The 57,671-nt window shown below is 50.4% G+C and carries 56 protein-coding genes and 3 pseudogenes (1 of these 59 running past the window's edge); 20 read left to right on the forward strand and 39 right to left on the reverse strand.

The genetic code is table 11. From position 1 onward, the window contains the following. From ACJHYW_RS19285 to tsx, 3 genes and pseudogenes are all read left to right on the forward strand, one after another. Window positions 1-145, forward strand: a pseudogene (locus ACJHYW_RS19285) (IS200/IS605 family transposase); the annotation flags it as partial. Then, window positions 106-516 (forward strand): annotated as a pseudogene (locus ACJHYW_RS19290) (DUF3251 domain-containing protein); the annotation flags it as partial. The pseudogenes ACJHYW_RS19285 and ACJHYW_RS19290, both read left to right, overlap by 40 nt. A gap of 298 nt (window positions 517-814) precedes the next feature. Further along, window positions 815-1,699, forward strand: coding sequence for a nucleoside-specific channel-forming protein Tsx (tsx, locus tag ACJHYW_RS19295; RefSeq protein WP_001295328.1), 885 nt, complete (start codon window positions 815-817; stop codon window positions 1,697-1,699). Window positions 1,700-1,736: 37 nt separating this feature from the next. On the opposite strand, the gene yajD is transcribed toward tsx, so the two are convergent. From yajD to queA, 8 genes are all read right to left on the reverse strand, one after another. Beyond that, a complete protein-coding gene (gene yajD, locus ACJHYW_RS19300; protein WP_000974813.1) occupies window positions 1,737-2,084 on the reverse strand; it encodes an HNH nuclease YajD in 348 nt (115 codons plus the stop codon). Between the two features lie 87 nt (window positions 2,085-2,171). Then, the gene (locus ACJHYW_RS19305; RefSeq protein ID WP_000277485.1) at window positions 2,172-2,453 is read right to left on the reverse strand and encodes a type II toxin-antitoxin system RelE/ParE family toxin; all 282 of its coding nucleotides are present in this window, start codon (window positions 2,451-2,453) and stop codon (window positions 2,172-2,174) included. After that, the gene (locus tag ACJHYW_RS19310; RefSeq protein WP_001226938.1) at window positions 2,446-2,688 is read right to left on the reverse strand and encodes a type II toxin-antitoxin system ParD family antitoxin; all 243 of its coding nucleotides are present in this window, start codon (window positions 2,686-2,688) and stop codon (window positions 2,446-2,448) included. Before ACJHYW_RS19310 ends, ACJHYW_RS19305 begins: the two co-directional genes overlap by 8 nt. 150 nt (window positions 2,689-2,838) lie before the next feature. After that, entirely contained in the window at window positions 2,839-3,810 is a 972-nt protein-coding gene (secF, locus tag ACJHYW_RS19315) for a protein translocase subunit SecF (RefSeq protein WP_000046637.1), read from the reverse strand. Window positions 3,811-3,820: 10 nt separating this feature from the next. Then, complete coding sequence (gene secD / locus ACJHYW_RS19320; protein WP_000934822.1) at window positions 3,821-5,668, reverse strand: protein translocase subunit SecD; 1,848 nt, start codon at window positions 5,666-5,668, stop codon at window positions 3,821-3,823. A 27-nt stretch (window positions 5,669-5,695) separates the two neighbouring features. After that, window positions 5,696-6,028 (reverse strand): preprotein translocase subunit YajC, encoded by a 333-nt coding sequence (gene yajC, locus ACJHYW_RS19325; protein WP_000007629.1) that lies wholly within the window; start codon window positions 6,026-6,028, stop codon window positions 5,696-5,698. A gap of 22 nt (window positions 6,029-6,050) precedes the next feature. After that, entirely contained in the window at window positions 6,051-7,178 is a 1,128-nt protein-coding gene (gene tgt, locus ACJHYW_RS19330; protein ID WP_000667319.1) for a tRNA guanosine(34) transglycosylase Tgt, read from the reverse strand. A 54-nt stretch (window positions 7,179-7,232) separates the two neighbouring features. After that, window positions 7,233-8,303, reverse strand: coding sequence for a tRNA preQ1(34) S-adenosylmethionine ribosyltransferase-isomerase QueA (queA, locus tag ACJHYW_RS19335; RefSeq protein WP_001266492.1), 1,071 nt, complete (start codon window positions 8,301-8,303; stop codon window positions 7,233-7,235). A gap of 92 nt (window positions 8,304-8,395) precedes the next feature. On the opposite strand from queA, the gene acpH reads away from it, so the two are divergent. Continuing rightward, on the forward strand, window positions 8,396-8,977 hold the full coding sequence (gene acpH / locus ACJHYW_RS19340) for an ACP phosphodiesterase (RefSeq protein WP_001009885.1): 582 nt from the start codon (window positions 8,396-8,398) through the stop codon (window positions 8,975-8,977). 20 nt (window positions 8,978-8,997) lie between these two features. Here the strand turns inward: acpH and ACJHYW_RS19345 are convergent, their stop codons facing one another. From ACJHYW_RS19345 to phoB, 6 genes are all read right to left on the reverse strand, one after another. After that, window positions 8,998-10,443: a hypothetical protein gene (locus ACJHYW_RS19345; RefSeq protein ID WP_000155948.1), complete on the reverse strand. Its 1,446-nt coding sequence runs from the start codon at window positions 10,441-10,443 to the stop codon at window positions 8,998-9,000. 185 nt (window positions 10,444-10,628) lie between these two features. Next, window positions 10,629-12,446 (reverse strand): maltodextrin glucosidase, encoded by a 1,818-nt coding sequence (gene malZ, locus ACJHYW_RS19350; protein ID WP_001361950.1) that lies wholly within the window; start codon window positions 12,444-12,446, stop codon window positions 10,629-10,631. A gap of 155 nt (window positions 12,447-12,601) precedes the next feature. Beyond that, the gene (proY, locus tag ACJHYW_RS19355) at window positions 12,602-13,975 is read right to left on the reverse strand and encodes a proline-specific permease ProY (RefSeq protein ID WP_001295329.1); all 1,374 of its coding nucleotides are present in this window, start codon (window positions 13,973-13,975) and stop codon (window positions 12,602-12,604) included. Between the two features lie 75 nt (window positions 13,976-14,050). Next, window positions 14,051-15,370 (reverse strand): branched-chain amino acid transporter carrier protein BrnQ, encoded by a 1,320-nt coding sequence (brnQ, locus tag ACJHYW_RS19360; protein WP_000149635.1) that lies wholly within the window; start codon window positions 15,368-15,370, stop codon window positions 14,051-14,053. A gap of 406 nt (window positions 15,371-15,776) precedes the next feature. Then, entirely contained in the window at window positions 15,777-17,072 is a 1,296-nt protein-coding gene (phoR, locus tag ACJHYW_RS19365; RefSeq protein WP_000893614.1) for a phosphate regulon sensor histidine kinase PhoR, read from the reverse strand. Window positions 17,073-17,129: 57 nt separating this feature from the next. Then, on the reverse strand, window positions 17,130-17,819 hold the full coding sequence (gene phoB, locus ACJHYW_RS19370) for a phosphate response regulator transcription factor PhoB (protein WP_000113933.1): 690 nt from the start codon (window positions 17,817-17,819) through the stop codon (window positions 17,130-17,132). A gap of 189 nt (window positions 17,820-18,008) precedes the next feature. Between phoB and sbcD the strand changes: the two genes are divergently transcribed. From sbcD to araJ, 3 genes are all read left to right on the forward strand, one after another. Beyond that, complete coding sequence (gene sbcD / locus ACJHYW_RS19375; RefSeq protein ID WP_001221293.1) at window positions 18,009-19,211, forward strand: exonuclease subunit SbcD; 1,203 nt, start codon at window positions 18,009-18,011, stop codon at window positions 19,209-19,211. Further along, complete coding sequence (sbcC, locus tag ACJHYW_RS19380) at window positions 19,208-22,351, forward strand: exonuclease subunit SbcC (protein ID WP_000698851.1); 3,144 nt, start codon at window positions 19,208-19,210, stop codon at window positions 22,349-22,351. The genes sbcD and sbcC overlap by 4 nt, the downstream gene beginning before the upstream one ends. A gap of 125 nt (window positions 22,352-22,476) precedes the next feature. Further along, entirely contained in the window at window positions 22,477-23,661 is a 1,185-nt protein-coding gene (araJ, locus tag ACJHYW_RS19385) for an MFS transporter AraJ (protein ID WP_024179523.1), read from the forward strand. Window positions 23,662-23,788: 127 nt separating this feature from the next. On the opposite strand, the gene mak is transcribed toward araJ, so the two are convergent. Then, entirely contained in the window at window positions 23,789-24,697 is a 909-nt protein-coding gene (mak, locus tag ACJHYW_RS19390) for a fructokinase (RefSeq protein WP_001219315.1), read from the reverse strand. Between the two features lie 124 nt (window positions 24,698-24,821). Here mak and rdgC point away from each other — a divergent pair, with 124 nt between their 5' ends. Next, on the forward strand, window positions 24,822-25,733 hold the full coding sequence (gene rdgC / locus ACJHYW_RS19395; RefSeq protein WP_061092860.1) for a recombination-associated protein RdgC: 912 nt from the start codon (window positions 24,822-24,824) through the stop codon (window positions 25,731-25,733). A 77-nt stretch (window positions 25,734-25,810) separates the two neighbouring features. On the opposite strand, the gene ACJHYW_RS19400 is transcribed toward rdgC, so the two are convergent. The 7 genes and pseudogenes from ACJHYW_RS19400 to ACJHYW_RS19430 all read right to left on the reverse strand — a co-directional run bounded on the left by ACJHYW_RS19400 (window position 25,811) and on the right by ACJHYW_RS19430 (window position 29,449). Continuing rightward, window positions 25,811-26,266, reverse strand: coding sequence for a hypothetical protein (locus ACJHYW_RS19400; RefSeq protein WP_061092858.1), 456 nt, complete (start codon window positions 26,264-26,266; stop codon window positions 25,811-25,813). Next, window positions 26,263-26,604: pseudogene (locus tag ACJHYW_RS19405) on the reverse strand (DUF2773 domain-containing protein); the annotation flags it as partial. The pseudogene ACJHYW_RS19405 and the gene ACJHYW_RS19400, both read right to left, overlap by 4 nt. A gap of 147 nt (window positions 26,605-26,751) precedes the next feature. Then, a complete protein-coding gene (gene ppnP, locus ACJHYW_RS19410; protein WP_000941942.1) occupies window positions 26,752-27,036 on the reverse strand; it encodes a pyrimidine/purine nucleoside phosphorylase in 285 nt (94 codons plus the stop codon). Window positions 27,037-27,107: 71 nt separating this feature from the next. Beyond that, entirely contained in the window at window positions 27,108-27,785 is a 678-nt protein-coding gene (locus tag ACJHYW_RS19415) for an AroM family protein (RefSeq protein WP_001276417.1), read from the reverse strand. A gap of 257 nt (window positions 27,786-28,042) precedes the next feature. Beyond that, entirely contained in the window at window positions 28,043-28,234 is a 192-nt protein-coding gene (yaiA, locus tag ACJHYW_RS19420; protein ID WP_001142439.1) for a protein YaiA, read from the reverse strand. 49 nt (window positions 28,235-28,283) lie between these two features. Beyond that, complete coding sequence (gene aroL / locus ACJHYW_RS19425; RefSeq protein ID WP_000193395.1) at window positions 28,284-28,808, reverse strand: shikimate kinase AroL; 525 nt, start codon at window positions 28,806-28,808, stop codon at window positions 28,284-28,286. A gap of 182 nt (window positions 28,809-28,990) precedes the next feature. After that, a complete protein-coding gene (locus ACJHYW_RS19430; protein ID WP_000158159.1) occupies window positions 28,991-29,449 on the reverse strand; it encodes a YaiI/YqxD family protein in 459 nt (152 codons plus the stop codon). Window positions 29,450-29,568: 119 nt separating this feature from the next. Here ACJHYW_RS19430 and proC point away from each other — a divergent pair, with 119 nt between their 5' ends. Next, entirely contained in the window at window positions 29,569-30,378 is an 810-nt protein-coding gene (proC, locus tag ACJHYW_RS19435) for a pyrroline-5-carboxylate reductase (RefSeq protein ID WP_001304841.1), read from the forward strand. 16 nt (window positions 30,379-30,394) lie between these two features. On the opposite strand, the gene adrA is transcribed toward proC, so the two are convergent. From adrA to ACJHYW_RS19460, 5 genes are all read right to left on the reverse strand, one after another. Further along, entirely contained in the window at window positions 30,395-31,510 is a 1,116-nt protein-coding gene (gene adrA / locus ACJHYW_RS19440; RefSeq protein ID WP_000484038.1) for a diguanylate cyclase AdrA, read from the reverse strand. 101 nt (window positions 31,511-31,611) lie between these two features. Continuing rightward, a complete protein-coding gene (gene psiF / locus ACJHYW_RS19445) occupies window positions 31,612-31,932 on the reverse strand; it encodes a phosphate starvation-inducible protein PsiF (protein ID WP_001295332.1) in 321 nt (106 codons plus the stop codon). A 118-nt stretch (window positions 31,933-32,050) separates the two neighbouring features. Then, window positions 32,051-33,466 (reverse strand): alkaline phosphatase, encoded by a 1,416-nt coding sequence (gene phoA, locus ACJHYW_RS19450; RefSeq protein WP_000814387.1) that lies wholly within the window; start codon window positions 33,464-33,466, stop codon window positions 32,051-32,053. Window positions 33,467-33,565: 99 nt separating this feature from the next. Then, complete coding sequence (gene iraP, locus ACJHYW_RS19455) at window positions 33,566-33,826, reverse strand: anti-adapter protein IraP (RefSeq protein ID WP_000792975.1); 261 nt, start codon at window positions 33,824-33,826, stop codon at window positions 33,566-33,568. A 181-nt stretch (window positions 33,827-34,007) separates the two neighbouring features. Then, on the reverse strand, window positions 34,008-34,211 hold the full coding sequence (locus ACJHYW_RS19460) for a hypothetical protein (protein ID WP_001317654.1): 204 nt from the start codon (window positions 34,209-34,211) through the stop codon (window positions 34,008-34,010). A 77-nt stretch (window positions 34,212-34,288) separates the two neighbouring features. On the opposite strand from ACJHYW_RS19460, the gene ddlA reads away from it, so the two are divergent. Continuing rightward, the gene (gene ddlA, locus ACJHYW_RS19465; RefSeq protein WP_000413677.1) at window positions 34,289-35,383 is read left to right on the forward strand and encodes a D-alanine--D-alanine ligase; all 1,095 of its coding nucleotides are present in this window, start codon (window positions 34,289-34,291) and stop codon (window positions 35,381-35,383) included. 23 nt (window positions 35,384-35,406) lie between these two features. Here ddlA and ACJHYW_RS19470 read toward each other — a convergent pair whose 3' ends face one another. Continuing rightward, window positions 35,407-35,619 carry a DUF2754 domain-containing protein gene (locus ACJHYW_RS19470; RefSeq protein ID WP_001295334.1) on the reverse strand — a complete coding sequence of 71 codons (213 nt, stop codon included), beginning with the start codon at window positions 35,617-35,619 and terminating at the stop codon, window positions 35,407-35,409. Between the two features lie 259 nt (window positions 35,620-35,878). On the opposite strand from ACJHYW_RS19470, the gene ACJHYW_RS19475 reads away from it, so the two are divergent. Beyond that, the gene (locus ACJHYW_RS19475) at window positions 35,879-36,187 is read left to right on the forward strand and encodes a YaiY family protein (RefSeq protein ID WP_000763151.1); all 309 of its coding nucleotides are present in this window, start codon (window positions 35,879-35,881) and stop codon (window positions 36,185-36,187) included. Between the two features lie 57 nt (window positions 36,188-36,244). Here ACJHYW_RS19475 and yaiW read toward each other — a convergent pair whose 3' ends face one another. Both yaiW and sbmA read right to left on the reverse strand, forming a co-directional pair. Continuing rightward, complete coding sequence (gene yaiW, locus ACJHYW_RS19480) at window positions 36,245-37,339, reverse strand: surface-exposed outer membrane lipoprotein YaiW (RefSeq protein ID WP_000092047.1); 1,095 nt, start codon at window positions 37,337-37,339, stop codon at window positions 36,245-36,247. A 12-nt stretch (window positions 37,340-37,351) separates the two neighbouring features. Next, window positions 37,352-38,572: a peptide antibiotic transporter SbmA gene (gene sbmA / locus ACJHYW_RS19485; protein WP_001304845.1), complete on the reverse strand. Its 1,221-nt coding sequence runs from the start codon at window positions 38,570-38,572 to the stop codon at window positions 37,352-37,354. Window positions 38,573-38,923: 351 nt separating this feature from the next. Between sbmA and ampH the strand changes: the two genes are divergently transcribed. Further along, window positions 38,924-40,081: a D-alanyl-D-alanine-carboxypeptidase/endopeptidase AmpH gene (ampH, locus tag ACJHYW_RS19490; RefSeq protein WP_000830741.1), complete on the forward strand. Its 1,158-nt coding sequence runs from the start codon at window positions 38,924-38,926 to the stop codon at window positions 40,079-40,081. Here ampH and iprA read toward each other — a convergent pair whose 3' ends face one another. Together iprA and ACJHYW_RS19500 are read right to left on the reverse strand one after the other, a co-directional pair. After that, on the reverse strand, window positions 40,082-40,705 hold the full coding sequence (gene iprA, locus ACJHYW_RS19495) for a hydrogen peroxide resistance inhibitor IprA (protein ID WP_001295817.1): 624 nt from the start codon (window positions 40,703-40,705) through the stop codon (window positions 40,082-40,084). 85 nt (window positions 40,706-40,790) lie between these two features. Then, window positions 40,791-43,742 carry an autotransporter outer membrane beta-barrel domain-containing protein gene (locus ACJHYW_RS19500; RefSeq protein WP_000556423.1) on the reverse strand — a complete coding sequence of 984 codons (2,952 nt, stop codon included), beginning with the start codon at window positions 43,740-43,742 and terminating at the stop codon, window positions 40,791-40,793. A gap of 525 nt (window positions 43,743-44,267) precedes the next feature. On the opposite strand from ACJHYW_RS19500, the gene hemB reads away from it, so the two are divergent. Beyond that, window positions 44,268-45,242, forward strand: a complete 975-nt coding sequence (gene hemB / locus ACJHYW_RS19505) for a porphobilinogen synthase (protein ID WP_001295337.1) — start codon at window positions 44,268-44,270, stop codon at window positions 45,240-45,242. Between the two features lie 39 nt (window positions 45,243-45,281). Here hemB and tauD read toward each other — a convergent pair whose 3' ends face one another. From tauD to tauA, 4 genes are read right to left on the reverse strand one after another with little or no spacing between them, the layout of a single operon-like run. Continuing rightward, window positions 45,282-46,133, reverse strand: coding sequence for a taurine dioxygenase (tauD, locus tag ACJHYW_RS19510; RefSeq protein WP_000004024.1), 852 nt, complete (start codon window positions 46,131-46,133; stop codon window positions 45,282-45,284). After that, window positions 46,130-46,957 carry a taurine ABC transporter permease TauC gene (tauC, locus tag ACJHYW_RS19515; RefSeq protein WP_000114579.1) on the reverse strand — a complete coding sequence of 276 codons (828 nt, stop codon included), beginning with the start codon at window positions 46,955-46,957 and terminating at the stop codon, window positions 46,130-46,132. Before tauC ends, tauD begins: the two co-directional genes overlap by 4 nt. Beyond that, complete coding sequence (gene tauB / locus ACJHYW_RS19520; protein ID WP_061092857.1) at window positions 46,954-47,721, reverse strand: taurine ABC transporter ATP-binding subunit; 768 nt, start codon at window positions 47,719-47,721, stop codon at window positions 46,954-46,956. The genes tauC and tauB overlap by 4 nt, the downstream gene beginning before the upstream one ends. A 12-nt stretch (window positions 47,722-47,733) precedes the next feature. Continuing rightward, window positions 47,734-48,696 (reverse strand): taurine ABC transporter substrate-binding protein, encoded by a 963-nt coding sequence (gene tauA / locus ACJHYW_RS19525; RefSeq protein WP_061092856.1) that lies wholly within the window; start codon window positions 48,694-48,696, stop codon window positions 47,734-47,736. 615 nt (window positions 48,697-49,311) lie between these two features. Between tauA and ACJHYW_RS19530 the strand changes: the two genes are divergently transcribed. From ACJHYW_RS19530 to fghA, 7 genes are all read left to right on the forward strand, one after another. Continuing rightward, window positions 49,312-49,983 (forward strand): PIG-L deacetylase family protein, encoded by a 672-nt coding sequence (locus ACJHYW_RS19530; RefSeq protein ID WP_000362022.1) that lies wholly within the window; start codon window positions 49,312-49,314, stop codon window positions 49,981-49,983. Between the two features lie 9 nt (window positions 49,984-49,992). After that, complete coding sequence (locus tag ACJHYW_RS19535; RefSeq protein ID WP_000860421.1) at window positions 49,993-51,189, forward strand: glycosyltransferase; 1,197 nt, start codon at window positions 49,993-49,995, stop codon at window positions 51,187-51,189. Then, on the forward strand, window positions 51,167-51,748 hold the full coding sequence (locus ACJHYW_RS19540) for an acetyltransferase (RefSeq protein WP_072146072.1): 582 nt from the start codon (window positions 51,167-51,169) through the stop codon (window positions 51,746-51,748). The genes ACJHYW_RS19535 and ACJHYW_RS19540 overlap by 23 nt, the downstream gene beginning before the upstream one ends. Before the next feature lies 1 nt (window position 51,749). Then, window positions 51,750-52,523, forward strand: coding sequence for a YaiO family outer membrane beta-barrel protein (locus ACJHYW_RS19545; RefSeq protein WP_000596108.1), 774 nt, complete (start codon window positions 51,750-51,752; stop codon window positions 52,521-52,523). Between the two features lie 184 nt (window positions 52,524-52,707). Next, window positions 52,708-52,983 carry a formaldehyde-responsive transcriptional repressor FrmR gene (gene frmR / locus ACJHYW_RS19550; RefSeq protein WP_001141271.1) on the forward strand — a complete coding sequence of 92 codons (276 nt, stop codon included), beginning with the start codon at window positions 52,708-52,710 and terminating at the stop codon, window positions 52,981-52,983. 34 nt (window positions 52,984-53,017) lie between these two features. Continuing rightward, window positions 53,018-54,127, forward strand: a complete 1,110-nt coding sequence (gene frmA / locus ACJHYW_RS19555) for an S-(hydroxymethyl)glutathione dehydrogenase (protein ID WP_000842102.1) — start codon at window positions 53,018-53,020, stop codon at window positions 54,125-54,127. A 91-nt stretch (window positions 54,128-54,218) separates the two neighbouring features. After that, window positions 54,219-55,052: an S-formylglutathione hydrolase gene (fghA, locus tag ACJHYW_RS19560; RefSeq protein WP_000419076.1), complete on the forward strand. Its 834-nt coding sequence runs from the start codon at window positions 54,219-54,221 to the stop codon at window positions 55,050-55,052. Between the two features lie 124 nt (window positions 55,053-55,176). Here fghA and ACJHYW_RS19565 read toward each other — a convergent pair whose 3' ends face one another. From ACJHYW_RS19565 to mhpE, 3 genes are all read right to left on the reverse strand, one after another. Beyond that, entirely contained in the window at window positions 55,177-55,716 is a 540-nt protein-coding gene (locus tag ACJHYW_RS19565; RefSeq protein WP_001096710.1) for a DUF2058 domain-containing protein, read from the reverse strand. 101 nt (window positions 55,717-55,817) lie between these two features. Then, window positions 55,818-57,029 carry a 3-(3-hydroxy-phenyl)propionate transporter MhpT gene (gene mhpT / locus ACJHYW_RS19570; protein WP_001361921.1) on the reverse strand — a complete coding sequence of 404 codons (1,212 nt, stop codon included), beginning with the start codon at window positions 57,027-57,029 and terminating at the stop codon, window positions 55,818-55,820. A gap of 175 nt (window positions 57,030-57,204) precedes the next feature. After that, window positions 57,205-57,671, reverse strand: partial view of a 4-hydroxy-2-oxovalerate aldolase gene (gene mhpE / locus ACJHYW_RS19575; protein ID WP_000998300.1) — the end only. 547 nt of this gene lie beyond the right edge of the window; only the last 467 of its 1,014 coding nucleotides appear in the window; the start codon falls outside the window, past its right edge — the gene reads right to left on this strand; the stop codon is at window positions 57,205-57,207.

Here is a 57,671-nt window from a genome sequence, read left to right on the forward strand (position 1 = left end):
AATATCCGTCATCCGCCAATACATTGAACAACAGCAAACACCTGGTCAGGTGGAAAACCGCGCCTTATATCCCCGCCCTGAAGGACGGGGTTTTACGGCGCACCGGATAAAGAAACCGTCAAAATCACTCAGCAAAACAGGCTGAATGCAAAATCCAGCAGTGGGGTTTACCTTCTGCCTGGAGCGAAAACACCGGCAAGACTGGAAAGCCAGATCGGTACTTTACGTATGTCGCTAGTGAATATTACGCATGATACAGATGGCACCACCCTGACGCTACGTATTCAGGGCGAGTCGAATGACCCCTTGCCCGCATTCAGCGGAACTGTTGAATATGGGCAAATTCAGGGAACAATAGACAACTTTCAGGAAATCAATTTGCAGAATCAATTGATTAATGCCCCTGCCAGCGTCCTCGTCCCCAGCGATGTTGATATTCCGTTACAGTTAAAGGGGATTTCTGTAGAACAGTTAGACTTTGTACGTATCCACGACATTCAACCTGTTATGCAGTAAACGTATAGCGGGGCGATTTTGTGCGTCCCGCAACATCTTTTCCCGTCATTTTGTTACTCCGCTTACATCACCTGGATTGATAGTAAAAGTTTGCAACAAGGGTGAAAGTCAGTACAATCCCCGCCCGAATGTGTGTAAACGTGAACGCAATCGATTACGTAAATGATAGAACTGTGAAACGAAACATATTTTTGTGAGCAATGATTTTTATAATAGGCTCCTCTGTATACGAAATATTTAGAAACGCAATTTGCGCCTTTTTCACTCCCGCAAGGGATTTTCAAACAGTGGCATACATATGAAAAAAACATTACTGGCAGCCGGTGCGGTACTGGCGCTCTCTTCGTCTTTTACTGTCAACGCAGCTGAAAACGACAAACCGCAGTATCTTTCCGACTGGTGGCACCAGAGCGTTAACGTTGTCGGAAGCTATCACACCCGTTTCGGACCGCAGATCCGCAACGATACCTACCTTGAGTACGAAGCATTCGCTAAAAAAGACTGGTTCGACTTCTATGGTTATGCGGATGCGCCGGTATTCTTCGGCGGTAACTCCGATGCAAAAGGTATCTGGAACCACGGTTCTCCGCTGTTTATGGAAATCGAACCGCGTTTCTCCATCGACAAACTGACCAATACTGACCTTAGCTTCGGTCCGTTCAAAGAGTGGTACTTCGCGAACAACTACATTTACGACATGGGTCGTAATAAAGATGGTCGCCAGAGCACCTGGTACATGGGTCTGGGTACCGACATCGATACTGGTCTGCCGATGAGCCTGTCCATGAACGTCTATGCGAAATACCAGTGGCAGAACTATGGCGCAGCGAACGAAAACGAGTGGGACGGTTACCGTTTCAAAATTAAATACTTTGTGCCGATTACCGATCTGTGGGGCGGTCAGCTGAGCTACATCGGCTTCACCAACTTCGACTGGGGTTCCGATTTAGGGGATGACAGCGGTAACGCAATCAACGGTATTAAGACCCGTACTAATAACTCTATCGCTTCCAGCCATATTCTGGCTCTGAACTACGATCATTGGCACTACTCTGTCGTAGCTCGTTACTGGCACGACGGTGGTCAGTGGAACGACGATGCAGAACTGAACTTCGGCAACGGCAACTTCAACGTTCGCTCTACCGGCTGGGGTGGTTACCTGGTAGTAGGTTACAACTTCTAATTGTGAGAATGCCGGATTTCATATCCGGCATTTTTTATCACTTCTTCTTGTTCATCATCGCTTTCAGGTCAGCGAATGGGTTGTACTTCGCTTCACCGACATCTTTCTGCGCATCTTCCCCTGCGATAACGGTCGTACCATACTGATCCGCTTCGGTATATTTCGAATGCTCATGATCGTGGCAATAGAGACAAAGCAATTCCCAGTTACTGCCATCTTCCGGGTTATTGGTATGGTCGTGATCAATGTGGTGAACGGTAAGTTCACGCAGGTTGGAATAAACAAACTCACGGGAACAGCGACCGCAGACCCACGGATAGATTTTTAATGCTTTTTCGCGATAGCCGCTTTCTAACCGCGCATAGTTTTTTGGGATGATAGCCATGAAAAGTTACCTGGATGAAATGTAGGGTTACGCGCAGTTTCCCAAGATGCGGGGATTTTCGCAATCCTGAGTCAAGAAATTCTCACATTACCAGTGACGGCGAGGTTCCATCAGCTGATGAAGAATGCGCGCAATGAGAATGTCATCGACTCTTATAACGTAATAAACAGTGTGAAACCTAAATGCGATCTTCTTTACCTCTGGAATCGCATCATAGTCTTGCCCTATCTCGGGCATTTGAGAGAGTGTATCCAGAAAAATGCCGAGAGAGTCGGTGTAGCGATCCGCCTGCTCCTCACCAAACTTTCCCAGCGTGTAGTCATAGATCCCTCTGAAATCTTCAACAGCTTTTCCGCTAAGCTTATACACGATGTTTTTGCTTCCTTTCTGCTGCGATATCACGAAGCGTCATCGAACTTTCACCGCTCTCAAGACCTTCAATAACAGCATTTCTGACAGCTTCATCCCTGGATTCTTGTTGTTCCAATAGACGAAGCGCTGAACGCATTACTTCACTGGCCGAGCCATAACGACCAGACTGGACCATCCGTGTAATAAAACTATCTAATTGTTCGCCAACGCTTACTGAGGTAATTTTGCGCATAAGCGATCTCCATGTATTAACTATTAATACAAAGTATATGTCAGAACTCTTTCTACAACCAAACCGTATTCAGTTGCATGTGAAACAGGCAAAAAAAACCGCAGCGCAAATACGCCACGGTTTTTTTAACAGAACGGATTTAAAACACCCTTAAGGCAGAATTGACGGCTGATCCGCCCCTTCTTTTTCCACTTTCTGCTGCAGCATGTGTTCGCGCTTCATACCCAGTTTCAGAGCCAGCGCCGATGCTACGTAGATGGAAGATGCAGTACCGATGGAAACACCGATAAGCATGGTCAGCGAGAAGCCTTCCAGTACCGGACCACCGAAGAGGTACAGCATCAGGATAACCATCAAGGTAGTACCGGATGTGATCAAGGTACGGTGCAGCGTCTGGGTCAAGGACACGTTAAAGATTTCGTAAGGCGTACCGCGACGGATCTTGCGGAAGTTTTCACGAATACGGTCCGATACCACGATACTGTCGTTAAGCGAGTAACCGATAACTGACATCAACGATGCCACAATGGTCAGGTCAATCTCGATATGGAATAACGACAAAATACCCAGCGTAATGATAACGTCGTGCGCCAGCGCAATAACAACCCCTGCCGCCAGTCGCCACTCAAAGCGGAAACCTACGTACACGAGGATAGACAGCAGCGCCGCCATCAACGCCATCGCACCGGTTTGCGCAAGGTCTGCCCCCACGCTCGGCCCGACGAACTCAATACGCTTCACTGCCGCATTCTGATTGGTGGATTCGTTAATCACCTTCAAGACCTGGCTGCCCAGCACCTGACCGCCGGTTTCGCCTTCAGCAGGCGGCATACGGACCATGATGTCGTGGCTGCTACCAAAGTTTTGCAGCATCGGCTCTTCAAAACCGGCTTTTTGCAATGCATCACGCATTACGTCAATTTCAGCCGGTTTTTCGAGCGTAATTTCAATAACCGTACCACCGGTGAAATCCAGCCCCCAGTTAAAGCCGCGCACGCCCATAATAACGATAGCGGCGATTAACAGCAGACCAGAGATGCCGAAAGCCCAGTAGTCCCAGCGCATAAAGTCATAGACTTTACGGCCGTGGTTTAGTTGTTCAACAGTATATTCCTGTGCCACATCGCACTCCTCAGATTGACAGCTTCTTGACGCGCTTGCCGCCATATAGCAGGTTTACGATGGCACGCGTACCGACAATCGCGGTAAACATCGACGTCGCCACACCGATACCGGTAGTAATCGCGAACCCTTTAATTGCCCCGGTACCCACTGCGTACAGGATGATGACTTTAATCAGCGTGGTGATGTTCGCATCGAAGATGGAACTGAATGCGCCACGATAACCTTCATCAATTGCCTGTTGAACAGTACGTCCGTTGCTCAACTCTTCTTTAATACGTTCGTTGATCAGTACGTTCGCGTCGACCGCTACCGCAAGGGTTAAGACGATACCCGCGATACCTGGCATACTCAGCGTTGCGCCTGGCAACAGCGACATAATACCGACGATCAAGATCAAGTTGGCAATCAGAGCACTGGTCGCAATCAGACCAAACTTCTTATAGAAGATGATCATGAACAGAATAGAAACCAGCAGACCGGCAAGGCAAGCCTCCAGCCCCTGCTCAATGTTCTGCATACCCAGGGTCGGGCCAATTGTACGTTCTTCAACAATCTGAATCGGCGCGATCAACGCACCGGCACGCAGCAGCAGTGACAGCTGACGGGCTTCGTTCGGGTTGTTGATGCCGGTGATACGGAAGCTGTTACCCAGACGAGACTGGATGTTAGCGATGTTAATCACCTCTTCCTGTTTCACCAGAACCGCACGACCGTTAGCATCTTTCTTGCCGCTGTCTTTGTACTCCACAAACAGGGTCGCCATCGGTTTGCCGATGTTGTCCTTGGTGAAGTTAGACATAATGTTGCCACCTGCGCTGTCGAGCGAGATGTTAACCTGCGGCTGGTTGTATTCGTCCTGGCTGGAAGTGGAGTCGGTGATATGGTCACCGGTCAGAATTACGCGTTTGTACAGCACAACCGGCTGACCTTCGCGGGTCTGTTTCACTTCAGAGTCGCCCGGTACGCGGCCGGATGCCGCAGCGGCCTGATCAACGTTGGTGTTTACCAGACGGAATTCCAGCGTTGCCGTCGCACCCAGAATCTCTTTCGCACGCGCGGTGTCCTGAATACCTGGCAGTTCAACAACGATACGGTCAGCACCCTGACGCTGAACCACCGGCTCCGCCACGCCAAGTTGGTTTACACGGTTACGCAGGATATTAATGTTCTGCTGCACCGCATATTCACGCGCTTCACTCAGACGAGCATCGCTCATTACCGCACGCAGCTGGTTGCTGCCCTGGCTGCTAATCACCAGGTCCGGATGGCGCTTGCTCAGATACGCAATGGCTTCATCACGAGCTTTAGCATCGCGGAAAGTGATGCTCAGGCCGTAGTTGTTTTCTTTACGAACGGTGGTATACGGGATGCCCTTTTCACGCAGGTCGCTGCGCAGGCTATCGATGTTTTGTTCCTGGAGTTTGCCAAGCGCGGTGTCCATATCCACTTCCATCAGGAAGTGAACGCCGCCACGCAGGTCAAGGCCGAGCTTCATCGGCTCAGCATGAATAGCTGCCAGCCAGCGCGGCGTTGCCGGGGCAAGGTTAAGCGCCACGACGTATTTGTCACCCATAACGCCCATTAATGCTTCACGAGCGCGCAGCTGGGTGTCAGTGGAGTCGAAGCGCGCAAGAATAGCGCCCTCTTCCAGTGCCACAGACTTAGCAGTTATTTTTTCTTCTTGTAACGTTTTCTGGACCTGGATCAGCGTTTGCTCACTGGCGGCGACTCCGCGCGCACCAGTGATCTGAACAGCCGGATCCTCACCAAACAGGTTGGGAAGCGCATACAGCAGACCGATGACAATCACCACGATCAGCATGACGTACTTCCACAAAGGATAACGGTTTAACACGGCAATTCCCTTAGGGAAAAATTTTAATTACAGCGCCTTCATGGTGCCTTTCGGCAGGACGGCAGCTACGAAGTCACGTTTAATAACTACTTCAGTGGTGTCATTCAGCGCGATAGCAATGTAGCCGTTTTCCGCTACTTTGGTTACGCGACCAACCAGGCCACCGTTCGTCAGAACTTCATCACCTTTGGCAATGGAGTCCATCAGCTTTTTGTGTTCTTTGGTGCGCTTCTGCTGTGGACGCAGGATCATGAAATAGAAAATCAGACCGAATACCACCAGCATCAAAATCAAAGACATCGGGCTACCTTGCGCCGGTGCACCCGTTGCCGCTACCGCATCAGAAATAAAAAAGCTCATTAAATTTCCCTCATTATTAATATTAATCAACGTTCAAAGGTGGTACTTCTCGCCCCTGACGCTGGTAAAAATCAGTTACGAAGCTCTCTAATTTACCCTCTTCAATAGCCTTGCGTAAACCCGCCATCAAACGCTGGTAGTAACGAAGGTTATGAATGGTGTTGAGTCGCGCGCCTAATATTTCGTTGCAACGGTCGAGATGATGCAAGTAAGCGCGTGAATAATTGCGACAGGTGTAGCAATCACACTCAGGATCGAGTGGGCCAGTATCGCTCTTATACTTCGCATTGCGGATTTTCACCACGCCATCGGTCACGAACAAATGACCATTTCGGGCGTTGCGGGTTGGCATTACGCAGTCAAACATATCGATACCGCGACGTACGCCTTCAACCAGGTCTTCTGGTTTACCAACGCCCATCAGGTAACGCGGTTTGTCTGCCGGAATTTGCGGGCATACATGCTCCAGAATGCGGTGCATATCTGCTTTCGGCTCACCCACAGCCAGACCGCCGACAGCGTAGCCATCAAAACCGATATCTACCAGACCTTTAACAGAAATATCACGTAAATCTTCGTAAACGCTGCCCTGAATGATACCAAACAGCGCATTTTTGTTTCCGAGACTGTCAAAACGCTCACGGCTACGCTTCGCCCAACGCAGAGACATCTCCATGGAGCGTTTTGCGTAATCCCAGTCAGCAGGATACGGCGTACACTCATCAAAGATCATGACGATATCCGAACCAAGATCGTACTGAATCTCCATCGACTTTTCCGGGTCGAGGAAAATCGGGTCGCCGTTGATCGGGTTACGGAAGTGAACGCCCTGTTCGGTGATTTTACGAATATCACCAAGGCTGAAGACCTGGAAGCCGCCGGAGTCGGTAAGAATCGGTCCCTTCCACTGCATAAAATCGTGCAGATCGCCGTGCAGTTTCATGATTTCCTGGCCCGGGCGCAGCCACAGGTGGAAGGTGTTGCCGAGGATAATTTGCGCGCCAGTGGCTTCAACTTCTTCCGGCGTCATCCCTTTTACGGTGCCGTAAGTGCCAACAGGCATAAAACAAGGCGTTTCCACTACGCCACGATCAAAGACCAGGCGGCCACGGCGTGCGCGACCGTCGGTGGTGTCCAGTTCAAATTTCATTTTTTCTCCACTACGTCAGAAAAACAGTCCAACGTTTAAACCAGCGCCGCGGAATTACTCCCCGACGCGCTCATTAATTGCCTGCGGATTGTACGTGATAAACATCGCATCACCGTAACTAAAAAAGCGATATTTCTCTTCTACCGCCGCTTTATAGGCGTTCATAGTGTGTTGATAGCCGGCAAATGCCGAAACCAGCATAATCAGCGTCGATTCAGGAAGGTGGAAGTTCGTCACCAGCGCATCGACCACTTTGTACTGGAAGCCGGGATAGATAAAGATTTGGGTATCGTCAAAGAACGGTTCGATGAGATCGTTTTTCGCCGCCTGGGCCGCGCTTTCCAGCGAACGTACCGAGGTGGTGCCAACCGCAATCACCCGGTTACCGCGCGCTTTCGCCGCCAGTACCGCGTCTACCACATCCTGCGGTACTTCAGCGTATTCCGAGTGCATGATGTGATCTTCAATGGTGTCGACGCGCACCGGCTGGAAGGTGCCCGCACCAACGTGCAGGGTGACAAACGCCATCTCCACGCCTTTGGCGCGTAATTTTTCCAGCAAAGGTTCGTCAAAATGCAGACCAGCGGTCGGGGCTGCAACCGCGCCCGGTTTTTCGCTATAAACGGTTTGATAAAGTTCGCGGTCAGCGTCTTCGTCCGGACGGTCGATATACGGCGGCAGCGGCATATGGCCGATGCTGTTGAGGATATCCAGTACCGAACGATCATCATTAAATTCGACTTCAAACAGTGCGCCGTGGCGCGCGGTCATTGTTGCGTTAATACTTTCGTCATCGCCCAGCAGCAGTTCTGCGCCAGGTTTTGGCGCTTTCGAGGCGCGAATATGCGCAAGAATGCGTTTGTCGTCGAGCATCCGCTCAACCAGCACTTCAATCTTGCCGCCGCTGGCTTTACGCCCAAACAGACGCGCCGGGATCACGCGGGTATTATTAAAAACCAGAAGATCGCCGGGGTTGAGCTTATCGAGTAAATCGGTGAAAGTACCGTGCGTCAGCGCGCCCGTCGGCCCGTCCAGCGACAGTAAACGACAGCTACTGCGTTCAGGCATGGGATAGTGGGCAATCAGGGATTCGGGCAATTCAAAGGAGAAATCGGTAACGCGCATGACACTGACTCAGACTAAAATAAGAGGCGGGTAGTCTAGTGCCGGGGCGCTCTCCCTGCAACCTTTACCCCCCTTTGGATAGAATATAATCGATGAATTTTTTAGCTCACCTGCATTTAGCCCATCTCGCGGAAAGCTCGCTTTCCGGCAATTTGCTGGCTGATTTCGTACGCGGAAATCCTGAAGAAAGTTTTCCGCCCGACGTCGTGGCTGGCATTCATATGCATCGGCGCATTGATGTACTAACCGACAATCTGCCGGAAGTCCGCGAAGCACGGGAATGGTTTCGTAGTGAAACGCGCCGCGTTGCGCCTATTACGCTGGATGTCATGTGGGATCACTTTCTTTCCCGCCACTGGTCGCAGCTGTCGCCGGACTTTCCGCTACAGGAATTTGTCTGTTATGCCCGCGAGCAAGTGATGACGATTTTGCCGGACTCACCGCCACGTTTTATCAATCTGAACAATTACTTGTGGTCAGAGCAGTGGCTGGTGCGCTATCGCGATATGGATTTCATCCAGAACGTGTTAAACGGCATGGCAAGCCGTCGCCCACGTCTGGATGCCCTGCGTGACTCCTGGTACGATTTAGACGCCCATTACGATGCTCTCGAAACCCGCTTCTGGCAGTTTTATCCGCGGATGATGGCGCAGGCGTCACGCAAGGCGCTCTGAAACTTCAAGCTCCGGCGTCACTATTTTTTAGCATTCGCATCCAGCGGAGCGGCATAACAACTGTAAGAAAAACATTCGCTGGAATGATTGGCGATATCTTTAAAGTTGCTTTCAGCAACCCCCTCGAACATGAGTACCGTTCTGGACAACTCTCCGTTGTCATTTATATGTGGAAAATCAAATTGTGTACTGAATCGCCATACATCTGTCTTTTCTGGCTCGCTGTTCACAGAGATACGTCGATGGAAGACTCCTCCTGAAAACGTGCGCCAGAACAATTGTTGATCAAAATCTTGTAATATCTCAGAGTTGGATGCTATTTGATGTAGTAAACCTGTATACCGTGGACTGCCATTACGAGCAACATTATGCAAACCCTGACTAAAAGCATCAAACAAACAATAGATGTGATCACTAGTGAAAAAAGGTCTTAATTTTTTTTGTTCTTCATCGCTGTAATCCAGGAGCATCTCATTGATTTCTTCCGGTGAGAATTTTAAGACAAAATTATCCTCAGGATTTGTTTCTTTCTTGTTTTTTTCACTATTCTTCTCCTCAATGGTCTTCGCATTTTGTTTCGCAATTTTTTCCTCAGTTTTTTTCGCAATTTTTTCCGCAATTTTTTCCCGAGTTTTTGATTTTAGACTAACACCATCGATGTCAACCGGTGTTGTTTTCAGATCTCTCTGCGCGTCTTTCAAATTTGTCTTATAGAGATCAGGCACTTTATCGGCAGATAAGTATCCGGATGAAGAAATCTGGTGTGTACGCATGGGGGGCTGTTCACAAAGCATCGAGGCTATATCGTCTTTAAACTCTTTTACATTAAAGTTATTGGCATTAACCTTCCCTGTTATAAACCCCGCATCGGCAATTTTCTTCTCTAATTGTTTTGTACGTTTAGAATAATAAGCGTTGTTATCATAAAACTTTTCAAGAAGGGCCCACTCCTCAAGTTGCCTTATGTGATTTTTCAACTGTTGATGATCTATTTTATATTCATGTGTACTAGAATCATTTTGGTTGCAAGAGTTACAGATTTTTAAGCATAATTTTCCATCAGATTTATCATCTATGGTATCAGTGAAAATATAGGACACTTCAATATTCTGCCCGTTCTTATCAGTCATCTCATATGACCATTGCCCCGTTCGTTTCGCATTCTTAATGAGTTCGATGGACTCTGCAGGACAACCATGAAGAATGGGCAGAATTTTATCAGGATGCTTAATGAGTAAAATTATTATATTTACAATGTTTGAAAAGAAATCTTTGCTATTTTTTATTTCATCGATTTTTTCCGCTGAAATGTTTACTAAATTTTCATTTCCGGAAATGAAAAGCAATTTGCCATGGGGGCTTTTTTTAAATTGTTCTTCTGTTTTAGAAAAAACATTCTCTTTAAAAGGTGGCAACTCAGTACCAGTAATAAACGGTTTTAATAAATTCGAATTTGAAATTGTCATATCTTTGCTCCACTACAGGGTTATCCTGGAGCATGTTGTACATAACATCATGGGCAAAGAATACCAAAAATCGCTCATATCGATCGGGACAAATATTTAACAAATTCAGCCCTGACATTGAGCAGCTTTTTCGCTGCGTAGTGTCAGGGCTGGTGACTAACGACGTAACAAATAAAACAGATGCTTTAGTTGATCCACACCGTAGCCGAAATGGCAGGCAAAGCCAGAATCCCGTCTGTCAGTTGCCCATGGCCTTCTTTGCGTTGCCATTGCGCAACATTAAGCAACGGTGACGCGGGTAGCACCACTTCACAGGCCTCGCCACGGTTGATTGCCACCAGTACACGCTGCTGATTCAGCACGCGGACAAATACCACCACGTTATCTTCCGCATACAGCACCTGACAGCCGCCACGACGCAGCGCCTGACTTTTCTTACGCAGCGCAATCATTCGCTGGTACAGCGCGAATAACGCCGTATCCTGCTTTTCCACCTGCCAGGGGAACGGCTTACGGCAAAACGGATCGTTTTTACCATCCAGTCCCACTTCATCACCGTAATAAATGCACGGTACACCAGGCCAGGTGAACAACCAGACCACCGCCAGCGGCAGGCGCGCAATATCCCGACCGAGCAGCGTTTTAAATCGCGCAGTATCGTGGCTATCGAGCTGATTAAACATACGCAGTTGCTGTTGATGAGAAAGTCCGGCGCGGTAATTATCCATCCAGGCCATACAGGTTTGGGCGTCAATTTGCTGCGGATCATAAGAGATGTCGGTATTGGCAAGAAATCCCCACAACGGGAATGTGAAGCCACGATAGTTCATGGCGGCATCTTCCACATCGGCCTGTAACCATTGCCGTGCATCGCCAAAATGCTCTCCAACGATATACGCTTCCGGCTGGGTTTCTTTCGCCGCTTCGGTGATCCCGGCAACGTGCTGCAAATTATTGCGCGCCCCACCCGCTTCCCCCAGCATATGCACCACATCCAGCCGCCAGCCGTCCATATTCCACGGCGCTTTCAGCCAGTGGCGGACAATACTGTCTTCCCCGCGATAAATTTCATTCACCAGACTTTCCGACTGATAATCCAGTTTCGGCAAGCTGGCATAGCCCAGCCAGTCGAGCGCCGTGCCATCGTCACTAAACGAGTACCAGTCGCGCCAGGGCGATTCGGGGTTGTGACAAGCACCACCCGTGCCACGATTGTGCCTGTCAAACCAGGCATGGGAATCGCCACTGTGGTTAAACACGCCATCCAGCACCAGCCGCATTCCCAGCTGCTGCGTATGGTGTCGCAAACGCAGCAACGCTCCGTCGCCGCCAAACTGCGGATCGACGTGGCGATAATCCTCTGTATCGTATTTATGTACGCTGGGGGCTTTAAACACCGGGTTAAGATACAGCGCCGTCACGCCGAGCTTTTTCAGATACGGCAGTTTTTCGCTGATACCGTCCAGATCGCCGCCATAGAACGTTGATCCGCCCGCCTGCGCCGTGACCGGTTCATCCCAGTCACGCAATATGATCTCTTGTCCGGCTGCGTGATGGTAATAAACATGATCCTGTTCAGCTTCACGAGGAAGACTACGGGCGAAACGATCAGGGAAGATCTGATAAAAAATCTGATCCGCAGCCCATTGTGGGCCGATATCCGGGACATCGACAGCAAACTGCTCCAGTCGTGCTGGCGGCATTCGGCTGAAGCCCTGCGGTGTAAACCAACGCTGGCGATCGTGCCACAGTAATTTGAAACTATAACGCCGCCGAGGTTGCCCGCTGGAGAGATCGATCGCCGCCCGCCATGCGGTAACGCCAGGCTGCGGCTGACTGCGCTGCTTATGCATCGCTACTGACGTTTCTTCGTTGTCGTGTTCTGTACGCAGCATAATGCGCTGCGGTGGGTCTTCGCCCGTCAGCCACAGCGTAATGAGCAGTTGATCTTTGCTTTGTTTAACAAATGGGGGCACCGGCAGGTGCCATGCATTTAACATCATAATTCCCCTGTGATGAAAATCTGATCACCTTGCCATAGCCTAATGCAGGATCACTCATCATCTGAAGGATATTTGGGGGAGGAGGACGGGGGCGGATAACTTTCGGAATAGCCGGATCAGGATTTCCTCCTGAACCGGCTTACAGAACGCAAGGATTACTGGTTTTCAGCCAGCTGACGATCGTGGCGGCGTTTAAACATCCAGCCAATCAACAGCACAACAATCCACGCGAAACCAACGTACAGCGAGATACGCGTATCCGGGTGATAACCAATCAACCCGATAATAAAGAGCAGGAAAATCAAACCGCCGATGGTCGTTGCTACCCCACCCGGCACTTTAAATTTCAGCGCCTTAACTTCTTCTGGAGGCAAACGGCGACGGAAGGCGATTTGCGACAGCAGGATCATAATCCACACCCACACCGTGGCGAAGGTTGCCAGCGAAGCGATCACCAGGAAGACGTTTTCCGGCATGATGTAGTTCAGATACACCGCAAATAGCAGCGCGGTAGTCATCACCAGCACCGTAACCCACGGAATACCGCGACGCGAGGTTTTGCTGAAAATTTTTGGCGCGCTGCCCTGCTCTGCCATACCGTGGAGCATACGGCCTACGCCAAATACGTCACTGTTAATTGCCGACAGCGAAGCGGTCAGCACAACAAAGTTAAGAATGCTGGCGGCAAAGGTAATGCCCATATGCTGGAACGTCAGCACGAACGGGCTACCGGCAGTGCCAACCTGATTCCACGGGTAGATAGACATTATGACGAACAGCGTACCGACGTAGAACACCAGAATACGCATCGGCACGGAGTTAATCGCACGCGGAATCGATTTCTCAGGATCTTTCGCTTCACCGGCGGTAATCCCGATAATTTCGATCCCACCGTAAGCAAACATCACCATTTGCAACGACATCACCATACCAAGCCAGCCGTTACTGAAGAAGCCGCCGTTGCTCCACAGGTTATGAATACCGGTCGGTTGCCCGCCGTTGCCAATTCCCCAGATGATGATGCCGAAACCGGCGACAATCATGATGATGATAGTGGCGACTTTAAAGAACGAGAACCAGAACTCCAGCTCACCGAATACCTTCACGCTCATCAGGTTTACGGCGCAAATGATCAGCACCACGCTCAGTACCCAAATCCAGTGCGGCACCGTCGGGAACCAGACCCCCATATAGATACCAAAAGCGGTCACATCGGCGATGGCGACAATTAGGATTTCAAAGCAGTAGGTCCAGCCGGTAATGTAACCTGCCAGCGGTCCGAGGTTTTCCTGCGCATAACGCGAGAAAGAGCTGGCGGCCGGGTTATGTACCGACATTTCCCCCAGCGCGCGCATAATGATATACGCCGCGATACCACCGATAATATAGGCCAACAACACGCTTGGACCGGCCATTTTGATGGCATCTGCCGAACCGTAAAACAGCCCGGTGCCAATTGCTGAACCCAGTGCCATAAAGCGTATGTGTCGGGTACTTAGCCCACGCTTTAGCTTGTTCTTACTTTCCATCAATTCCTAACCCATCAACACAATAAAAAACCACGGGGCATCGCAGCCCCGTGGTTAAAACAAATGTTCAGTGATTTAGTGAGCGCTGGAGGTCACCTGACGACCTGCCGCACGATCCCAGATAATGGCCAGAACCACCATCACCACTGTTGGCATTAACCACGCCAGACCTTGTTCGGCCAGCGGTAAACGCTGCGCCCAGGACGGTAAGATATCGCTGAATGCAGATGCCTTGATCCCGTCGAGAATACCAAAAAGCAGGCTGATAAACATCGGCGGAGCAATCACGCGGGACGAATTATGCCACCATGAGCGTGTAAAACTTAATACAACCAGTGCGATACACGGCGGATAAATGGCGGTCAACACCGGTACAGAGATCTGAATCAGCTGGCTCAAGCCGAGGTTAGACACCACCATCGAGAAGCCGCCGAGGATAAACACCAGCGTACGATAAGAGAGCGGTACGTACTGGGCGAAGAATTCTGCACAAGCACAGGTCAGGCCAACCGCCGTGACCAGGCAGGCGATGAAGATTAACGCCGCCAGCAGGAAGCTACCGCCGCCGCCAAAGGTATGCTGAACGTAAGCATGCAGGATCGCCGCACCGTTTGCAGACTGATCGACCAGCGACGCGCTGTCTGAACCCAGACGGAACAGCGCCAGATACAGCAGAGTCAGACCAACACCCGCCATCAGGCCAGCCCAGACGGTATAACGGGTCAGCAGACGCGCTTCGGTAACGCCACGAGAACGCGCCGCGTTAACAATAACGATACCAAACACCATTGCGCCCAGCGTATCCATGGTCAGATAGCCGTTGACGAAGCCGTTAGAAAACGCAGCGTTTTGATAAGCCTCAGTCGCCGTGCTGATAGAACCCGCCGGCCAGATAATTGCGGCAACAGACAGGATGACCAGCGCGATAATTTTCAGCGGCGCAAGGAAGTTGCCCACGGTATCCAGCAGCTTGCCCGGATAGAGCGAAACCAGAATAACGATAGCGAAATAAACCAGGCTGTAGATAAACAGCGGCAACGCGGAATCACCCGTCAGCGGCGCAATGCCCACTTCAAAAGAAACGGTAGCTGTACGCGGCGTAGCGAAAAGCGGCCCCACCGCCAGGTAACACACCGTTGCCAGCAGTACGCCAGCGACTTTACCGATTGGCGTGCTGAGGCTGTCAACACCGCCGCCAACTTTCGCCAGCGCCACCACCGTTAACACCGGTAGGCCAACGGCAGTAATGAGGAAACCGAATGCCGCAGTCCAGACGTGTTCGCCTGCCTGCAAGCCGACCATTGGAGGGAAAATAATGTTACCTGCGCCGACGAACAACGCAAATGTCATAAAGCCCAGAGCGATGATATCGCGCGATCTTAATTGATGGGTCATAAATCATACTGCCTGTGGATGTGGTGTTGTAACGTTAAATTTTTGTGCCAATCCCTGGGGATGATACAGCGGTATATTTAAACAATTTTAGCGGGAAATACTCCCAACCAGGCGCGGCGAAGAATAGTTTTTCGATTTACCGCGTAAATGCAGTCAGTATGACAGCACCTGAAGCGCAATTTAAACGCTTATAACGTTTTAAAGCAAGAAGGGATCTAAAAACCAGAGGTATATAGCGATAAGAAATCACCAACCAGTATAAAACACTATTTCAATGAAAAAGACATGGCTAATCATGCGAACAAAAAATCACCAACCATTGTAAAATCTAACGCCCGTATTTCGACTGCAAAGAAAATAAGCCAGCATCGGCTGGCTTATGGCAATAAAAGATGACAAAGGCGAATTAATCGCTGTTTTTGGCAATTAAACGTTCCGGGATAACAAAACTGAAACGTGTACCTTTTCCTACTGTACTCTCAATATTCAGGCGACTTTCGTGATGATTCACCGCATGTTTCACGATCGCTAACCCTAATCCGCTACCACCGGTTTGCCGGGAACGCGCTTTATCAACGCGATAAAAACGCTCGGTCAGGCGCGGAATATGCTCCGGTGCAATGCCCGGTCCGTTATCTTCAACGCTAAATTCGGCACCATGCGGCACTCGCTGCCAGCGTACGGTGATATGCGTGCCTTCCGGCGTATGATTCACGGCGTTATAGACCAGGTTCGAAATCGCACTGCGTAGCTGATCTTCGCTGCCTGACACCTTGAGGCCGTTATCTATCTCAAAGGTAAATGTCTGTTTTTTCTGACTCAGAGTCTGAGCCTCGCGCTCAACAACGCGCAGCATCATCGGCACATCAACCTTTTCATTGAGCAACTGCGTCGGTGCGGCTTCTATTTTCGACAGCGTCAGCAATTGCTTCACCAGCCCTTCCATCCGCTGTGTCTGCTCGCGCATGGTGTGCAACGCTTTTTCACGTACCGCGCCTTCCAGCGGTTGCTCATCCATCATCTCCAGGTAACCCTGTAACACGGTCAATGGCGTACGTAACTCATGGCTCACGTTGGCAAAAAAGTTACGCCGCGCCCCTTCCAGTTGATGCATTTGCGTCACATCACGCGCCACCATCAGCAACTGTTTGTGGGTATAAGGCATGACGCGAATTTCCAGATGCCGCCCGGTATTGAGCACCAGATTGAGCGGGCGAGAAAAATCACGCGTTTTCAGATATTGCGTAAACTCCGGATAACGAAGCAGATTAAGGATGTTCTGCCCGTTATCTTCCGGCCAGCGCAAACCAAGAATTTGTTGCGCCAGACCATTACACCAGAAAATACCGCCCTCTTCCGTGGTCAGCACCACCGCATCAGGCAGCGACTCCGCGCCGCTACGAAAGCGTTTAATCAGATTGCCCAGTTCGCGGCGGCGTTTTTTATTTCGCAACTGCATCTGGTGTAATCCGTATAGCAGCGGTTCCCAGCTACCACGCCCCGGTGGCGGGGTCATACTACGATCCACCCACAGCCACCATGAAAGGCGCAATAAATTCCAGAAATGCCAGATAAGCAGTCCCGTTACCGATGCCAGCAAAAACCAGGGCAGGTAACCAAAAAATGCACCCAGGATGAAAGCCGGGAGGCAGCAAAGTAGCAGCTCCAGCACCAGCCTTTTCCACGACAGCCGTTCCAGCACGTAAGATACTCCAGTTAAGAATTCATAAGCCCTGCTCTGCGTCCGATGAGCAAGGCGTTAAAAGCGGGTTGAAAAACGATATCCTGTACCGCGCACGGTCTGCACCATGCGGTCATGCCCGCCGGGCTCCAGTGCTTTACGCAGGCGACGAATGTGGACATCGACTGTACGATCTTCCACATACACGTTGGTTCCCCAGACGTGGTTTAACAGCTGCTCGCGGCTGTACACGCGCTCAGGATGCGTCATAAAAAAGTGCAGCAGTTTAAATTCTGTCGGCCCCATCTCCAGCGGTTCTTCGCCCGCCATCACCCGGTGAGATGTCGGGTCGAGACTTAGCCCCTGCATCTCGATCACCTCTTCCACCGCCATTGGCGAAATACGGCGCATTACCGCTTTGATTCGCGCCACCAGCTCCTTCGGCGAAAACGGCTTGGTGATATAGTCATCCGCACCGGTTTCAAGGCCGCGCACGCGATCTTCTTCTTCCCCTCTGGCGGTCAACATCACCACTGGAATATCCCGGGTCATCGACTCGCGCTTGAGGTGTTTGATGAACTGGATACCGGAGCCGCCAGGTAACATCCAGTCAAGGAGAATTAAATCCGGCCAGGGTTCATTCAGTTGATTCACAGCACTGTCATAATCTTCCGCTTCGACCGGCTGAAAGCCATTTTGTTCGAGCACGAAGCAGACCATTTCGCGAATTGGTGCTTCATCTTCTACGACCAGAATACGTCTCGCCATGATTTGCCCTGTTGTAATAAATAGGTTGCGATCATTAATGCGACGTCATTATGCGTCAGATTTATGACAGATTTATGAAAAGCTCGTCGCACATATCTTCAGGTTATTGATTTCCGTGGCGCAGAAAAAAGCAAATGGCACATCTGTTTGGGTATAATCGCGCCCATGCTTTTTCGCCAGGGAACCGTTATGCGCATCCTTCACACCTCAGACTGGCATCTCGGCCAGAACTTCTACAGTAAGAGCCGCGAAGCCGAACATCAGGCTTTTCTTGACTGGCTGCTGGAGACAGCACAGATCCATCAGGTGGATGCGATTATTGTTGCCGGTGATGTTTTCGATACCGGCTCGCCGCCCAGTTACGCCCGCACGTTATACAACCGTTTTGTTGTCAATTTACAGCAAACTGGCTGTCATCTGGTGGTACTGGCAGGAAACCATGACTCGGTCGCCACGCTGAATGAATCGCGCGATATCATGGCGTTCCTCAATACTACCGTGGTCGCCAGCGCCGGACATGCGCCGCAAATCTTGCCTCGTCGCGACGGGACGCCAGGCGCAGTGCTGTGTCCCATACCTTTTTTACGCCCGCGTGACATTATTACCAGCCAGGCGGGGCTTAACGGTATTGAAAAACAGCAGCATTTGCTGGCGGCTATTACTGATTATTATCAACAACATTATGCCGATGCCTGCAAACTGCGCGGCGATCAGCCTCTGCCCATCATCGCCACGGGACATTTAACGACCGTGGGTGCCAGTAAAAGTGACGCCGTGCGTGACATTTATATTGGCACGCTGGACGCGTTTCCGGCACAAAACTTTCCACCAGCCGACTACATCGCGCTCGGGCATATTCACCGCGCGCAGATTATTGGCGGCATGGAACATGTTCGCTATTGCGGTTCCCCCATACCACTGAGTTTTGATGAATGCGGTAAGAGTAAATATGTCCATCTGGTGACATTTTCAAACGGCAAATTAGAGAACGTGGAAAACCTGAACGTACCGGTAACGCAACCCATGGCGGTGCTGAAAGGCGATCTGGCGTCGATTACCGCACAGCTGGAACAGTGGCGCGATGTATCACAGGAGCCGCCTGTCTGGCTGGATATCGAAATCACTACTGATGAGTATCTGCATGATATTCAGCGCAAAATCCAGGCATTAACCGAATCATTGCCTGTCGAAGTATTGCTGGTACGCCGGAGTCGTGAACAGCGCGAGCGTGTGTTAGCCAGCCAACAGCGTGAAACCCTCAGCGAACTCAGCGTCGAAGAGGTGTTCAATCGCCGTCTGGCACTGGAAGAACTGGATGAATCACAGCAGCAACGTCTGCAGCATCTTTTCGCCACGACATTGCATAGCCTCGCCGGAGAACACGAAGCATGAAAATTCTCAGCCTGCGCCTGAAAAACCTGAACTCATTAAAAGGCGAATGGAAGATTGATTTCACCCGCGAGCCGTTCGCCAGCAACGGGCTGTTTGCTATTACCGGCCCAACCGGTGCGGGGAAAACCACCCTGCTGGACGCCATTTGTCTGGCGCTGTATCACGAAACCCCGCGCCTCTCTAACGTTTCACAATCGCAAAATGATCTCATGACTCGCGATACCGCCGAATGTCTGGCGGAAGTGGAGTTTGAAGTCAAAGGTGAAGCGTATCGCGCGTTCTGGAGCCAGAATCGGGCGCGTAACCAGCCGGACGGTAATTTGCAGGTGCCACGCGTAGAGCTGGCGCGCTGCGCAGACGGCAAAATTCTCGCCGACAAAGTGAAAGATAAGCTGGAACTGACGGCGACGTTAACCGGACTGGATTACGGGCGCTTCACCCGTTCGATGCTGCTTTCGCAGGGGCAATTTGCTGCCTTCCTGAATGCCAAACCCAAAGAACGCGCGGAATTGCTCGAGGAGTTAACCGGCACTGAAATCTACGGGAAAATCTCTGCGATGGTTTTTGAGCAGCACAAATCGGCCCGCACAGAGCTGGAGAAGCTGCAAGCGCAGGCCAGCGGCGTCGCGTTGCTCACGCCAGAACAAGTGCAATCGCTGACAGCGAGTTTGCAGGTACTTACTGACGAAGAAAAACAGTTACTTACCGCGCAGCAGCAAGAACAACAATCACTAAACTGGTTAACGCGTCTGGACGAATTGCAGCAAGAAGCCAGCCGCCGTCAACAGGCCTTGCAACAGGCATTAGCCGAAGAAGAAAAAGCGCAACCTCAACTTGCGGCGCTCAGTCTGGCACAACCGGCACGAAATCTTCGTCCGCACTGGGAACGCATCGCAGAACACAGCACGGCGCTGGCGCATACTCGCCAGCAGATTGAAGAAGTAAATACTCGCTTACAGAGCACAATGGCGCTTCGTGCGAACATTCGTCACCACGCGGCGAAGCAGTCTGCAGAATTACAGCAGCAGCAACAAAGCCTGAATGCCTGGTTACAGGAACACGACCGTTTCCGTCAGTGGAACAACGAACTGGCGGGTTGGCGTGCGCAGTTCTCCCAACAAACCAGCGATCGCGAGCATCTGCGGCAATGGCAGCAACAGTTAACCCATGCTGAGCAAAAACTTAATGCGCTTGCGGCGATCACGTTGACGTTAACCGCCGATGAAGTTGCTAGCGCCCAGGCGCAACATGCTGATCAACGCCCACTGCGTCAGCGCCTGGTCGCGCTGCATGGACAGATTGTTCCCCAACAAAAACGTCTGGCGCAGTTACAGGTCGCTATCCAGAATGTCACTCTGGAACAGACGCAACGTAACGCCGCACTTAACGAAATGCGCCAGCGTTATAAAGAAAAGATGCAGCAACTTGCCGATGTCAAAACCATTTGCGAGCAGGAAGCACGCATCAAAACGCTGGAAGCCCAGCGCGCGCAGTTACAGGCGGGTCAGCCTTGTCCACTTTGTGGTTCCACCAGCCACCCGGCGGTCGAGGCGTATCAGGCGCTGGAGCCTGGCGTTAATCAGTCTCGATTACTGGCGCTGGAAAACGAAGTTAAAAAGCTCGGTGAAGAAGGTGCGACGCTACGTGGGCAACTGGACGCCTTAACAAAGCAACTTCAGCGTGATGAAAACGAAGCGCAAAGCCTCCGACAAGATGAGCAAGCACTTACTCAACAATGGCAAGCCGTCATGGCCAGCCTCAATATCACCTTGCAGCCACAGGACGATATTCAACCGTGGCTGGATGCACAAGATGAGCACGAACGCCAGCTGCGGTTACTCAGCCAACGGCATGAATTACAAGGGCAGATTGCCGCGCATAATCAGCAAATTATCCAGTATCAACAGCAAATTGAACAACGCCAGCAGCAGCTCTTAACGGCATTGGCGGGTTATGCACTGACATTGCCACAGGAAGATGAAGAAGAGAGCTGGTTGGCGGCGCGTCAGCAAGAAGCGCAGCGCTGGCAGCAACGCCAGAACGAATTAACCGCGCTGCAAAACCGTATTCAGCAACTGACGCCGATTCTGGAAACGTTGCCGCAAAGTGATGAACTCCCGCACAGCGAAGAAACTGTGGTGCTGGAAAACTGGCGGCAGGTTCATGAACAATGTCTCGCATTACACAGCCAGCAGCAGACGTTACAGCAACAGGACATTCTGGCGGCGCAAAGTCTGCAAAAAGCCCAGGCGCAGTTTGACACCGCGCTACAGGCCAGCGTCTTTGACGATCAGCAGGCGTTCCTTGCGGCGCTAATGGATGAACAAACACTAACGCAACTGGAACAGCTCAAGCAGAATCTGGAAAACCAGCGCCGTCAGGCGCAAACGCTGGTCACTCAGACAGCAGAAGCGCTGGCACAGCATCAGCAACACCGACCTGACGGCCTGGATCTCAGTGTGACGGTGGAGCAGATTCAGCAAGAGTTAGCGCAAACTCAGCAAAAGTTGCGTGAAAATACCACCAGTCAGGGCGAGATTCGCCAGCAGCTGAAGCAGGATGCAGACAACCGTCAGCAACAACAAACCTTAATGCAGCAAATTGCTCAAATGACGCAGCAGGTTGAGGACTGGGGATATCTGAATTCGCTAATAGGTTCCAAAGAGGGCGATAAATTCCGCAAGTTTGCCCAGGGGCTGACGCTGGATAATTTAGTCCATCTCGCTAATCAGCAACTTACCCGGCTGCACGGGCGCTATCTGTTACAGCGCAAAGCCAGCGAGGCGCTGGAAGTCGAGGTTGTTGATACCTGGCAGGCAGATGCGGTACGCGATACCCGTACCCTTTCCGGCGGCGAAAGTTTCCTCGTCAGTCTGGCGCTGGCACTGGCGCTTTCAGATCTGGTCAGCCATAAAACGCGTATTGACTCGCTGTTCCTTGATGAAGGTTTTGGCACACTGGATAGCGAAACGCTGGATACCGCCCTTGATGCGCTGGATGCCCTGAATGCCAGTGGCAAAACCATCGGTGTGATTAGCCACGTTGAAGCGATGAAAGAGCGTATTCCGGTGCAGATCAAAGTGAAGAAGATCAACGGACTGGGCTACAGCAAACTGGAAAGTGCGTTTGCAGTGAAATAACTATTCAGCAGGATAATGAATACAGAGGGGCGAATTATCTCTTGGCCTCGCTGGTCGTTATCCTGCAAGCTATCACTTTATTGGCTACGGTGATTAGTAGCCGTTCTGGTGGTTGTGATGGTGGTATGAAAAAAGTCATTTTATCTTTGGCTCTGGGCACGTTTGGTTTGGGAATGGCCGAATTTGGCATTATGGGCGTGCTCACGGAGCTGGCGCATAACGTAGGAATTTCGATTCCTGCCGCCGGGCATATGATCTCGTATTATGCGCTGGGGGTGGTGGTCGGTGCGCCAATCATCGCACTCTTTTCCAGCCGCTACTCACTCAAACATATCTTGTTGTTTCTGGTGGCGTTGTGCGTCATTGGTAACGCCATGTTCACGCTCTCTTCGTCTTACCTGATGCTCGCCATTGGTCGGCTGGTTTCCGGCTTTCCGCATGGTGCATTTTTTGGCGTCGGCGCGATCGTGTTATCAAAAATTATCAAACCCGGCAAAGTCACCGCCGCCGTGGCAGGGATGGTTTCCGGGATGACAGTCGCCAATTTGCTGGGCATTCCACTGGGAACGTATTTAAGTCAGGAATTTAGCTGGCGCTACACCTTTTTGTTGATCGCTGTTTTTAATATTGCGGTGATGGCATCGGTCTATTTTTGGGTGCCGGATATTCGCGACGAGGCGAAAGGAAAACTACGCGAACAATTTCACTTTTTACGCAGCCCTGCCCCGTGGTTAATTTTCGCCGCTACGATGTTTGGCAACGCAGGTGTGTTTGCCTGGTTCAGCTACGTAAAGCCATACATGATGTTTATTTCCGGTTTTTCGGAAACGGCGATGACCTTTATTATGATGTTAGTGGGGCTAGGGATGGTGCTGGGGAATGTGCTAAGTGGCCGGATTTCAGGACGTTATTCACCACTGCGCATTGCAGCAGTGACTGACTTTATCATTGTACTGGCACTGCTGATGCTTTTTTTCTGCGGCGGCATGAAAATAACGTCGCTTATTTTTGCTTTTATTTGTTGCGCGGGATTATTTGCCCTTTCAGCACCTCTGCAAATATTGTTACTGCAAAACGCCAAAGGCGGAGAGTTATTAGGTGCCGCAGGTGGGCAAATAGCGTTTAACCTCGGTAGCGCCGTCGGCGCATATTGCGGTGGTATGATGCTGACGCTGGGGCTGGCATATAATTACGTGGCGCTGCCTGCCGCCCTGCTTTCGTTTGCTGCGATGTCGTCGTTGCTGCTGTATGGTCGCTATAAGCGCCAGCAAGCGGCGGATAGTCCGGTGCTGGCGAAACCAGTGGGGTAGATTGCAGTCACGTTGCGCGTTGCTTATTGCCGGATGCGGCATGAACGCGTTATCGGCCTGCGGTTCCGGCACATTTTGCAGGCCTGATAAGACGCGGCAAGCATGATGCGCCAATTGCCTGGGTTTTTTACTCTTGTGGCCATAACCACGCAGCGCCGCGTACGCCGCTGGAATCACCGTGCTTCGCCTTACGCACCGGCGTTTCACATTCGCCGCCGAAGACAAATTGTTTAATCAACTGCGGAACCGTTTGATATAAACGGTCTACATTGCTCATCCCGCCCCCCAGGACAATCACATCCGGATCGAGAATATTCACGACATGTGCCAGCGATTTTGCCAGCCGCAGCTCGTAGCGACGCAATGCCAGTTCCGCTACCGGATCGCTTTCTTCAACCAGGCGGATAATTTCACTGCCTTTCAGCGCATGTCCGCTCAAACGACGATAATCCGTCGCGAATCCCGTGCCCGAAATAAAGGTTTCAATACAACCTTGTTTACCGCAATAACAAGGGACTTCCTCGCGATAACGCAGTTCGTCTTCGTCCATCCACGGTAGCGGATTGTGTCCCCACTCACCTGCCGTGCCATTGCCGCCGATATGCGCCCGCCCATTGAATGCCACGCCCGCGCCGCATCCCGTGCCGATAATCACGGCAAATACCGTCTGCGCTCCCGCTGCCGCGCCATCTACTGCTTCTGAAACCGCCAGACAGTTGGCGTCATTTGCCAGCCGCACTTCCCGCTGCAACCTCGCGCTTAAGTCTTTATCGAATGGCTGACCGTTGAGCCAGGTTGAATTGGCATTCTTCACCACGCCGGTGTAAGGCGAAATTGAGCCAGGAATGCCCATACCTACCGTTCCGCGCTGCCCTGTCGCCTGCTCCGCCATATCAACCAACGTGGCGATCGTTTCAATAGTCTGCCGGTAATCATCACGCGGCGTGGGCAGACGATGGCGGTACAACTGCTCCCCTGCATCGCCCAGTGCAATCACTTCAGTTTTGGTGCCGCCTAAATCGATACCTATACGCACGGTACTCTCCTTATTTTTTTCAATATCAATAGCGTAGAGACGGACAACCGGATTGGCAATGCAAGGCCGCCGACAATTCGTTATCATGCCCGCTAAATTTAACGACAAGGCCGTGGAAATTATCATGCTGTGGTTCAAAAATTTAATGGTTTACCGTCTTAGCCGCGAGATTTTGCTGCGTGCAGAAGAGATGGAAAAACAGCTAGCCTCGATGGCATTTACCCCATGCGGCAGCCAGGACATGGCGAAGATGGGCTGGGTTCCTCCGATGGGATCGCACAGCGATGCGTTAACGCACGTTGCCAATGGTCAAATTGTTATCTGCGCGCGCAAAGAAGAAAAAATCCTCCCGTCTCCGGTGATTAAACAGGCGCTGGAAGCGAAAATCGCCAAACTGGAAGCGGAACAGGCGCGTAAGCTGAAGAAAACCGAAAAAGATTCGCTGAAAGACGAAGTGCTGCACTCTCTGCTACCGCGTGCTTTCAGCCGTTTTAGCCAGACAATGATGTGGATCGACACGGTTAACGGTTTGATTATGGTGGACTGCGCCAGCGCCAAAAAAGCGGAAGATACGCTGGCACTGTTGCGTAAAAGCCTGGGGTCGTTACCGGTTGTACCATTGAGCATGGAAAACCCGATTGAACTGACGCTGACCGAATGGGTACGTTCCGGCAGCACGGCACAGGGTTTCCAGCTGCTTGATGAAGCCGAGCTGAAATCGTTGCTGGAAGATGGCGGCGTGATCCGCGCGAAGAAACAAGATCTGACCAGCGAAGAGATCACCAACCACATTGAAGCCGGAAAAGTGGTGACTAAACTGGCGCTTGACTGGCAGCAGCGCATTCAGTTTGTGATGTGCGACGATGGTTCGCTCAAGCGTCTGAAGTTTTGCGACGAGCTGCGCGATCAAAACGAAGATATCGACCGTGAAGATTTCGCCCAGCGCTTTGATGCCGATTTCATCCTGATGACTGGTGAACTGGCAGCGTTAATTCAAAACCTGATTGAAGGATTAGGTGGCGAAGCACAACGTTAATTGCTGATTTGCCTTTAATGCCGGATGCGACGCCTGCGGCGTCTTATCCGGCGTACGAATCCACACCAGGCATATAATCATTCGCTACGGCGGGCAATAATTTTTAGCGCAGCAATATTATGCGTCTTACGCCGTAACTGATCTAATCGTCTCATCCCTATTCGCCTGTCAGCAGCACGCAGAATATTCACTAACCCCCATTTATCGCTGGTAAATTGTTTTGTTAACAGCTCCGCTTTTGGGGTATCAATATATTCACGCAATAAATCTGAAATTGAACAAATATCCGTCAGGTATGGATACCAGCAAGTTTCACCGTGAAAATTACGCACTCCACCGTTACCTGCAATAAAGTCTTTCGGGTAATCCCAGACCACGTTTTTATCCAACGTGATCCAATAACGAGGTAAATCGGTGCTTCCACCATTTTGGCTGCGCATGGGATAACGGGTACAGTGAATTTGCAGGTTGATCGTTGGCGTCAGTATGTCATAGATCTCCCGTTGTAACTTGCTCCATGGGCGTTGTGTCATTGTTTTTCCTCAAGCCGGTGACGCGCTTCACTGCGAATTTTCCGCGTTGCCCCGGTTTTCACTAAATCACGTAACAGCGAAAGATCGGGTTGATCGACAAATAAGAGTAATGATGGATCCTCTTTTAATCACATCGTTTTCACATCGGCAGCCAACTGTGGATTATTAATAACCAACGCCCGATCCTGAGGCTCAGTCAATGTCGTTAACAAAGACGCCGGGGTATGTGCGTTGCGCAATGCCGTTTGGCGCAAATGATCATTGCGACTTTGCAGCAATGCACGCCACCATTCATCATCTGATTTATCTTTTATCGTCGCCAGTTCCGCAACAATATCTGGAGATCTTCGCTGATATTTATATCAACCTTGATGAATTATGAATATATCGGAAATCGAAAAAATCCTAGCAAAGGAAATATTATTATGGGTTAAAGAGAGGACATTTCAGAAAAATGCCCTCCCGTTCAAGGGGAAGGCGAGAAATTACAGATAGCGGCACAGATAAGAGGTGGGTTCGGCAACTTGCAGATGAAACTCGCTGTGACCGGGAACATTAAACACCGAACCGGCTTCATACACTTGCCAGTCGGTCGCGTCAGGCAGTAACACATTCAGCGCGCCACTGATTACCGTCATCTCTTCAGGCTCAGCGGTGCTGAAGGTGTATTCGCCTTCAACCATAACACCCACGCTGGCGCGACCAGTGCTGCTGCTGGAAAAGCCGATCGATTTCACTTTGCCGGAAAAGTACTCATTACTTTGAAGCATAAACTGGCCCTGTCTGGTAGTTGAACATCTACTTCACTATAGGGGCCAGAGGCGCTGGCTGTCACGCAAAATTACACCAGTAATTCCGCAGCCAGCCGTGCAATCAATACGTTAGAGAGCAAGACAGGAACATCGAGCTGTTTTTGCAGTAAATCGCGATGACGCTGGTTAAATCCCAAACAATCCAGCATGATGACATCTGCACCTTTTGCCAGTAATTCTTTCCCGGCATCAATGATTTTTTGTTCCGAATCATGAATGGGGTTACCCAATGAAAATACTGGCGGTTTCTGCAAAATTTGCCATTTTTGCGCCTGAACGGTCAGCAACTCCTCAACCGGTACGATAACCCCCACCTGATGATCTTCAACAATAGAGGAAACCAGCGGAGGCAATATTCGCGACGGCTCAAGAAAGATCGTATTACGCGCAGTCATACTACTAATGTTTGCTGTACTCATTAATAAAATGACGTCATAACCCTGATTATCGAGCACTTCAACCACACCTTGCAGGTCTCGTTCCACTTTGCGACGCGAAACATGGGCCAGCTGGTTGTCATTTAATAATGTGAGAATTGTGTCTTCACCTGCTTCTGGCGCGTACTCCGCCATCACTTCTTCGCGGCTTAACTTCCCCAGCAGGCTATGATGGGAAATATTATCTTCGTCAATGTATTCTGTCAGGAGCGGCAAAACTTCCTGCATAGGTACAATGCCGATGGTCAGGATCGCCAACGACGCACTCATTGTTCTTCCACCTTACTTTTATTTCGTCGTTAATTACCGGGCAAGCGCTAAGCACCACTGCTGACACTTACCTGTGCTACAAATGACAAAAAGCGTAGCAGCAGACCTGCACGGCATAATGTAAAGATTCCAAATGATTCCAGTAATGGATTGTTATTGTTTAATATTCTAATTATTTGAAAAACATGAATTGTGAAAAATGTGACGCAGATCCCTTGTGGTGGCACTCAGAATCCCTTCCGAGCAGTCTGATGCGGTCACTCTTTGTCAGGGTCCTCATAGCGTTTTTTCGCATCCATCGCTTCCTGAGCGGTCGGATGTTCACTGATCAACGAGTCTGGTTTAGGATGATCGGCTCTGAGTTGGTACCAGGTTACCGTCTGTCCTGGTTTTCCTTTTTCAATCGTCACTATATATGCTTCACGAGGATAAGGCGGTTTCGTTGGCATCGTTCTTCCTTATTTCACGGGATGAACGTTAAGTATAGGCGCTCGAAAATCAACAATTGATCGTCTGTGCCAGGGCACTGCGAATTTCAGAAATCACCTGGCTGGGTTCGTTTGTTGCGTCGATAATAATATGCGCAACTTCGCGATATAGCACATCGCGTTCTTCCAGCACTTCCTGAACTTCTTCGCTCAGCGGTTTTCCCGTTAAGGTTGGCCGTAAATCTTCTTCCGGTGCAGCTTGCAGTCGGTTAACCAGGACTGATACTGGCGCACACAAATAAACCACGATCCCGTTATTTTGCATGAAGTGACGATTAAATTCCGTCAGAATAATGCCGCCGCCTGTAGCGATAACGGTGGATGGCGCAGTTACCGCTTCCAGCGCCGCCGTTTCTCTGGCACGGAATCCCGCCCACTCTTCCCTTTCGACGATCTCCGCGACCGTCATATTGAGCTGTGATTGCAACCACTGATCGGTATCAACAAACCGACGGTTAAGCGAATCGGCAAGGGCCATTCCGACCGTTGTTTTACCACAGCCCCGAGGCCCGATCAGAAAAAGAGGTTGTGTCATCGTGGGTTTTCCCCAATAGGTCGCAATGCGGCGAAAGCCGGTGTCATGAGAATAGCGATCATACCATCAAACTAGTACAATTTCGATTGTAAAGAAAAAATTCCACTTAAGGTGGAAATCTCAATACATCCCTTACTATACCAATAAATATTCAAGAATGAAGTGTAAATAATAAATTACATTTAGCCACGACTACGTTGCACTTCCAGCCACCACTTCTCCAGCTCCGCGGCAAAGGCCTGGCGGTCACGTTGTGAAAGGCTATCTGGTCCCCCGGTCTGGATCCCACTGGCACGTAAGGTATCCATAAAATCGCGCATCGTCAGGCGCTCACGAATGGTCGCTGGCGTATAACGTTCGCCGCGAGGATTAAGCGCCGCCGCGCCTTTCTCGATGGCTTCAGCAGCCAAAGGTATATCTGCGGTGATCACCAAATCGCCCGCTTCACACTGCCGGACAATTTCGTTATCGGCAACGTCGAAACCTGCCGCGACGCGCAGCGTACGAATAAATCGCGATGGCGGCACGCGTAAACTCTGGTTTGCTACCAGTACCAGCGGCATCTGCATACGTTCCGCCGCGCGATACAAAATCTCTTTAATTACATTGGGACACGCGTCGGCATCCACCCAAATTGTCATAAAGTCATCCTTTGTTGGGTAATCCTCTATTGTGTCGCGCTTTTGCCTTCCGGCATAGTTCTGTTTATGCTTCTGCCAGCGATTATCAAAACAATGAATTTCACGGCAGGAGTGAGGCAATGGAAAAGAAAATCGGTTTTATTGGCTGCGGCAATATGGGAAAAGCCATTCTCGGCGGTCTGATTGCCAGCGGTCAGGTGCTTCCAGGGCAAATCTGGGTATATACCCCCTCCCCGGATAAAGTCGCCGCCCTGCATGACCAGTTCGGCATCAACGCCGCAGAATCGGCGCAAGAAGTAGCGCAAATCGCCGACATCATTTTTGCCGCCGTTAAACCTGGCATCATGATTAAAGTGCTTAGCGAAATCACCTCCAGCCTGAATAAAGACTCTCTGGTCGTTTCTATTGCTGCAGGTATCACACTCGACCAGCTTGCCCGCGCGCTGGGCCATGACCGGAAAATTATCCGCGCCATGCCGAACACTCCCGCGCTGGTTAATGCCGGGATGACCTCCGTAACGCCAAACGCGCTGGTAACCCCAGAAGATACCGCTGATGTGCTGAATATTTTCCGCTGCTTTGGCGAAGCGGAAGTAATTGCCGAGCCGATGATCCACCCGGTGGTCGGTGTGAGCGGTTCTTCGCCAGCCTACGTCTTTATGTTTATCGAAGCGATGGCCGACGCCGCCGTGCTGGGCGGGATGCCACGCGCCCAGGCGTATAAATTTGCCGCTCAGGCGGTAATGGGTTCCGCAAAAATGGTGCTGGAAACGGGAGAACATCCAGGGGCACTGAAAGATATGGTCTGCTCACCGGGAGGCACCACCATTGAGGCGGTACGCGTACTGGAAGAGAAAGGCTTCCGTGCCGCAGTGATCGAAGCGATGACGAAGTGTATGGAAAAATCAGAAAAACTCAGTAAATCCTGATGACTTTTGCCGGACGTCAGGCCGCCACTTCGGTGCGGTTACGTCCGGCTTTCTTTGCTTTGTAAAGCGCCAAATCTGCCGATTTCAACCACTCACGATAGTGACTCATTTGTGGGTTCAGCGGCGCAACCCCAACACTAATCCGTAAAGTTACCTGTGGCGTATTCGGCAGACGTAATGTATTTAGCCCTTCATGCACTCGTAACATGGCGGTAATGGCGCTCTCAGCTGGCGTACCGGACATGATTACCGCAAACTCATCGCCGCCAAACCGACCAATCACATCGCTACCGCGCAGGGTTATTTGTAACTGTCGGGTAAGCGCCACAATCGCTTCATCGCCCACATCATGGCCCCAGGTATCGTTGATGCTCTTGAAATGGTCGATATCGATAATCAGTAATGTCGCATCGCGGTTATGCCGCCGACAGTTATCAAATTCATTGCGTAACATAGTTTCCCAATGACGTCGGTTATACACGCCCGTCATACCGTCGCGGGTACTCATGACCTGCAACCTGCGTTTATGTTCCGCCAGTTTAGTCGCCGTCTGGTAGCTGACCCAGCCAAACAGCAGAGGATAAATGACGATAATGGGAAGGGAGAGCCACCATTCCAGCGGCGCACTATTGAACGACACGGTGATGCCCGTCAGTTCGAGGGTGACAAGGCAGGAAACCACCATCAACAATAGACCCGCGACAAACAGACGGGGGCCGCCTGCCCCCATCAAATTCAGACACATAATCATCAACATCGCGGTGGAAGGCAGCACGTTTACGCCCATTACGCCTACCCACATTCCCGCTAATACTGCATCGGTTTTTAAGTTGTAAATTTCCCGGCTAAGCGGATCGACGGCCCTGCTCGCTATCTGCCAGGCTAAATGCGGCCAGACGAACGCCCAGCCGACCAACACCAGCCACCACCAGCCCGGCGGCGGGTGCGAAACCAGCGTTGAAGCAATCGGTAAGAACATGCCAGCCAGGCCAACCGCGCGGGGTAGTCTGACGCGACGGGCGAAGCGCAGCCCGGATCGCTGATGTTCGTTTTGAGGAGTTAAAGGAGGTTCCTCCCCATGCGCCGCCGCTTTTTTGAAAAAGTTTTCATCATTCATTATTTTTGGGAACATTCAGAAACAATTTTCCCAAATTATAGAGACGGGGCTAAAGGCAGAAGTATGAAATTTCGGGTGAGCCATTTTCGTAGCTCACCCGTTAGCACTATCAGGTATCAGGCGGCTTTCTTGAGGCAGGCGCTCATAAACTTATTACGATCATCCCCTTTCAGAGATTGTTGCGTTGCTTGATTATTACATTCGCGCATCTTTTGCTGCTGTGGCGTCAAACTTTTTTCACCAGGCGCAGACTTGCTGTTCTTCAGGCAATCACTCATGTAGGTCTTACGAGCATCCCCTTTCAACGCCTGCGCCGTCGCCTGCTGATTACAGGAGGTCATACGCTGTTGTTGCGGGGTTAAGGTTCTCTCGGCAGCGCCGACGGTGGTTAAAAAAACCAGTCCGAAAAGCAAGGTAACCAGTAATGTTATTTTCATAGCACCATCCCTCTTCATGTTTTAACCATGAGCGTTTGCGCCCGTGATCTGCCATTAAGTCTGGTTGCTAACAGCAAAAAAACCACCCGACAGCGAAAATTCACCGCCGGGCGCGGTTTTATTTCAGCCCCAGGGCGGCTTTCATGGTGTAGAAGAGATCGGTCTGGTCGGTCAGTCCAACGACATTGGCGGCATGTGGGCCATACGCTGCAATACGCAACTGACTGCCGGTATGTTCTTGTGAATCCTCTTCGGAGTTCCCGTAACTCATCACCATCACTGCGCCATCTTTGGTATTTAGCGCCTGGGTGAGGCCCGGCGCTTTGGTGTCCGGCGCGACAATCTGGCTGGCGTGGGCGTGATCAGCGGTGACTATGACCAGCGTGTTGCCATCCTTTTTAGCGAATTCCAGCGCACGTTGTACGGCTTCATCGAGATCGACCGTCTCGCCAATTTGCCCACAAGGATTCGCAGCGTGATCCTGTTTATCGATTGATGCACCTTCAACTTGCAGGAAAAAGCCTTTCTCATTTTTACTCAACAATTCAATGGCTTTGTCGGTCATCTGCGCCAGGGTCGGTACGCTGTCATTACGTTGCGGATTAGGTGTACAGGTGACTGCGGACTTATCTATATTACCGTGGTACGTTGCTTTCGGTCCTTGCCAGCGCACTGGCATATTGCCGTCAGCAAACAGTCCTAATAGGGGTTTTTGCTGATTCGCTTCCGTCACCGCATTTAGCGAGGCAGCATCGCTCACCAACTGATAACCACGCGCCAGTGCCTGTTCACGCAGCGTTTTTCCCTGCCATTCACCGGCGGTTGCCGTTTCAGCAAAGGTTTTTGCACCGCCGCCAAGCGTAACATCGGCACGGGCGTTAAGCAGCTGTTCGGTAATCGATCCTTTTCCGCCTTTTTCCAGAGCGTTACCCGGACATTTTTCACTGGTCGCACTCGGACCGTAGCATTTGCGCGAGGTCACATGCGCCACCAGCGCAGCGGGCGTGGCATCCTGCAACTCTGCGGTAGAAACGTTACCGGTCGCCAGACCTGCGGCTTTTGCCATTTCCAGAATCGTTGGGTGATCTTTTTCGTGAATATCGACGCCCAGCGCGCCGTTATAGGTTTTGACACCAGTTGACCAGGCGGTTGCTGATGCAGCCGAGTCGGTGACGTAGTCCGGTTTGCCGGTTTTTTTATTCAGCGCATAGTGTGTGTATTGTCCGGTAAGCGGTAAGGCATCGATACCTTTAAAAAAGCCGCCCGCACCTTCGGCATAATTGCGTGCGGCAGTAATTTCCGAGTCCCCCATCCCATCGCCAATCAGCAAAATAATATTTTTTGCAGGTTTATCGCTAAGAGAATCACGCAGAGCGGCGGTCTGATCACCCGTTAAGCGGCGAGCACCGCCGGGCGCAGTAATATCGCCCTGAGCAGCCCGGTTTTCCAGAACAGGCATTTCTGGTGTCCGGGCTTTTGTCACAGGGGAAAACAGTAACGGTAAGAGTGCCAGTGCAATAGTGCTTTGTTTCACTTTATTTTCTCCATGTACAAATACATTAAAAATAAAAACAAAGCGACTATAAGTCTCGGCCGTGACAGCTTTATGACAGCTGTTGAAAAGATTAACTTTTTACTGACGAGGATGCTTCAATAACTTCTTTACATAATTGCGCAGCAGCTCCGTATCGTCGTCAGGAATGCTGGCATCGGGCTTTACCTCGTACAGCGCCCCCTCTACCTGATCAATCAACCTCTGTTGGTCATTTTGCGCCATATTGCGAAGCATTGCCGTGACGATAATCTCCAAAGCTTCTACCTGCGCACACAGTTCTTTCGACTCTTCTTCTTTTTGGGCAAGCTTAAATAACAACTCAGCAATGAGATTTTTCATGTCTGTATTTCCTTATCCAAAGTATGGAGAAGTTAACATTATGTTTCACAACTTCATAGTGTCTGGAAGTATTATTTTTATGACAAAGGAAATACTTTGCGCAAATATTTTTTGTTTGATTACCAGCGAAACGTTTCTCTTATTTTAATAATTACCCACACAAAATATAGGCTTTTAATTATCAACCTTTATTATAAATAAAAGTTATGAAATATATTCTCTTCGTTAACTTATAATTAAGAGAAAAAAACTCACTGCATGGCCATACAAGCCAGGAATAAATTAGCTTCCCGTTCATCATTTTTGTGATCTTGCGCACATCATTGAGATAACGCACTTTCTTCACCAGTACGTTGCACGCTTTGTCAGCAGAAGATTGCAACATTCTGTCAGAAGGCCGCGAATCCCCCGTTTTGTCGTGGTAATGTATGCACTTTGTGTTAGACGGGATAGGTTTTTAAGATGGAAAAACTGCGGGTAGGAATCGTTTTTGGTGGTAAATCAGCGGAACATGAAGTGTCTCTGCAATCGGCAAAAAACATTGTCGATGCCATTGATAAAAGTCGCTTCGACGTTGTGCTGCTGGGCATTGATAAACAAGGGCAATGGCACGTCAGCGATGCCAGCAATTATCTGCTAAATGCAGACGATCCTGCCCATATTGCGTTGCGCCCTTCGGCGACCAGCCTTGCGCAGGTGCCTGGTAAACATGAACATCAGCTTATCGACGCGCAAAACGGTCAGCCGTTGCCGACGGTGGATGTCATTTTCCCGATTGTCCACGGTACGCTGGGCGAAGATGGTTCCTTGCAGGGAATGCTGCGGGTCGCCAATTTACCGTTTGTAGGTTCTGATGTTCTGGCTTCAGCGGCCTGTATGGATAAAGATGTCACCAAACGTCTGCTGCGCGATGCCGGGCTGAACATTGCGCCATTTATTACCCTGACGCGCGCTAATCGTCACAACATCAGTTTTGCCGAAGTGGAGTCTAAACTGGGGTTACCGCTGTTTGTAAAACCGGCTAATCAGGGCTCTTCTGTTGGTGTCAGCAAAGTAACCAGTGAAGAACAGTACGCAATTGCCGTCGATCTGGCGTTCGAGTTCGACCATAAAGTGATCGTTGAGCAAGGGATCAAAGGTCGTGAGATCGAATGCGCAGTTCTGGGCAACGACAATCCGCAAGCCAGCACCTGTGGCGAGATCGTACTAACCAGCGATTTTTATGCCTACGACACCAAGTACATTGACGAAGATGGCGCGAAAGTGGTTGTTCCGGCAGCCATTGCGCCAGAAATCAACGATAAGATCCGGGCGATTGCCGTTCAGGCCTATCAAACGTTGGGATGCGCAGGCATGGCGCGTGTAGACGTGTTTTTAACCCCAGAGAACGAAGTGGTGATCAACGAGATCAACACCCTGCCTGGCTTCACCAACATCAGTATGTATCCGAAGTTGTGGCAAGCCAGCGGTCTGGGTTACACCGACCTGATCACGCGTTTGATTGAGCTGGCGCTGGAGCGTCACGCTGCAGATAACGCACTGAAAACCACAATGTAATATTCAAACGCCCGGTAATATTCTTATTGGGCGTTTTCAGTTTCTTCATCGCGACGACGAATAATCAACCCCGCCAGCCAGAAACTAATCACCCACGTCACCAGACCGACGGCATAGGTCTGCCAACCTTTTGCTTCAAATCCCAGTAACCCCACCACGCCATTAAGAATGAATATAAGGCCAATGGCGAACGCATAGTAGTGCCAGTCACGGCGGATTTTTACAGGCAAGTTCATGGCAGCTCCGTTAACGAAAAACAACATCCTTGCATATTCTGTAACAACTGTCTGTGGGGTAGACAACACTTTCGCATTTGTTAATAAATTTAACTTAAGGTTGCCATTTTGTGACTCACAACGAAGATTCACGCTTCGGGAATATTCCCAACATCAATTTACCATGATTCTGATATTGACAATCTTAATGACCTGTCAGACTTGCCATAAGCCGCTGGTATCACACCAGAAGAGAAGCAGATGACTTCCGGAGGTTTTTATGGCTGATTTCACCCTGTCAAAATCGCTGTTTAGCGGAAAATATCGCAATGCCTCTTCAACGCCTGGCAATATTGCCTATGCGTTGTTTGTGCTGTTTTGCTTTTGGGCTGGGGCGCAATTGCTGAACCTGCTAGTGCATGCGCCCGGCGTCTATGAGCGTTTAATGCAGGTCCAGGAAACAGGTCGCCCACGGGTGGAAATTGGTTTAGGTGTCGGCACCATTTTCGGGCTGATCCCGTTTTTAGTTGGCTGCCTCATTTTTGCAGTAGTGGCGCTATGGCTGCACTGGCGACATCGCCGCCAGTAAGATTTACTTGCCAGATAGGACCTAAAACGCTTTATCTGGCATGACATTCCTGTTTGATCACTGTTTCATACAACGCGCCCGCCGTTCGTCTACGCGCTTCGCAAACCAGGCCGTAGTCAGGTTGCGGGTGATTTTCGGGCTTTCCAGTTGAATGCCAGGCAACATTTCGCGGGGTAGTGATTTACCCGTTTTCGCTTCGGCAAGTTGATAAACTTTCTTGTACAGCGCCGTCTCCTCAAAAGAGAAGCTGTCCCCTTTCTCTAACTGGCGGCGAATTTCACTGTCGCTCATCCCCAGTTTTCCCGCCAGTTTGCGCGTTGCCAGTTCGGTTTTCCCGGGCTCTTTACTGTCGTAACGAATTAAATCACCGTCCAGTGCCAGCTTCACGCCGCTGACCTTACTGACCGCGTTCTGAAACGCGGCATTACGGCTGGCGTACCAGCCAGCGTTAAAATCAGCAAAACGGTATATCGGCGCGCTATAGCTGGCGGGATAATTCAGTAAATGGTAAGTACCAAACCACAACCCGCCGCGACGACTGAAGACTTCCTGACGGACTGTACCGTCCATTTTCCACGGATACCCTTTGGTATGCTGTTCGGCAAAGGCAATGCTGACCTGCATCGGCCCACCGGTGCGCACCGGATTAAGCGAACCAAACAACGTCTGCCCCATTGGCACCATGCTGATCAGATCGTCAAAAATCGCGCTCAATTGCTTTTCAGTACGCACCGAATCTAACCGTTCGCTATAGCTTTTGCCGTTTGGCGATTTGATTTTTAGCGCGGTATGCACCAGAAAAGCAGGAATGTGCATCCGTTCAGCACGACGGTCAATCTCTTGCCAGGCGATCTTGCTTAAGCCCGGAACAGCCGGATCTGCCTGATAATTTGACTCCTGCTGCGCCACCGCCAGCACCGAGCAGACGTTTTCCAGCGTCGGTGCCAGCCCCTGACTTTCAAACGTGGTGGCGAGATCTTTCGCCCAGGCATCGCGGTCTTTCACGCTCGCAGGCATCTTCTGCCGCACGACGCTCGCCACATCTATCGCTTTTTCGCCCTTTTTCAACGGTTGCGGAGCCTGACTACTACACCCCGCTAAAACCAGAACCGCCAACAATGACAGCGAAGATAGATGATTGACGCGCGACATTACTTCTCCTTTTTAGCTCAAGGTATGGGTTACTTCCTGAATTTTGTCACCATCCAGCTCATGTTCAAAGCTGCGCAGACGTTTGTAGATAGACATCAACTCAACCAGTGTGGTCCATGAGTTAATCAGGTACTGGAAAGCTCCGCGAACCTGACCAAAAACGTTGGTAATCTGCGTCATCAGGCCGAGCGTAATCGTACCGGCAACAATTGACGGAAACAGCAAGAACAAACCGAAAACGTTATCGACCTGCAAATAGAGAATGCGGGCGATATTGAAATACATATAGTGAAAATAGAGGCGGAAATAGTTTTTCCGTACGGCGCTAAAAAGCTCGCGTACCGTAGGCGGCGTCGCGCGCGTGGCATCGTCTTCACCATAAACCAGCTCTTTACGGTAGGCAGCCTCTACACGCTGGTTTTTAAACTCCAGCCCCGGCAGTTTGATCCCTACCACTGCCAGTAATCCGGTCCCCATCAGCGACCAGACGATAGCGGCAATCACCAGACCATACGGAATGTGCCCGACAATCGGCAGCTCCGGCACATGCGCGGAGAGCGTGACCAGCACCGGCAGGAAGGCGATCAACGTCATGATGGCGTTGATAAAACTGACGCCCATATTCTCCAGCGTTGAAGCAAAACGCATGGTGTCTTCCTGCACACGCTGTGCGGCACCTTCGATATGACGCAGTTGTTGCCAGTTCGCCATGTAATATTCGTTCATCGCTGTACGCCAGCGGAACACGTAGTGACTGACAAAGAAGTTGTTCAGCACACTGATCACTACCGCGATCAGCGCAATCCCCAGAAAGACGCCCACTTCGCGGTAAAATTGTTCGATGGTGACTTTATGCGGCGAACTTAGCGCGGTTTGAATCAGATCATAGAACGGCGCATACCAGGCGTTGACGGCGACCCCGACTTCCACCAAAAACCAGGTGACGAAGATGATCAGTGCAGTACCGAGTATTGACCAATATTGCCAACGATGCGGGCTATAGATAAACCAGAACAATGCAAAAAGTCCTACGCAAACAATGTAGTAAGCGTAAAAAATCAGGAAATCCAACGACCAGAAACGCGCGGCGCTAATCGGGATCTGCCCGGAAGCTCCGGTGATACGCGCCACCCAGTCACCCCCACCGGCTTGCCAGAAGATAACGGCAATCAATGCCCAAACAAAGGCCGAGAGAAAAAACGTTCCCGGCTTTGGGAAAAAAGACTTAAACATATGCACTCCTGCTAACTTCTTATCGTTTTAACAACTGCTGTGTATTAACCGCATGACCGCTACAAAGCGTCAGCCAAATGAAACCGCCCATTGTGACCCATAGCAAGGCGCTTAGTTCGCCAGCCTGAGCATAAGAATTGTTTCGACGGATTTCACAAACCAAAGATTGTTTACATAAGCGGATTAACACGCGCAGGATCACAAATGCAGGCATTGGTGAGCAGGAAAAAGATCGTGTTTACGCGCCGTTACGTTTTTAACACTATTATTGCACTAATTCGCCCTTTGCAATCCATCAATGAGTAGTATAAATACGCTCAGTTACCTTCATTCAATTTATGGACACCACCGTTGAAACGTAGTCTGCTTTTTTCTGCCGTGCTGTGTGCGGCGTCATTGACCTCCGTCCATGCGGCGCAGCCGATCACTGAACCGGAGTTTGCCTCTGATATTGTCGATCGTTATGCCGATCATATTTTTTACGGCAGCGGTGCCACGGGGATGGCGCTGGTTGTTATCGACGGTAACCAGCGCGTCTTTCGCAGTTATGGCGAAACGCGACCTGGTAATAACGTTCGCCCGCAGCTGGATTCGGTCGTGCGTATTGCTTCCCTCACCAAGCTAATGACCAGTGAAATGCTGGTGAAATTGCTCGACCAGGGGACCGTGAAGTTAAACGATCCGCTAAGTAAATATGCTCCGCCAGGCGCACGCGTGCCAACCTACAATGGGACGCCCATTACGCTGGTGAATCTAGCAACCCATACCAGCGCCCTGCCCCGTGAACAGCCCGGTGGCGCGGCACATCGTCCGGTATTTGTCTGGCCAACGCGCGAGCAACGCTGGAAATACCTTTCCACTGCCAAACTAAAAGCCGCGCCAGGCAGTCAGGCGGCGTACTCTAACCTTGCGTTCGACCTGCTGGCAGATGCACTGGCGAATGCGTCCGGCAAGCCTTATACCCAGTTGTTTGAAGAGCAGATTACCCGTCCATTGGGGATGAAAGACACCACCTACACCCCCTCACCGGATCAGTGCCGCCGTTTAATGGTTGCTGAGCGCGGTGCCAGTCCGTGCAATAACACGCTGGCGGCAATTGGCAGCGGCGGCGTCTATTCCACGCCTGGCGATATGATGCGCTGGATGCAGCAGTATTTGTCATCTGATTTTTATCAGCGCAGTAATCAGGCAGATCGCATGCAGACGTTGATTTATCAGCGCGCGCAGTTTACGAAAGTGATTGGCATGGATGTCCCCGGCAAAGCGGATGCGCTTGGTTTAGGCTGGGTATATATGGCCCCGAAAGAGGGTCGTCCGGGGATTATTCAGAAGACAGGCGGTGGTGGCGGTTTCATTACCTATATGGCGATGATCCCGCAGAAGAATATTGGCGCATTTGTGGTGGTCACTCGTTCGCCATTGACGCGCTTTAAAAATATGAGCGATGGCATCAATGACCTGGTGACCGAACTGAGCGGGAATAAGCCGTTGGTCATCCCCGCGTCCTGATTAATACTCTGAAGGCAAACGGTTGATAGCGACCAGTTTGCCTTTATTCATTTCGATATAGCCGCCTTTACGTAAAGCAGCGAGAACTTCTGCGACGACAGAACGCGATATGCGTGTACGTTGATGGATATAATTCATCACACCAATACGTGAGCGTAATTCTTCATTCCAGTCAATCATTGATAATAACGTTGCGCGGATTTGTTCGTAGGAATTATGCCCAATGAGCTGTACGTCACGTAATTCCAGAATTCTATTTTGCCAGGCTAACCAGTAAAAAGCGTCTCGCCAGAGTTGATTTTGTTCAATAAGGGTGATGGTTTGTTTGGCTGGCAGATGATATCCCGTACAATTTCCTTCTGATATTAATTTGTATGGTATATCGTTTTTCATTAAACCATCAGCTAACCCCATAATATAAGGAGCCTGGGTAATACCGATAAGTACGTTTTCTTCTCTACGCAGAGAGATAACGCCCTCTAAAATAACGAAAGTATCTTCGCTATTGACATCACTTGAAAATATAACTTGCTTTTCATTATTAAACTCGAAGCGCGTGCCATATCTGGACAAACATTTATCGAGCTTACCAAATTCCTGAAGAGGTTTAACTACAGATAACATTTGCGCGTCCTTTGCAGTAATGCCCGTCAAATCCTTGACGGGCATTATTTAGATTAAATAACCTATTTCTTCAGAGTGAAGAATATTACCAGGTATATTTAACACCCACGTTCGCGGACCAGTCTTGATCTACGTCACCACCACCGAGGTAGTTAGCATCGGTATAGGCGCTGAAGTTCTTGGTGAAGCTGAACTGAGTACCCAGACCAACACGTACCGCAGACCCTTCAGTACCGTTATCGATGGAATCACCGTTCACATCGTTATGGTTGTTAGAGTCGTCGTAAACGTAAGCCAGTTTGAAGTACGGAGTCAGAGCCTGGTCTTCGCTGTAGGTGAAGGTATAACCTGCATCTACACCCAGTTCATAACGCATGCTGTCGTAAGACTGACCGTCAACTTTCATGTTGTTGCTCAGCTGGTAGTCATCACCAGACTGGAACAGACCAGAAACGCTGCCGTAAGGAGTCACGTAACCTGCATCACCCAGTTTGAAGTCGTAACCGGCTTTCAAACCAAAGCCCCAAGCGTCGGAGTTGGTGCTGCCGTCAACGTAAGTACCGTTGCTCATGGTTGCAGACAGGTCGTTGTTGAAGTGAGAGTAGCTCAAGCTACCGTCAACAAAGACGTTGTTCGCGAAGTGAGCAGAAGAGTAGATGTAGGCAGTCTGGCTGTCTTGATCCACCTGACCAGAACGGTCATTCATGTCACCTTTAGCGAAGCCTGCAGCCGCACCGACGATCCACTTAGCGTTGTTACCGTCAATTTTGGTATCAACACCGACCATGATGCCGTTAACATCCTGATCATAGTTGATGGTGCCATTGTCGCCGTTGAAGTTACCACCGAAGTAGCTTACCCATGCGCCGCCGTTATCAGCCAGGCCATGACGAGAGTTGGTCAGACGAGTACCAACGGTGTCTTGTTCCAGGTTCCAGATATTGGTGTTCGCAGACGGGATGCTCAGCGCCATGTTAGCGTAGTCGGTCAGCTCCATCTGTTGCAGAACAACGGTGTTACCACGCTGCTCAGCCTGATAGGTGTATGCACCCAGGTCAGCTTTGTTAGCAGCAGAGAAGGTCGCGTTGCTGTTGACGTCGTTTACGTAGATAATTTCTTTATCTTTGTAATCAGCGATAGCGCCAGCGCCAGTTGCGTTGTCGATACGAACTTTGTAGTTACCGGTTGCAGCAACAACGTTGTCTACAGAGCTGTTATCCAGTTCAGTACCGTTGTCTACGTCGCCGTTACCATTGATAGTCAGGTGACCATCAGAGTTCATAGCAACAATACCGTAACCGTAGTTAGACTTGGAAGTATCCCACGTACGGTCGTTCACCAGGTCAGCGTTCAGAACGTAATCGCTGCTGTTGATGTCGAACACACCAGAAATTACGTTGCCGTTATGGTCAGCAATGTTGCCGCTGGTCAGTTCCAGTTTATCAGTACGGAAAGCTTCAGTATCGAACTGATCAACATTCACATCCAGCACACCACCGTTAGTCACAGTGATAGTATTGGTATACAAATTAGAATAATTATTCCAACCAGTAGATTCGGTTAAATTAACGGTACTGTAGCTATCAACAGTCAGGTGGTCTGTAGCAACCACGCCATTTGCACCAATATTCAGTGAAGAACCGTTGGTTAAACCAATGGTATCTGATACCAGAGAGGAATCAGTAACATTTACCTGAGAGCCATTATTTACAGCTAATGTATCAATTACTGAACTATTAACGGTATTCCATTCTGAACTATTGTTCAGTGCTACGTTAAATACGCCGCTCTGGAATACTTTGTTGTCAATAATACGGCCCCAATCATTAGCTTCGATGGTGGCACCAGGGGTCAGGCTGTTCGGCGCAACGTCATACATATCTGCCGGAGCAATTACTTCAGCACTCATGTTTGCTGAACCAACCCACTTACTACCGTTATTCAGAGTAATGTTCAGTTCGTCAACGTTCTGAGCGTCATCAACCCAACCGCCGTTGGTATCAAGGACGCCGTCGCCGTTGCTGTCATGGCCGGTGGAATAGAAGAATACGCCATCGTTATTCCAGTGACTTGTAAATTCGACATCACCCAACAGAGTTGAATGGTCAAAGTTTACATTGTTTTTCATGGAATAATTTGAGCCAGCATTGTCAGTGAATGACAGTGCTACGTCATTCTGGCCACCATTACCAGCGTAATCACTTGGTTCAGCAGATTTACCGAAGAAGCCATCACTTTCTTCCAGCGGAGTCTGTGATCCTGAAGTTACAGTGGAATTAGACACATTGATGTTGTTGTCCCACTGATGATATTCGCTAGTATAAGTTGTGTTGCTTGTATTGCCTTCAGACAGCGCAATGCCAGCTACACGGGAGTTGTTGGTAATATTGATATTGCTTTCAACATCAAGATTTACTGCAACACCCAGAGCGGTATAGAACGTTTCATTGGTTGACTTAGATTTATCACCATCGAGATGTGTGTCAGTGAAGTAAAGAGCTTCATAGTCATCATCAATGGTGGAATTGGATACGTTCAGAGTGAATACGTCACCATCGTACCAATTGTAGTCAAGGTCAGTAGTGGTTCCGTTATTGAAAGTATAGCCATTATAACCTTCAGGCGTAATGCTGTAATAACCAAATGGCAGTTCAGAAGTGATTGACCCATGAATTACTGAATTGCTGATATCTACCTGGTTAACAGAACCGCTAGCGTAATCATGATTCAAGTAATAAGTAGAAATGGTACCGTTAACGGTATCGCCTTTAAAGACTGTATCGAAATCGCCATTGGCATTGTTATAGTAAACAAAACCATTGTAAGTTACGTAGTTACCATCTGAACCCATCGGGTCCATGCCGCCAGCATCGGCAATTCCATCATTGTCGGTGTCATACGGCCAAACTAAATCGGTCGTGGTGTTGTCATGATACCCCCAGGTATCATAGTTTGCTGCATTAGCCTGAGAGGTGATAGCCAGAGTGCAAGCCAATGCTAATTGTGATACTACAAGTTTCTTTTTCCAGGAGTGCATTTGTCATCCCTCCTCAGGGACGTAATAAGTTGATCCATCAATTATCAATGCATAGAAAACATATTATGTTTCGCGTTTACGATTATGCGGCGTTATAGAGGAATGGTTCAATTATTCTTTCCTCTAAGTCCGATTGCGGACATATATAAAGCACGTGAACACACACAAAGAAAGAAATAACAAAAACACAATATTTCAATACGTTAATGAAAGCGTTAATTTTAAAATATAGACCATGAAAATACAAAACACACAAAACAGACAAATAATGTATCAATAAGCAATGAACTTTAAGTCATTCACTTTTTGAAAACGTCACCAAATCTCCAAAAACAATAATCTATAGCTATAAATAAAAATTAAAAATATTTTCAATGAATATAAATTTATTGCTATTTCTATTACAAAGATGTCCTGACCTCTCATTCATTCTCTTCTTGTCAACATCGCGACAACTTTCGTAAAACATCCCCACCCTGCTTCAGGTATACTATGCCCCTCGATTCCACAAACATCAGGCAGACCATGACCGACTTAATCCAACGCCCTCGTCGCCTGCGCAAATCTCCTGCGCTGCGCGCTATGTTTGAAGAGACAACACTTAGCCTTAACGACCTGGTGTTGCCGATCTTTGTTGAAGAAGAAATTGACGACTACAAAGCCGTTGAAGCCATGCCAGGCGTGATGCGCATTCCAGAGAAACATCTGGCACGCGAAATTGAACGCATCGCCAACGCCGGTATTCGTTCCGTGATGACTTTCGGCATTTCCCACCATACCGATGAAACCGGCAGCGATGCCTGGCGGGAAGATGGACTGGTGGCGCGGATGTCGCGCATCTGCAAGCAGACTGTGCCAGAAATGATCGTTATGTCAGACACCTGCTTCTGTGAATACACATCTCACGGTCACTGCGGTGTTCTGTGCGAGCATGGCGTCGACAACGACGCGACTCTGGAAAATTTAGGCAAGCAAGCTGTGGTTGCAGCTGCTGCAGGCGCAGATTTCATCGCCCCTTCCGCTGCGATGGATGGTCAGGTACAGGCGATTCGCCAGGCGCTGGACGCTGCGGGCTTTAAAGATACGGCGATTATGTCGTATTCGACCAAGTTCGCCTCCTCCTTTTATGGCCCGTTCCGTGAAGCTGCTGGAAGCGCATTAAAAGGCGACCGCAAAAGCTATCAGATGAACCCAATGAACCGTCGTGAGGCGATTCGTGAGTCACTGCTGGATGAAGCCCAGGGCGCAGACTGCCTGATGGTTAAACCTGCTGGAGCGTACCTCGACATCGTGCGTGAGCTGCGTGAACGTACTGAATTGCCGATTGGCGCGTATCAGGTGAGCGGTGAGTACGCGATGATTAAGTTCGCCGCGCTGGCGGGTGCTATAGATGAAGAGAAAGTTGTGCTCGAAAGCTTAGGTTCGATTAAGCGTGCGGGTGCGGATCTGATTTTCAGCTACTTTGCGCTGGATTTGGCTGAGAAGAAGATTCTGCGTTAATGATCATTATGCCGGGTTATCCAACCCGGCATTTCTCCCTTACCCCGCCCGATAAAACGGTTTATCCCCAAGAATCGTCGCCCGATGCATAATCCGCCGCTGTGGCAGGTAATCCGCATTGGCATAGTGCTGGGTCACGCGGTTATCCCAAATCGCGATATCATTTGGCTGCCAGCGCCAGCGCACCTGAAACTCCGGTTTGGTGATATGGGCAAACAAAAAACCTAACAAGGCTTCGCTCTCTTTCTCGCTGACATCAACAATTCGCGTGGTAAAGCCTTCATTCACAAACAGCGCCTGTTTACCGCTCACCGGATGCGTTCGCACCACCGGATGTAGCAACGGCGGATTTTTCGCGACCGCCTCGCGCCAGCGTTGATGCTCCTCCTCGGTTTTGCGGTATTTGTATTCCGGGAACGATTTACGGAAATCATGCTCCGCACGCAACCCGCTCAGCAGCTGGCGGAAGGGAACAGAGAGCGCCTCATAGGCCGCAATACCGCTGGTCCAGAGCGTATCGCCGCCGGTCGAGGGTAACTCTTTTGCCGCCAGAATCGCCCCTGCGGGTGGCGTTTCAATAAATGTCACATCGGTATGCCAGTTGTCGTTATCCGGCGGATTATCGTTATGAGTATCCAGGACGATGATCTCGTCAACCCCTTCGGCATGAGGGTAAACAGGATGAATATGCAGTTCGCCAAAACGTTGGGCCAGCGCGCGTTGCTGCTGCGGCGTAATAGCTTGATCGCGCAGAAACACCACCTGATGGCGCAGCACCGCATGGTAAAGCTGTTCAAACTGATTATCGCTTAACGGGCGCGTCAGGTCGGCACCCGAAATTTGTGCGCCAATATACGGCCCCAGCGGGGTAATGCTCAGACGTTCACTCATTGTACTTCTCCATGCCAGGGCGTCAGGCGGCGCTGTAACGCGCGCAAACCCAGTTCTAAAAGAAAAGCGATAATCGCAATCACCGCGATCCCCGCCAGCACCACGTCAGTCGCGAGAAATTCACCCGCTGACTGAACCATAAATCCTAAACCGCGCGTCGCGGCAATCAGCTCCGCCGCTACCAGCGTAGACCAGCCCACACCCAGACCAATGCGTAATCCGGTGAGGATTTCCGGCAGCGCACCGGGCAAAATAACAAACCACAGCACCTGCGCACGACTGGCACCCAGCGACTGGGCGGCACGAATGCGAACCTGCTGCGCGCTTTTCACCCCCGCCAGCGCCGACATCGCCACAGGTGCAAAAATCGCTAAATAGATCAGTAAGATCTTCGAGGTTTCGCCAATACCAAACCAGATCACCATCAGCGGCAAATAAGCCAGCGGCGGCACCGGACGATAAAGCTCGATTATCGGATCCAGAATGCCGCGCACCGTCGGGCTTAGCCCCATGGCGATCCCGACCGGAATACCGATCAACACCGCCGCGAGTAGCGCCAGCAAAATGCGCGTCAGGCTGGCTGCCAGATGCTGCCACAGCGTGGCGTCCATAAATCCCTGCGGTCCGGCAATGGTGAGCAGTTTTGCCAGGACCTGTTGCGGTGGCGGCAAAAACAGCGGGCTAATCAGTTGCAGCGCCGCCACCGCCCACCATACAGTGAGTAAAACCGCTAACGTGCCAATGCTTAAGGTCACCTGACGCGAGAGCGGCCAGCGCCATTTCAGCCGATGCGAATGCAGTTTTTCATTAATGAGCACACTCATGAGAATGCCTCCCGTTGCTCAAATACGCGGCTTAAAACATATTCGCGCATGGCGATGAATTGTGGATCGGACTTGATGCTGCGGCTCGGTTCCCCGGCAACAAAGCGGCGAGCAAAGTTGAGCGGCAGCCGCTCCAGCACGCGGCCAGGGCCGGATGAAAGCAGAACCAGTTCAGTCGCCATAAACACCGCTTCTTCTATATCGTGGGTAATCAACAGCACCTGCTTGCCCGTCTCCTGCCAGAGTTTCAGCAGCAGGGTTTGCATCTGATCGCGGGTGAAGGCGTCCAGCGCGCCAAACGGTTCGTCGAGTAATAACAGCTGGGGATTCGCCGCCAGCGCGCGGGCAATCCCTACCCGCTGACGTTGACCGCCGGAAAGCTGCCAGATATAGCGTTTTTCTGCGCCTTCCAGCCCCACTTTTTTCAGCATCTGGTGCGCGATTTCCAGTCGCTGTACTTTCTCTACACCTGCCAGTTGCAGGCCGAATGCCACGTTGTCCTGTACATTGCGCCACGGTAGTAGCCCTTCATTCTGAAAAACTACGCCACGCTCTGCTCCCGGTCCCTCAATACGCTTACCCGCCAGTTGAATGCTGCCATGCTGATAAGGCACAAAACCGGCAATCAGATTCAGCAAGGTGGTTTTGCCGCAGCCAGACGGCCCCAGCACCACCAGTAGCTCGCCGCTTTCCAGCGTCAGGTTGATATCTTCCAGTGCCGGTTTGCCGCCATAATCGGCGTAAAGATGAGAGATTTGCAGCATCTGCGCCTCCTTTTATTGCACGAAGCGCGAGGTCACGTACTGGCTGTAATCATTCGCCACGGCAGGGACTTTGCCCTGATCTTTCAAAAACTGCGCGGTGTCGATGATCGCTTTGTTCACCGATCCGGTCAGTTCTGCCGTTTGCTGCTGCGGCGTCAGATAGGTATTCCCCTTCACCAGCCCCGGAACGTCACCTTCAGGCACGCCGCTTAACCGCGCCAGTTTGCTGATGTTTTCCGGCTGTTTCAGCCACGCGTCTGGGTTAGCAATGTACGGTTGCTGAGCATCGATGGCGCTTTTAGCGAACGCTTTCACGACCTCAGGATGTTTCTCGGCAAAATCTTTGCGCACTACCCAGACATCCAGCGTCGGCGCACCCCACTGCCCGACCTGTTCAGAATCGGTCAGCACCTTGCCGTCTTTTTCCAGGGCGTTAACCGCCGGTGCCCAGACATAAGCACCATCAATGTCTCCCCGCTGCCATGCAGCGATAATCGCGGGCGGCTGCAGGTTCACAATCTCCACTTGCCCGGGTTTAATACCCCAGTGTTTCAGCGCCGCCAGCAGGCTGTAGTGGGTGGTGGAGATAAACGGTACGGCGATGCGCTTGCCAATCAGATCTTCCGGTTTGCTGATAGTTTTCTTCACCACCAGCGCTTCGGAGTTACCCAGTTTTGACGCCAGCAAGAAGACTTCAATCGGCACCTGTTGGCTGGCTGCAACCGCTAACGGGCTGGAACCGAGGTTACCGATTTGGACATCGCCTGAAGCCAGCGCCCGCACGATGCTGGCTCCGCTGTCAAACTTACGCCAGTCCACGGTTGCTCCGCTTTCTTTAGCAAAGGTGTTGTCGGCCTGAGCCACTTTCGCCGGTTCGGCTGAGGTTTGATAGGCCACGGTGACGTTCACCGCCTGTGCCTGAAAAGCGATGAATGCCAGTGCGGCAAGAAGTGTGTTACGCGATGAAATTGCCATGATTGTCTGCTCCCCTGTCTTGTTATGGGAGCAGTATTCAGGAATAAAAACATTCATTAAAAGAATTAGTCGTTATCGCACAGATGATTTTATTCTTAGCAAAAAAACGGCAAAGGAAAGATTAAATATGCAATGACTCCGTTCTAACAATTGGGAAAATTACTACACTTCATTTTAGTGATGCATAAACAACCACATTACGAGATTTATTACTTCATTATTTCTATCAATATCAATACATATAATAAAACTATTATATTCGCATTATATATATCACTGTATCATTCTCAATCACTCGCATATTACATTCACATAATGTATATAAACAATACTTGTTCACAGAACATATTTTTTAAATGCAATTAATTGACAAACTAAATCACATCTAAATACAATGTATAAAACAAAATAACTATACATACCAAACACACAAACACTTAACATATGAATTGCATAAAAACATTAACCAGTCGCCCCCCCGGATCTGAAAGCCCTGGCTTTTCAATTATTAGCAACATTTAACACTTATAAATTAGCATCTGGCTGCGCCAGAGATTACGTCTCTGAGTGCATCGTTGTGCTTGTAGTATAATAAATAAAATGGAGTGTCATTAAGTGGATAAGGTTTTAGATTCAGCCCTCCTTTCTTCGGCAAATAAAAGAAAGGGTATCCTTGCTATTGGCGCACATCCTGACGATATAGAATTAGGCTGTGGCGCATCGCTTGCTCGTCTTGCGCAAAAAGGAATTTATATCGCAGCCGTGGTGATGACTACCGGCAACTCTGGCACAGATGGAATAATCGATCGCCATGAAGAATCGCGCAACGCCCTAAAGATATTAGGGTGCCACCAAACTATTCATCTTAATTTTGCTGACACCCGCGCTCATTTACAGCTCAATGATATGATTTCCGCCCTGGAAGACATCATTAAAAATCAAATTCCGTCTGATGTAGAAATCATTCGTGTATACACCATGCATGATGCTGACCGCCATCAGGATCATCTTGCAGTCTATCAAGCCTCAATGGTTGCCTGCCGAACTATTCCACAAATTCTCGGCTACGAAACCCCAAGTACCTGGCTTTCATTTATGCCTCAGGTTTTTGAATCCGTTAAAGAAGAATATTTCACAGTCAAACTTGCTGCATTAAAAAAACATAAAAGCCAGGAACGACGCGATTATATGCGTCATGATCGCCTGCGTGCAGTTGCACAATTTCGCGGGCAACAGGTCAATAGCGATCTGGGTGAAGGCTTTGTAATTCATAAAATGATTCTTTGAGCAAATTGCATGAAAACCTGGATATTTATCTGTATGGCCGTAGCAATATTGCTATGGTTCCTGAGTACGTTAAGGCGTAAGCCCAGCCAAAAAAAAGGCTGTATTGACGCCATTATACCTGCGTATAACGAAGGCCCGTGTCTGGCGCAGTCACTGGATAATCTGCTGCGTAACCCTTATTTTTGCCGGGTAATTTGCGTTAACGACGGCTCCACGGACAATACCGAAGCGGTCATGGCGGAAGTCAAACGCAAATGGGGCGACCGCTTTATTGCCGTCACGCAAAAAAATACCGGTAAAGGTGGTGCGCTGATGAATGGCCTCAATTACGCCACCTGCGACCAGGTTTTTTTAAGTGATGCCGACACCTATGTTCCGCCCGATCAAGACGGAATGGGCTATATGCTGGCAGAAATAGAGCGCGGTGCTGATGCCGTAGGCGGCATTCCCTCTACTGCGTTGAAAGGCGCGGGTCTGTTACCGCACATCCGCGCGACCGTAAAGTTGCCGATGATTGTTATGAAGCGCACGCTACAGCAGCTCCTGGGCGGCGCACCGTTTATTATCAGCGGTGCCTGCGGGATGTTCCGTACTGATGTATTGCGTAAGTTCGGTTTCTCTGATCGTACTAAAGTCGAAGACCTTGATCTCACCTGGACATTGGTGGCAAACGGCTATCGTATTCGGCAGGCGAATCGCTGCATCGTATACCCACAGGAATGCAACAGCCCGCGTGAGGAATGGCGTCGCTGGCGGCGTTGGATTGTGGGCTACGCGGTCTGTATGCGCCTGCATAAAAGACTTTTATTTAGCCGCTTCGGTATCTTCAGTATATTTCCTATGCTGTTGGTTGTGCTTTATGGCGTTGGGATTTATCTCACTACCTGGTTTAATGAATTCATCACCACCGGGCCGCATAGTGTGGTGTTGGCAATGTTTCCGCTTATCTGGGTCGGCGTAGTTTGTGTTATTGGTGCTTTTAGCGCCTGGTTTCATCGTTGCTGGTTGTTGGTGCCTTTAGCGCCGCTTTCCGTTGTGTATGTATTATTAGCTTATGCCATCTGGATTATTTATGGACTTATTGCCTTTTTTACTGGACGCGAACCTCAGCGCGACAAACCCACCCGCTATTCCGCACTGGTGGAAGCGTCAACCGCTTATTCCCAACCTTCTGTCACAGGAACTGAAAAACTTTCTGAAGCTTAATGTTAAAGAGAAAAATATTCAGATTGCAGACCAGGTAATTATTGATGAAACTGCAGGTGAAGTTGTTATCGGCGCGAATACCCGTATTTGTCACGGTGCCGTTATTCAGGGTCCGGTAGTGATTGGCGCAAACTGCCTGATAGGTAATTATGCGTTTATTCGTCCTGGCACAATAATCAGCAATGGCGTAAAAATTGGTTTCGCCACCGAAATTAAAAATGCGGTTATTGAAGCGGAAGCAACGATTGGTCCGCAATGTTTTATTGCCGACTCGGTAGTCGCAAACCAGGCATATTTGGGCGCACAAGTACGTACCAGTAATCATCGTCTGGATGAACAGCCCGTGTCTGTTCGAACTCCAGAGGGAATTATCGCTACCGGATGCGATAAATTAGGTTGTTATATCGGACAGCGTTCACGCCTTGGCGTACAAGTTATTATTTTGCCTGGGCGAATTATTTCCCCGAACACGCAACTTGGCCCGCGCGTGATTGTAGAACGTAATTTACCTACCGGAACTTATTCACTCCGACAAGAACTTATCCGTACAGGAGATTAAAATGATAAAACGGACGTTATTAGCGGCGGCCATTTTTAGCACATTGCCCGCTTATGCCGGGTTAACTTCCATTACCGCGGGCTACGATTTTACCGATTATTCTGGCGATCATGGCAATCGTAATTTAGCGTATGCTGAACTGGTGGCGAAAGTTGAAAACGCAACGCTGCTTTTTAATCTTTCCCAGGGGCGTCGTGATTATGAAACTGAACATTTCAATGCCACTCGCGGTCAGGGTGCGGTCTGGTATAAATGGAATAACTGGCTGACAACCCGAACGGGTATTGCCTTTGCGGATAATACGCCGGTCTTTGCCCGCCAGGATTTTCGTCAGGATATTAACCTGGCACTGTTGCCAAAAACGCTTTTCACGACCGGTTATCGCTACACTAAATATTACGATGATGTCGAAGTCGATGCCTGGCAAGGCGGCGTATCCCTCTATACTGGCCCGGTGATCTCCAGCTACCGCTATACCCATTATGACTCCAGCGATGCAGGTGGTAGTTACAGCAATATGATTTCCGTGCGTCTGAATGACCCGCGCGGCACTGGTTATACGCAACTATGGCTAAGCCGCGGAACAGGCGCTTACACCTATGACTGGACGCCAGAAACACGCTACGGCAGCATGAAGAGCGTCAGTTTGCAACGTATTCAACCGCTGACTGAGCAACTTAATCTCGGGCTGACGGCAGGTAAAGTGTGGTACGACACCCCAACCGATGATTATAACGGTCTGCAACTTGCAGCCCATCTGACCTGGAAATTCTAATTCCTTCTGCCGCCCGCTATCCGGGGCGGCCTTCCCTGCCGATTAGCCCCCCCTTTCCTCTTTGTTTTCCGACCACATTCACCGGATAAATTTTATTCTCCAGTGTTATATACTATAGGGGGGTATGCATTGACATATAGCATACCCCCCTATAGTATATTGCGTGCAGATGATGAGGTGCGAAATGCCCAGTACTCCGGAAGAGAAGAAAAAGGTCCTTACTCGAGTTCGTCGTATTCGGGGGCAAATTGATGCTCTGGAACGGTCGCTGGAGGGTGATGCCGAATGCCGTGCCATACTCCAACAGATCGCTGCCGTTCGGGGCGCGGCTAACGGGCTGATGGCAGAAGTGCTTGAAAGCCATATCCGGGAAACGTTTGACCGAAATGACTGCTACAGCCGCGAAGTCAGCCAATCCGTTGACGACACTATTGAACTGGTTCGTGCCTATCTTAAATAGCTGAATCTATTACCATATTGAGGAAGAGCGAGAGATGAAATCACGTGCTGCCGTTGCATTTGCTCCCGGTAAACCGCTGGAAATCGTTGAAATTGACGTTGCACCACCGAAAAAAGGTGAAGTGCTGATTAAAGTCACCCATACCGGCGTTTGCCATACCGACGCATTTACCCTCTCCGGCGATGACCCGGAAGGTGTATTCCCGGTAGTTCTCGGTCACGAAGGGGCCGGCGTTGTGGTTGAAGTCGGTGAAGGCGTAACCAGCGTCAAACCTGGCGACCATGTGATCCCGCTTTACACCGCAGAGTGCGGCGAGTGTGAGTTCTGTCGTTCCGGCAAAACCAACCTCTGTGTTGCGGTTCGCGAAACCCAGGGTAAAGGCCTGATGCCAGACGGCACCACCCGTTTTTCTTACAACGGGCAGCCGCTTTATCACTACATGGGATGCTCTACATTCAGTGAATACACCGTGGTCGCGGAAGTGTCTCTGGCCAAAATTAATCCAGAGGCAAACCACGAACACGTCTGCCTGCTGGGCTGTGGCGTGACCACCGGTATTGGCGCGGTACACAACACGGCTAAAGTCCAGCCAGGTGATTCTGTTGCCGTATTTGGTCTTGGCGCGATTGGTCTGGCAGTGGTTCAGGGCGCGCGTCAGGCGAAAGCGGGACGGATTATCGCTATCGATACGAACCCGAAGAAATTCGATCTGGCGCGTCGCTTCGGTGCTACCGACTGCATTAACCCGAATGACTACGACAAACCGATTAAAGATGTCCTGCTGGATATCAACAAATGGGGTATCGACCATACCTTTGAATGCATCGGTAACGTCAACGTGATGCGTGCGGCGCTGGAAAGTGCGCACCGCGGCTGGGGTCAGTCGGTGATCATCGGGGTAGCTGGTTCTGGTCAGGAAATCTCCACCCGTCCATTCCAGTTGGTCACCGGTCGCGTATGGAAAGGTTCCGCGTTTGGCGGCGTGAAAGGTCGTTCCCAGTTACCGGGTATGGTTGAAGATGCGATGAAAGGCGATATCGATCTGGAACCGTTTGTCACGCATACCATGAGCCTGGATGAAATTAATGACGCCTTTGACCTGATGCATGAAGGCAAATCCATTCGAACCGTAATTCGTTACTGATTTCCCGCAGGTTTACCCGTCCAGTTCAGACGGGGTTCTTAATACTCTCCCCGGGCAGCCGCCCGGGGGATTAACCGTGAGATAATGACTGATGGAACTCATTGAAAAACATGCTAGCTTTGGCGGCTGGCAAAATGTGTATCGGCATTATTCCCAATCACTGAAATGTGAAATGAATGTCGGCGTCTATCTCCCACCAAAAGCCGGGAATGAAAAATTACCGGTGCTGTACTGGCTTTCGGGCCTGACCTGCAACGAGCAGAATTTCATTACTAAATCGGGGATGCAACGTTACGCGGCGGAGCACAACATTATTGTTGTTGCGCCAGACACCAGTCCGCGAGGCAGTCATGTCGCAGATGCCGACCGTTACGATCTCGGGCAAGGTGCCGGGTTTTACCTGAACGCAACGCAAGCGCCGTGGAATGAACATTACAAAATGTATGATTATATCCACAACGAGCTGCCGGATTTAGTGATGCAACATTTTCCGGCAACGACCAGAAAGTCTATCTCAGGTCATTCTATGGGCGGGCTGGGCGCGCTGGTGCTGGCGTTACGTAATCCAGATGAATATGTCAGCGTCTCGGCATTTTCGCCCATTGTCTCCCCATCGCAAGTACCGTGGGGACAGCAAGCCTTTGCCGCATATCTTGGTGAAAATAAAGAGGCCTGGTTGGATTACGATCCGGTGAGCCTTATTTCACAAGGTCAACGCGTTGCGGAAATCATGGTTGATCAGGGGTTGAGTGATGATTTTTACGCAGAACAGCTGCGGACTCCAAATCTTGAAAAGATCTGCCAGGAGATGAATATCAAGACGTTAATCCGTTATCACGAGGGTTACGACCACAGCTATTATTTTGTCTCCAGTTTTATTGGCGAGCATATTGCGTACCACGCCAATAAACTGAATATGCGTTGATAATAGTGCACGACTGCCGGATGCGGCGTGAACGCCTTATCCGCCTACATTTCGCCTGGAAACCGTAGGCATGATAAGACTCGCAAAGCGTCGCATCAGGCATCTGCACATGATTTATCAATGTTTACCACATCAAATCATCAGGCACTTTGAAGTCAGCATACGGATCGTCTTCATCCTGCTCTTCGGCGCTGAGCGCGCTGTGCAACACAATACTGCTGGCATCACGCTGAGCAATTTTATCGGCAACGCTGGCGGGAATAATGGCGTATTCACCCTCACTATTGTTATCGACCAACAAGCGGGCAATAGCCAGACGACCATTAATCAACTGCGTTTGCGTGAGCTTATCGACAAAAATCTTCTTAATCAGATTGCCGTCAGTGAAGTTAAAACCAATATCGCCATTGGCAATGGTAATTCGGTTCATTTCAATGAGCTGCTTCACCTGGGCTTTATATTCTTTCGCCAACGCCGCTTGTTTTTGTTGCTCGCTAAGCTGTTTATCACGCTCAAGCTGTGCCTTTTTATTTTCTTCTACCGCCGCCCGAGCTTCACGCGCCTGAACACGCGATTTTTTCGCCGTTCTCTCGACCTTCGCCGCTTTTTTGCTGGTGACTAATCCTGCTTTGAGCAACTGCTCTTGTAAGGTAAGTTTTGCCATCTTTGTTTCCAAACCCGCTGAATAATTTTTAGCGAGTATACCTGTAAACGCCGTAGGTGTATTGGGGGGAAGTCCCTTTCGCCCCTGCTTAATAAGGCGCGTCAGGCATCTGCACACGGCTGCATTCGTGATCTCCGGCTCATCAAAATAAACACTGCCAGGCCGGCAACAAGAATACCCGGCGCAGAAGCGGCCATTACGCCAACCGTGCCAGTGCCTAATGCCAGCATTTTCCCGGCCAGTAACGGACCGCTCATAGCCCCCAGACGCCCTACCGCCACGGCTGTTCCCACACCTGTTGCGCGGATCTGCGAGCTGTAAAACAACGGTGCCAATGCATACAAAACGCTTTGCCCACCTGTCGCAAACAACCCCGCGACGAATCCCGCCAGCAACATACCGTTAAATGACGACACCGTTCCCAGCGCCAGCAGCGAAGCTAACATGTCGCTATAAATCAGTAGCGACATGGTTACTGGACGCAGCTTATCCATCAATGCGCCCAACATTAACGTCCCGCTTGCCGCCCCCATTTGCAGTGCAAACATCACCCCTGCCGCCTGCGATGGCTGGAATCCTTGCTCCACCAAAAGCAGCGGTAGCCAGTTGATCAACATGTAGACCACCAGCAGAGTGAAGAAATAACACAACCACAGCAGCAGCGTCGCGGTGGCCGTTTCTGGCGCAAATAACGCACGCAGTGGTGGCGCAGCCTGTTTTTCGCCAGCGAACACCGCCGACTCCGGCAGCCAGCGCATTAATAGCGGCACCAGAATCAACGGCACCACACCACCTACCCAAAACACCGTTTGCCATGCTAAGTTTGCCCCCGCGAAACCCAGTGTCGCCGCCAGCGCCGCGCCAATGGGAACACCGCAATACATCAGGCTCACTGCCGTCCCACGAAAACGTGGACCCGCGGCTTCAGACGTCAGGGCGATCAGATTCGGCAACGCCGCCCCCAGCCCGACACCGGTCATCAGCCGCGCAAAGACCAGTGAGGGGAAATCCCAGGCAATCGCCGTTGCCAGTGAGAACAAACCAAACAGCGCAACTGAGCCAATCAAAATGCGCTTGCGACCATAACGGTCCGCCAGCATTCCGCCAACCAACGCGCCGGGTAGCAAACCGAGTATTCCGGCGCTGAATATCCAGCCCATTTGCATTTTATCGAGTGCAAAAGCCTGGGCGATGCCACCCGCCGCAATGCCAGCCGCCTGAAGATCCAGCCCTTCCATCAGAGCGACCAAAAAACAAAGCCCGATGGTCAGCATCAGGCGGGATGAAGATGATGAAGGGGTACGAGTCGACATAAGATGAACCTCGTTGCGAGTACAGGTGAGTCGCGGCTGATACATTGCCAGCCGCGTAATCAGAACCATTTAATGACTGCCTACGGGCGAAATGTAGGCCGGATAAGGCGTTTACGCCGCATCCGGCAGTCGTGCTGGGATGGGCATACAAAATGCACGTTCTCGGCAGTCATCATTATTTGTTGTTGCGCAGATCCAGCGCCACGTCGACGATCATATCCTCCTGGCCGCCAACCATCCGGCGTTTGCCCAGCTCAACGAGAATATCCACCGCGCTTAAGCCATAACGCGCCGCCGCCGTTTCACAGTGACGCAGGAAGCTGGAGTAAACACCAGCGTATCCCAGCGCCAGCGTTTCGCGATCGACTCGTACCGGTCGATCCTGCAACGGACGCACCAGGTCGTCAGCGGCATCCATTAACGCATAGAGATCGGTCCCATGCTGCCAACCCAGTTTATCCGCGGCAGCAATAAACACTTCCAGCGGCGCGTTACCTGCGCCCGCCCCCATTCCCGCGAGACTGGCATCGATGCGGTCACAGCCCTCTTCCACCGCCGCGATAGAGTTCGCCACACCAAGACTCAGGTTATGGTGAGCATGCATGCCAGTTTGCGTTTCCGGTTTCAGCACCGCTTTCAGGG

The organism is Escherichia sp. WS3063, from assembly GCF_046486595.1.
GTDB classification, from domain to species: Bacteria; Pseudomonadota; Gammaproteobacteria; order Enterobacterales; family Enterobacteriaceae; genus Escherichia; species Escherichia coli.

What these genes read in the sequence shown, in the direction of transcription:
- iraP (WP_000792975.1), bottom strand. Translation starts at nt 33,826, where the DNA reads ATGAAAAATCTCATTGCTGAGTTGTTATTTAAGCTTGCCCAAAAAGAA.
- ACJHYW_RS19345 (WP_000155948.1), bottom strand. Translation starts at nt 10,443, where the DNA reads ATGACAATTTCAAATTCGAATTTATTAAAACCGTTTATTACTGGTACT.
- ACJHYW_RS19565 (WP_001096710.1), bottom strand. Translation starts at nt 55,716, where the DNA reads ATGGCAAAACTTACCTTACAAGAGCAGTTGCTCAAAGCAGGATTAGTC.
- mhpT (WP_001361921.1), bottom strand. Translation starts at nt 57,029, where the DNA reads ATGTCGACTCGTACCCCTTCATCATCTTCATCCCGCCTGATGCTGACC.
- yajD (WP_000974813.1), bottom strand. Translation starts at nt 2,084, where the DNA reads ATGGCTATCATCCCAAAAAACTATGCGCGGTTAGAAAGCGGCTATCGC.
- hemB (WP_001295337.1), top strand. Translation starts at nt 44,268, where the DNA reads ATGACCGACTTAATCCAACGCCCTCGTCGCCTGCGCAAATCTCCTGCG.
- tauD (WP_000004024.1), bottom strand. Translation starts at nt 46,133, where the DNA reads ATGAGTGAACGTCTGAGCATTACCCCGCTGGGGCCGTATATTGGCGCA.
- yaiW (WP_000092047.1), bottom strand. Translation starts at nt 37,339, where the DNA reads ATGTCGCGCGTCAATCATCTATCTTCGCTGTCATTGTTGGCGGTTCTG.
- sbcC (WP_000698851.1), top strand. Translation starts at nt 19,208, where the DNA reads ATGAAAATTCTCAGCCTGCGCCTGAAAAACCTGAACTCATTAAAAGGC.
- ACJHYW_RS19460 (WP_001317654.1), bottom strand. Translation starts at nt 34,211, where the DNA reads ATGTTGCAATCTTCTGCTGACAAAGCGTGCAACGTACTGGTGAAGAAA.
- ACJHYW_RS19535 (WP_000860421.1), top strand. Translation starts at nt 49,993, where the DNA reads ATGAAAACCTGGATATTTATCTGTATGGCCGTAGCAATATTGCTATGG.
- malZ (WP_001361950.1), bottom strand. Translation starts at nt 12,446, where the DNA reads ATGATGTTAAATGCATGGCACCTGCCGGTGCCCCCATTTGTTAAACAA.
- aroL (WP_000193395.1), bottom strand. Translation starts at nt 28,808, where the DNA reads ATGACACAACCTCTTTTTCTGATCGGGCCTCGGGGCTGTGGTAAAACA.
- psiF (WP_001295332.1), bottom strand. Translation starts at nt 31,932, where the DNA reads ATGAAAATAACATTACTGGTTACCTTGCTTTTCGGACTGGTTTTTTTA.
- ACJHYW_RS19310 (WP_001226938.1), bottom strand. Translation starts at nt 2,688, where the DNA reads ATGCGCAAAATTACCTCAGTAAGCGTTGGCGAACAATTAGATAGTTTT.
- ACJHYW_RS19470 (WP_001295334.1), bottom strand. Translation starts at nt 35,619, where the DNA reads ATGAACTTGCCTGTAAAAATCCGCCGTGACTGGCACTACTATGCGTTC.
- sbmA (WP_001304845.1), bottom strand. Translation starts at nt 38,572, where the DNA reads ATGTTTAAGTCTTTTTTCCCAAAGCCGGGAACGTTTTTTCTCTCGGCC.
- fghA (WP_000419076.1), top strand. Translation starts at nt 54,219, where the DNA reads ATGGAACTCATTGAAAAACATGCTAGCTTTGGCGGCTGGCAAAATGTG.
- brnQ (WP_000149635.1), bottom strand. Translation starts at nt 15,370, where the DNA reads ATGACCCATCAATTAAGATCGCGCGATATCATCGCTCTGGGCTTTATG.
- tauC (WP_000114579.1), bottom strand. Translation starts at nt 46,957, where the DNA reads ATGAGTGTGCTCATTAATGAAAAACTGCATTCGCATCGGCTGAAATGG.
- rdgC (WP_061092860.1), top strand. Translation starts at nt 24,822, where the DNA reads ATGCTGTGGTTCAAAAATTTAATGGTTTACCGTCTTAGCCGCGAGATT.
- tauB (WP_061092857.1), bottom strand. Translation starts at nt 47,721, where the DNA reads ATGCTGCAAATCTCTCATCTTTACGCCGATTATGGCGGCAAACCGGCA.
- acpH (WP_001009885.1), top strand. Translation starts at nt 8,396, where the DNA reads ATGAATTTTTTAGCTCACCTGCATTTAGCCCATCTCGCGGAAAGCTCG.
- ddlA (WP_000413677.1), top strand. Translation starts at nt 34,289, where the DNA reads ATGGAAAAACTGCGGGTAGGAATCGTTTTTGGTGGTAAATCAGCGGAA.
- iprA (WP_001295817.1), bottom strand. Translation starts at nt 40,705, where the DNA reads ATGTTATCTGTAGTTAAACCTCTTCAGGAATTTGGTAAGCTCGATAAA.
- ACJHYW_RS19430 (WP_000158159.1), bottom strand. Translation starts at nt 29,449, where the DNA reads ATGACAATTTGGGTGGATGCCGACGCGTGTCCCAATGTAATTAAAGAG.
- tgt (WP_000667319.1), bottom strand. Translation starts at nt 7,178, where the DNA reads ATGAAATTTGAACTGGACACCACCGACGGTCGCGCACGCCGTGGCCGC.
- phoB (WP_000113933.1), bottom strand. Translation starts at nt 17,819, where the DNA reads ATGGCGAGACGTATTCTGGTCGTAGAAGATGAAGCACCAATTCGCGAA.
- queA (WP_001266492.1), bottom strand. Translation starts at nt 8,303, where the DNA reads ATGCGCGTTACCGATTTCTCCTTTGAATTGCCCGAATCCCTGATTGCC.
- proC (WP_001304841.1), top strand. Translation starts at nt 29,569, where the DNA reads ATGGAAAAGAAAATCGGTTTTATTGGCTGCGGCAATATGGGAAAAGCC.
- tauA (WP_061092856.1), bottom strand. Translation starts at nt 48,696, where the DNA reads ATGGCAATTTCATCGCGTAACACACTTCTTGCCGCACTGGCATTCATC.
- adrA (WP_000484038.1), bottom strand. Translation starts at nt 31,510, where the DNA reads ATGTTCCCAAAAATAATGAATGATGAAAACTTTTTCAAAAAAGCGGCG.
- proY (WP_001295329.1), bottom strand. Translation starts at nt 13,975, where the DNA reads ATGGAAAGTAAGAACAAGCTAAAGCGTGGGCTAAGTACCCGACACATA.
- yaiA (WP_001142439.1), bottom strand. Translation starts at nt 28,234, where the DNA reads ATGCCAACGAAACCGCCTTATCCTCGTGAAGCATATATAGTGACGATT.
- ACJHYW_RS19400 (WP_061092858.1), bottom strand. Translation starts at nt 26,266, where the DNA reads ATGACACAACGCCCATGGAGCAAGTTACAACGGGAGATCTATGACATA.
- frmR (WP_001141271.1), top strand. Translation starts at nt 52,708, where the DNA reads ATGCCCAGTACTCCGGAAGAGAAGAAAAAGGTCCTTACTCGAGTTCGT.
- ACJHYW_RS19415 (WP_001276417.1), bottom strand. Translation starts at nt 27,785, where the DNA reads ATGAGTGCGTCGTTGGCGATCCTGACCATCGGCATTGTACCTATGCAG.
- ACJHYW_RS19475 (WP_000763151.1), top strand. Translation starts at nt 35,879, where the DNA reads ATGGCTGATTTCACCCTGTCAAAATCGCTGTTTAGCGGAAAATATCGC.
- ACJHYW_RS19545 (WP_000596108.1), top strand. Translation starts at nt 51,750, where the DNA reads ATGATAAAACGGACGTTATTAGCGGCGGCCATTTTTAGCACATTGCCC.
- ACJHYW_RS19500 (WP_000556423.1), bottom strand. Translation starts at nt 43,742, where the DNA reads ATGCACTCCTGGAAAAAGAAACTTGTAGTATCACAATTAGCATTGGCT.
- ppnP (WP_000941942.1), bottom strand. Translation starts at nt 27,036, where the DNA reads ATGCTTCAAAGTAATGAGTACTTTTCCGGCAAAGTGAAATCGATCGGC.
- araJ (WP_024179523.1), top strand. Translation starts at nt 22,477, where the DNA reads ATGAAAAAAGTCATTTTATCTTTGGCTCTGGGCACGTTTGGTTTGGGA.
- yajC (WP_000007629.1), bottom strand. Translation starts at nt 6,028, where the DNA reads ATGAGCTTTTTTATTTCTGATGCGGTAGCGGCAACGGGTGCACCGGCG.
- tsx (WP_001295328.1), top strand. Translation starts at nt 815, where the DNA reads ATGAAAAAAACATTACTGGCAGCCGGTGCGGTACTGGCGCTCTCTTCG.
- frmA (WP_000842102.1), top strand. Translation starts at nt 53,018, where the DNA reads ATGAAATCACGTGCTGCCGTTGCATTTGCTCCCGGTAAACCGCTGGAA.
- sbcD (WP_001221293.1), top strand. Translation starts at nt 18,009, where the DNA reads ATGCGCATCCTTCACACCTCAGACTGGCATCTCGGCCAGAACTTCTAC.